Below are 57671 nucleotides of genomic sequence, written 5' to 3'. Positions count from 1 at the left end.
TGTATTTGAACGACGTAGAAAAGACCGACGACGACTTGGCTGCACATTTCACCATTCTAAATCACCGCGGCATTTGCTTGTTGGGCCGTCCGATTCAAGAAATATTTCCAAGCATTCCTCACAACCATTATCTAGCCGCTATTTTGGATGATTATGAAGAATGTTTGGAAAAGATCGATGAGTGTCCCGTGTATTGCACATTGAATTTAATTCGTGTGTATTGGTATTTGAAAGATCGCGAAATCTGCTCGAAGCTAGAGGCGGGTGCATGGGGAAAGGAAAATTTACCGGAAAAGTTCACGGGGCTCATTGAGCAAGTTACTGAAGCTTACGAATCGGATCGCATGAATACTGTTTTTCCGAAAGAGGAATTATATGCTGCGAGAGACTATTTGAGAGGCGAGATAGAGAAAGTTAAGCAATGATTTTTCTGCTGCGAAAAGACCGAATGTCCACTACTGGGATGCGGTCTTTTTTACATTCTCTCTTTGCAATTGGTTGGGATTTTTCATTGTAGTATGTGAATCGGTTGTTAAAAATGAATAATAGTTCCCCTTCATTAATAATTCACGTTGACAAACCCTGGATATATCATTATATTTACTTAAGTGATATTGAGAATCATTATCAGTGGTAATGATAAGAGAGGAACCTATTAACCATGAAAATACATAACAGCAAAACGAACTTATTTTTAGCCCTCGCCGCTTGTGCCGCGCTTGTATTGAGCGCCTGCTCAAACGATGATGCAACGGGATCAGCAGAAGCACAAAGCGATAACCCAAATTCCATTACGATGTCTTGGCCGCGTGATATCGGTCCGATGAATCCGCATGTCTATAATCCGTCACAATTAATCACGCAATCGATGATTTACGAACCGCTAGTCAGCTATGAAGAAGGTGGGGAGATTGAGCCCCACCTGGCTGAGTCGTGGACAGTGTCGGAAGATGGCCTTGAGTATACGTTCAAGCTGCGCGAAGGCGTGCAGTTTACTGATGGTTCTTCGCTCACTTCAGAAGTGGTCAAAAAGAATTTTGATGCAGTCCTGGCCAATAAAAACTCCCACAGCTGGCTTGGCGTCATCAATGTGCTCGACAAGATCGAAGTTGTGGATGAGCTGACATTCAAAATGGTACTGACACAAGCGTATTATCCGGCTTTGCAGGATTTAGCGGTCGTTCGCCCGGTACGCATCCTGGGCGAAGCTGGATTCCCGGAAGATGGCGACACATCTAAAGGAATCACAGAACCGGTTGGGACCGGACCTTGGGTATTAGACGAATACAAAACAGATGAATATGCGGTTTTCAAACGCAATCCTGATTACTGGGGAGAAAGCCCGGAATTAGAAGAAGTGACCATCAAAATTATTCCGGATGCGGAAACGCGCGTCCTCGCTTTTGAAAAAGGCGAGCTTGACCTGATTTACGGTGAAGGAGTGGTCAGCATGGATTCGTTCAATTATTTAAAAGAAACCGGTGAATACACGACCGATTTATCCGATCCGGTGGCAACGAGAACGATGCTGGTGAATTCGACGAGCGAAAAGCTATCCGACTTGAATGTGCGCCTGGCGCTCCATCATGGATTCAATAAACAAGCGATGGTCGAAGGCATCACGCTTGGCCTTGAAGAAAAAGCGGATTCGATTCTGTCATCCAACTTCCCCTATGCGGAAGAAGACATCGAAGCAGTCGAATACGACGTGGAAAAAGCGGCTTCTTATTTGGACGAAGCCGGTTGGAAACTTGAATCTGGCGGCGCTGTCCGTGAAAAAGATGGGCAGCCGCTCGAACTGGAACTGATATACGACAAGACCGACCCGATACAAAAAGCGATGGCCGAAACGCTTCAAGCGGAGTGGTCAGCGATCGGCGTCAAACTGAACATTGCAGGATTGGAATTGACCGAGCAAATCGAGCGGCGCAAGGCAGGCAATTTCGATTTGGATTTCTGGTCTAACTACGGAGCGCCTTATGACCCGCATTCCATGATCAATGTTGTCGCTGAAGACGGCTGGGGAGTGTCAGAAGCGCATTCCAATCTGCCGATGAAAACAGAACTCGACGAGCAGGTACATGAAGCGCTGGCCTCTACCGATGAAACGAAACGCCAGGAATTATATGGCTCTATTTTAAACACCTTGCAGGAACAAGCAGTCTTCATTCCGATTTCTTATATGAAAAAGACGGTGGCTTATCAAAACGATATCGAATCATTTGAATTTCCGGCCAACCGCGATGAGCATCCATTCAACGATATTTCAGTAAGCAAGTAATAACAGGAGGGCAATCCAATGGTCACCTATCTCATGAAACGGCTTTTTGCGGTTGTTCCAATTATTCTTTTCGCGATTTTCTTGATGTTTGTTTTGGTGCGCCTGTCTCCGGTGGATCCGGCAGAAGCGTATCTTGCGGCTTCCAATATTCATCCGACAGAAGAGTTGCTGGCTGAAAAACGCCAGGAATTCGGCTTGGACCGGCCGCTGGTTGTCCAATATTTTCAGACAGTATCCGACATCGTGCGGTTTGATTTCGGCAACTCTTACGTAACGAATACCCCGGTATGGCAGGAAATCACGACGCGTCTGCCGGCAACACTTCAGTTGGCTTTTAGCAGCATTTTAGTCGCCGTCATTGTAAGTGTGCCGCTCGGATTTTTATCAGCGGTCTATAAGAACAGCTGGCTGGATCATTTCAGCCGGCTGCTTTCCTATTTAGGCGCATCGATTCCGCAGTTCTGGCTTGGCTATGTGCTGATTTTCTTCTTTGCCGTCAAATTGGACTTGTTTCCGGTTGAAGGACGAGGGACATGGCAGCATTTCGTGTTACCGAGCATCACTCTGTCACTTGCTTTGATCGCCATTTACACACGGCTGTTGCGGGCCAGTGTGCTGGAGGAATTGGAACAGGCGTATGTTTTATATGGCAGAACGCGCGGATTAAAAGAAAAAGGCATTATGGTGAAACACGTATTGAGAATTTCCATTTCGCCGATGCTGACGGGCCTTGGAATGAATTTGGGCAAATTGCTCACGGGAACGATCATTGTCGAGCAAGTCTTTTCCTGGCCGGGCTTCGGGCGGTTTTTCATCGAAGCTATCTTTAACCGGGACATCCCTGTCATCCAGAGCTATGTAGTTCTCGCCGCATGTTTGTTTATTGTCTGCAATTTGATCGTGGATATCATCCAGCTGTATTTGGATCCGCGCATTTCACGGGAAGGAAGGGCGCAATTTTGATGGCACGTATACGAACTGTATTAAAAGGCAAATGGCCATTCGCGATTTGCTCAGGCATTTTGGTGGTGTTCTTCCTCCTCAGCATCCTAGCGCCGTGGATCGCCCCGAATGATCCGATTCAAGTGAATCTGGCACTTAAGCTCATACCGCCGTCTCTCGACTATCCGCTCGGCACCGATCAGCTGGGACGCTGCAATCTGTCGCGGTTGCTGTACGGAGCCCGTGTGTCGCTTGGCTTTGCGACTTTGATTTTCGTGGCATCGCTCGGCATCGGGCTTGTCATTGGTACCGTATCAGGCTATCGCGGTGGCTGGATTGATACGTTATTGATGCGTTTTTGCGACGGCGTCATGGCTTTTCCGAACCTGGTATTGGTATTAGGAATCGTCGGCCTTCTTGGGCCGGGGCTTTGGCAAGTGGTCGTGGCATTGATGATGGTGCAGTGGGTGTATTACGCCCGCATGATCCGCGGCATGGTCGTCTCGATGAAAGAACAGAACTTCATCACAGCGGCGCGCATCAGCGGGTCGTCCAATTGGAAGATTATCAGGCGCCATCTCGTACCGAATGTACTGCCGCCGATCATGGTCATGGGAACACTTGAGATGGGCTGGGCCATCATGGACATTTCAGCCTTGTCGTTTCTTGGGCTCGGCATCCAGCCGCCTACGCCGGAATGGGGCGCGATGATTCACGAAGGCACCAGCTTTATGAGAAGCAATCCGGAACTGATGCTGTATCCGGGCTTGATGATTTTGTTCGTGGTCATTTCGTTCAATGTCATTGGTGAATCGTTATCAGAGCAGTTCGGCGTCAAACGGCGTTATTGAAAGGAGAAGACACATGCATACACAAGCGAATGTCCTGCAAGTCGACAATTTGAATATCGTTGCCAAATCCAGCCGAGGGGCTCTTCCTTTGGTGCGAAACGTCAGTTTAGAAATAAAACCGGGCAAAGTGCTCGGGCTGATCGGGGAAAGCGGAAGCGGCAAAACGGTCACTTCCATGGCTTTGATGCAATTATTGGATCAGCGGGCAATGCAAGTCCAGGGAAGCATCCAACTGAATGGCCAGGAATTGAATGGCTTGGAACCAAAAACCATGCGCAATATCCGCGGCAAGGAAATCGGCTTTATCATGCAAAATCCCATGAACGCTTTTACGCCGGTCTACACAATCGGCAACCAATTTGTCGAAACGATCCGTACGCATACGGGGCTTGGGAAAAAACAAGCGGTCGAATTGGCTCTAGCCTCTTTGGAAAGCATGAATTTAGAAGAACCGGCTAAACTGATGAAAAAATATCCATTTCAATTGAGTGGGGGCATGCTGCAACGGGTCATGATCGCGATTTCCATGTCTTTGCGCCCAGCGGTCGTCATTGCCGACGAACCGACAACTGCGCTGGATGTAACCAATCAGCTGCAAGTATTGAAAGAGCTGGACCGTTTGCGGACAGAATGCGGGACAGCGATTCTGTTGATTTCCCATGACTTGGGCGTGATTTCCCAACTGGCGGATGAAGTGGCGGTCATGCGACGCGGAGAAATCGTTGAACAAGCGGAAGTATGCGAATTATTCGATCGTCCGCAGCATGACTACACCAAGAAATTGCTGCAGTCGAGACCGACGTTTTCAGGCAACGAAGTCTTGAACCGGCTCGTCATCTAACTCATGACTGAAAAAAGGAGGAAGCCATAGATGAGTTTATTGGAAGTTAAAGATATTACCCATTCATACGGCACCTCCCGTTCTTTCTGGCGCAAGCAGGACGTGAAGCCTGTTCTTTCCGGTGTTTCACTATCGATAGAAGAAGGGACTTGCCTGGGACTACTTGGATCAAGCGGAGCCGGCAAAAGTACGCTCGGAAAAGTGATTCTGGGCCTAGAGAAGCCGCAGAAAGGACAGGTGATTTTTCAAGGGCAGGATTTGTACACGATGGATGCCAAAAGCCGCCAGCAAATGCGCAGAAATTTACAGGTGGTGTTTCAGGATAGTTATTCTTCCGTAAACCCGCGCCTGACGGCTGAGAAAATCATTGCAGAGCCTTTGGAGAATTACGAAAAGCTATCTTCCAGCGAGCAGAAGCGGGCGATTGCAGATTTGTTGGAGCAGGTCGGGCTTAGCAGCGGCGACATGAAGAAATACCCGCGCGAATTCAGCGGTGGGCAATTGCAGCGCATCAATATTGCAAGGGCACTTGCGTTAAAACCAAAGATGATCGTGCTGGACGAATCTGTCAGCAGTCTGGACATGGTGACCCAAACGACCATTTTGGATTTATTGCGGGACTTGAAAACGATGCATGGCCTTTCTTATCTATTCATCACACACGATATCCGCGCAGCCTATGCCATTTCAGACACGATGGCGATCATGCACATGGGGCGAATAGCAGAGATGTTCCGTGACAAGGACCAAGTGTTCACTTCTCAGCAGCCTGCAGTGAAGAGCCTGGTGGACTCCATGCTTCCTGAGCATCCTCGCTACCGCAATGCGGCTTCTTCCCCAGGGGCAAGACAACTTTTCTCAAGGTGAACTTGTAGAAGGGTACCGAAGAAGTCCTGTTTGAGTGAAGGGGGTGGATATGAAGAAAGTAAAGCGAGAGGAGCATGAGCCGTGTAACGTTTTAACGGCCTTGTACTATCCAAAGATTCTTAAATAAAGAGGTTACTTTACGTATAGTTTACTTAAAAAGTTTACAAAAATATCTGTATTGTTTAATTGAGGACGTCCTGCAATCACGCAGGACGTCCTCTTTTTTTGTAGTGATAGATGAAACTTTTGAACTGAAATAACACCATTTTCACAAATTAGTACCTAATAATAAAACAAGGTGCTAAAATGGTGTTAAGAAGCTAAAGGGGTGTATGAATGAGCAAATCAGCAGCACGAATCACAGCCATCGGATCGTATGTTCCTGAAAAGAGGCTGACGAACCTGGATTTGGAAGAATTAGTAGAAACAAATGACGAGTGGATCCTCCAGCGCACCGGCATCAGAGAACGCCGCATTGCGGGGGAACATGAATTCACGAGTGATATAAGTGTGAAAGCTGCACGGGATTTGGCGGAGCGTTACGGAAAATCGTTTGACGATGTCGATCTGATTATTGCCTGTACGATGACTCCCGACTTTAAAACACCGAGCGTGTCCGCAATGGTCCAAGCAAAACTGAACATCCCGAACGCCGGCGCGATCGATTTGAACGCAGCTTGCGCAGGCTTTTCTTACGGCCTTCAGATGGCGAACGGCTTGATCACCTCCGGATTGCATAAGAAAATCCTGGTTATTGGAGCGGAAACTTTCTCGAAAATCCTCGATTACACCGATCGTTCGACCTGCATCTTATTTGGAGATGGCGGCGGGGCAGTCCTGGTCGAACACGACATAGACAACCCGAGCTTTATCGAATCGCATATGGGAACGAATGGCGCATTGGCCAACAATCTGTATTGCACAGACTTGGCAGGCGAGATGTTCGGCGAAGATTTGGCAGCCCGGAACGTGGTCTGGCAAAATGGCCGCGAAGTATACAAATGGGCGGTCAACACGGTGCCAAAAGGGGTCAGTGCATTAATGGAGAAAGCGGGCGTCTCGCCAAGCGAAGTGGATTGGTTCGTGCCGCATAGTGCCAATTTGCGGATCATCGAATCGATCTGCGCGAGAAGCGGGCTATCGCTTGATAACACGATTTATTCACTCGAATACTTCGGTAATACATCGGCTGGGTCGATTCCGCTATCGCTGTCACAAGGCGTGAAGGACGGCCGCATCAAAGCAGGCGACCAATTGTTGCTGTATGGTTTTGGCGGCGGTTTGACGCATGCGGGCATGCTGATCAACTGGTCGATTTAATAGCTGTATCTTGAAACTCCTGCTAGGCTGCAGGAGTTTTTGTTGTGGAGTAAAAAGTAGTGGATTAATAAGAACGTTTGTTCTATAATGAAATTAAATGAGTGAATATTCTGCAGATAAGTTTATAATAAAAGCCATAATCACGTGAATGTATCCTGCAAAGAAAAAGGTGAGGAGCATGGAAACAAAAAATGTGGAGCGGCAGGCGAACGGATTGGCTGTAGAAGCGGCCGGACTGGTGAAAGTGTACGGGAAAGAACGGGCGGTAGACGGCGTGGATTTAGTGATTCCAAGAGGCACGGTATACGGATTTTTAGGGCCAAACGGGGCGGGGAAAACGACGACGATCCGCATGTTGGCAACATTGATCCAACCGGACGCCGGCAATGCCTCTATTTTTGGCCATGATTTGAAGACAGAAAGCGCGGCCATCAAAAGCCGCATCAGTTTAACGGGCCAGTATGCATCGATTGATGAAGACTTGACTGGAACTGAGAACTTGGTGCTGATCTCCAGGCTGATGGGCTATACGACGAAGGAGGCGAAGCGGCGTGCGGCGGAATTGCTGTCGGCATTCGGCTTGGAACAGGCAGCAAAGCGCCAAGTGAAAAAGTATTCGGGCGGTATGAGGCGGCGCATCGATATCGCGGCGAGCATCGTCGTGACGCCGGATCTGTTGTTTCTGGATGAGCCTACGACGGGGCTGGATCCGCGCAGCCGCAACCAGGTGTGGGAGATTGTGCGCGCACTAGTACAGACAGGGACAACTGTGCTGTTGACGACACAGAACTTGGAGGAAGCGGACCAGCTGGCAGACCGCATTGCCGTCATCAATCATGGCAAGATCATCGCAGAAGGGACGAGCAATGAATTGAAAGCATCAGTCGGGACCGGCACATTAACTGTGCAATTGCTCGATGCCGCAGACCAATCGAAAGCAACGGCCATCCTGGAACAAAAGCTCAGCGTCCCGGTTCACACATCGACAGACGGGGTGACGCTGAGCGCACAGGCGAAAGATTCCTCTATCGTCGCAGAAGCGCTCGGGGAATTGGGCAAAGAAAAAATTGGCATCAGCGATTTCTCACTCGGACGCCCAAGCCTGGATGAAGTATTCCTGACATTGACCGGACAATCTGCCAGCGATCAACCGACTGAGGAGGAGAACTCATGAGCGTGCAGATCGAACATGACAAAACGGCTTATGAAGAAGTGCATCCTTTGAGCGCCGTCGCTGGTGGCAAGCGGCCGGATCCGCCGAGTGCCTTAGCTTCGACGATGGCGTTTGCCCACCGCGCTTTGCTGCGGATCAAGCATGTTCCGGAGCAGATGTTTGACGTGACGGTGTTTCCGATTATCTTTCTATTGATGTTTACGTATTTGTTCGGCGGGGCGATTGCAGGGTCTACGGGCGAATACCTGCAGTTTCTGTTGCCCGGTATTTTGGTCATGACGGTGTCGCAGATTACGATGTATACAGGTATCGATTTGAACAATGATATTCGAAAAGGCATATTCGACCGATTCCGTACTTTGCCGATCTGGTTGCCTTCTGCGCTGGTTGGCGCATTGCTTGTCGACGTCATCCGCTATTCACTGGCATCCGCTATCATGATAGGTCTCGGCCTGGCGCTCGGATTTCGTCCGGAAGGCGGAGTGATGGGCGTATTGGGGGCGGTACTGGTCATCTTATTGTTTTCGTTCAGTTTCTCTTGGATCTGGACAGCTGCAGGCATCATCATGCGCTCTGAAAAATCCTTGATGATGGTCAGTTTTTTGGTGGTATTTCCGCTGACGTTTGTCAGCAATGTATTCGTTGATCCGTCGACTTTGCCGTCCTGGCTGCAAGGCTTCGTCAATATCAATCCGATTTCCATCCTCGCAACAGCGGTTCGCGGATTGATGCACGGCAACGGTACTTGGGAGCAAATCGGCTGGGTGGTCGTCGTGTCTGCGATTTTCGTGGTGATTTTTGCACCGCTGACGATGTATTTGTACCGGCGAAAAGAATAGGGAGAAGTTTCAAGCGAAGAGTCTGCGCGGGCAGGCTCTTTTTTATGCAGTCAAAGTGATTGTTCACGTATACTGAACAAAAGTTATGAATCGTTTCAATACCTAAGTGGAGGCAAGTGCATATGGCGAATAGAAAAAAGCAAACATCATTTAACTGGGTTGGAAGCGAACAATCTTTTGTGGACCAGCTGCATATTCAGCAGATCGGGCCAGTCACAGTCGGGCGCTTTGGCGGCAACTCTACTGCCGGCCAAACTAAGAACGAAGATGGCTGCATGGTGTGGGCCAACGGGACAGCAGACTGGGAATTCACTGTGGTGTTGGACGCCCATCAAACTGCAGAAAGCGCTGAACTCGTGACAGCGGAGATTCTTCGTTTAGAGAATACAATTTATCAGGCATTGAGTTTGCCCATAAATCAAGCTTTTGGCGAGCTATCGAAAATCTTGCTGACGGCTTTCGGCAGCGAGCGCTTTAGAAGAGCTTGCAGCGAAGTGCAAGGAGAGACGGCTGTACTATGCGCGGTGAGAAAAGATAAGTTTCTATGGTGGCTATCGATTGGTGATTGCCTCTTGTACTTATTCCATCCTGAATTAAAAGCACTTGGCGAGATGCAGCAAAATCAGCGCAGTTTCTATGAATGGATCGGAAAAGTAAACACATTCGATCTGTCTGTTCCTTGCTACAGTATAGGGACTAAAGAATTGCGAAAAGGAACAAATCACATCCTGTTGACGACTGACGGACTGGTGGAATGCCCGAATACCGCCTTTTCAGATCCGCTTGAAGTGGCCAAACGCTTCAACGAAGCTTCAAACAGGGGAGGCGTACAAGCTCTGCTAGAAGAAATCAAAGAAAAGCAGGTCCGTGACAGCACTACGATTTTGTCTTGGATGGTAGAAGTCGAAAGCGAATCCACACGCCCAGGCAATGAGCGCCAATAGCTTTGCTACTGACTTTTTATTTCAAAAGGAATATCCAGGAAAAAGAAGAATGTATATACATAGGCTTGAATAAGTCGGCTAGGCGCCGCCGTATAAAAAAGGGGATTATTCGTGGAACAGAAAACTGCACAAACGTGGAATTTAACTTCTTTATATCCTGAAACGAGCAAACCAAATGAACTAAAGGCAATACTGACAAATCTACGGAACACTTTCCAACAGGCAACGGTTCAATTGCAGAACTATCGCCAAATGGACGAGCAGGATACCGATTCATTGCTGAAAATTATTGATCAATTCCAATACGCATTGCTCAACTGGGAGCAGCTCGATGATTATGCCATCTGTGCTTATGCAGAAAACGTGACAGATCAGTCAGCCATTGTCTTGATGGATGAAAGTGCGGTGCTGAAAGCGAAACTAGTATCTTTGCAGATTGAATTGGATCAGACGTTTGCCGAATTTCCCGAAGAGGCTTGGGAAGAATTCGTCGCTTCTGAACATGTCGAAGCACTGTCCTTTTACTTGAATGAAAGAAGGCAAATGGTCAAGGATCGGTTGCCTGTCGAATTGGAGCGTTTGATCGGCGCTCTTTCAGTCAACGGCCTTTCGGGATGGGATCAACAGCATGAACTGATGTTGACTAAATTAAGAGTTCCAATTGAAATAGACGATGAGAAACAGATGGTAACGATCGGTCGTGCATTAAATGAAACCGTCAATGGCAAAGACCGCGATAGCCGGGAGCAGGCAGCTGAGGCTGTTGCTGAAACTTGCGAAGCTGAGGCTGATGCATTTGCGACGGTCTTGAACCGTGTTGCAGGATCCCGTTTGGATATCTACAAACAACGGGGCTGGGACAACAAATTGAATGAGACACTCGAACAGAACCGTATCCAAGAGGTGTCAATCACTGCAATGCTGACTGCCATCGATGGCAATAGGGAGTTGTACAGAGCATATATCGAACGGAAATTGAAAGTGATGGGTTTAGAAAAAGCTAGTTGGTTCGATTTGGAGTCGCCAGCTTTCTCCCTTTCTGGCAAGGTAGATTTTACTATAGCGAAAACTACCATCAGCAAACAGTTCCATCAGTTCAGCGAAAAGCTTGGAAGTTTTGCCGACCGCGCTTTTGAAGAAGACTGGATTGATTCCGAGAACCGTCCGGATAAAGCGGAAGGTGGATTTTGCGCTTCGATGCCTTTGGCCAAAGAAAGCAGGATCTTTTTGACGTATCGTGATACTTATCAAGACCTCATCACCTTAGCACATGAATTGGGCCATGCTTATCACAACTATATTCTTCACGACGAGCCTGCGCTTGCGCAGCAAAAAGGTACAAGTGTCGCGGAGACGGCCTCCACGTTCATGGAGAATCTGGTGCTAGATGCTGTCATCGAACGGACGAAAGATGAAAACGAACGACTTGCTATGCTGGAAATGAAAATTAGGGATGGGTTGAAATACGTCGTGACTGTGCCGAACATGTTTCGCTTCGAGCAAAAGTTTTACGATCAACGGACAGACGGCATGATTTCAGCCCAGGAGATCAAAACCTTGATTGCCGATGTGGAGAATGAAATATATGGGGGCTTGGTCGACGATTTGGCTGTCTATAAATGGATGTACATTAGTCATTTCTACGATGCTGAAAGGGCGTTCTATAATATTCCGTATACAATCGGTTATTTATTCAGCAACGGAGTGTATGAATTGGCCAAAAAACAACCGGTAGGGTTCCCGGAGCGATATGACACTTTGCTGCGCGATTCCGGGAAAATGACTGTTGAGCAATTAGGTGAGAGTTATTTAGGGGCGGATATAACACAAGTGAAATTTTGGCGAGACGCCCAAAATTCGTTGACTTTAGCTATTGAAGAATACTTGGAGCTGACAGAACAATACGCTAGATAAAATCATTTTCGAGATGCTTACCGAAAAATGGATAGCGATCGGCATGGCGGTTGCAGTAGTTGGCAATTTTTTTGTAGGGAAACTGTTGATTTAAAAAAAGTGAGTCATAAAATAAACAGCGAGTCACCTATCGAAAAACGAAAAAGAGGGCAATGGTTTAGTTTTAAACCATTGCCCTCTTTTCATTTTTTCATACACACGTATATCATTTCGCTGCTAGAAGCCGACAAAGGTTTTTTATCCCACGAGCTATATGATTCCAGAACAATAAAGCCAGCTTCTGTCAGCAATCGCTCCATTTCAAGGGGAAAGACGTAGCGCAGCGAGATGCTGTCTCGTTCAGAAGTTCCTGCCTCAGGTCCATCCATAATTTCCCTTGTGGATGAACAATGCAGGATCTGTGTGAGTGCATGATAGGTTTCAATAGTTGTGTCCATAACCCTTCTGTTTCGCCTATCCGTATAGGTCCTTGTCGATGTATCGACTTGTGCAAGTTCGTCCAAAACAGGAAACCTGGTGTTGAAAACAAACACCCCGTTCGGCTCTAGGTGGGTCCATACGGATTGGAGCAATCGATTTTGCGAATCATTAGTCAGGAAATGTTGAAACGAATTGCCCGTCATATAAATGAAAGAGGCCACAACTTGTAAAGCCAATTGCGTACAGTCCTGCAAAACCCACTCGACAGCTAGCGGAGTATCGGCTGTCTTTTCTTTCGCCTGCTCGAGCATGCCTTTATGAAGGTCCACGCCTATCAGTTTGTGGCCCTGTTCCGCCAATGGAATGGTAACCCTCCCAGTGCCGCATCCCAAATCGAGGATGGTTCCTTTTTGTCGATCCGCCCATTCCAAAAGAAAGGGGACATCTTTTAAATAGTTTTGATATTCCAGGTCATAAGCTTCCGGATCTGCGTATTTTTCGAAATTACTGAGGAAAATGTCTTCTTCATCATGTTTCAAAGTGCATCCCACCTTAGTGTTATTGGGCTTAGAATCACTATTTACTAACAATATAGCATAGTTTTTGAGAAGAACTGGAATAAAGCAAAGCAGCTTGGAGTTATTATGAAATTAAGTTAATGACTATCAAGATTCTTCTGATAAAATCAGTAGAAGAAGTATTATTTTCATCATAAATTTACAAAATTTAGTATTTGAATGGAGTCGGATGACATGAAACTCAAAATAAAAACGGCGGGACTCGTCGGAATCGCCATGGGAATATTTATATTGATGTTATTTGTGTTCATCCGTCCCTTTCTTTTGAATGATGCACAGTATTTGGACGAAGAATCATTACGCATCGACATACTGCGGGTATCAAACTATATCGATTCCGAAGCAGACGCATTGCAGCGTTTAAATCGCGATTGGGCGGTTTGGGACGACACTTACCAATTTGTAGCCGAACCGAACGACCGGTACATCAACTCGAATATTATGCAGGATACATTCGAAAATAATGCCATCAACTTCATGCTGTTTATTAATAGCGAACAACAACAAGTATATTCCGCGGCCTATGATCTCGAAGACGGAAGCGAAATGGACTTTTCCTTAAGCTCTGAATTTATTGAATCCGAATGGGCGAACTTAAACACCAGGAACGAGGCGTTAATTATCTATGAAGAAGACATCGGCTCCGTTCTTACCGTCAGCGAACCGATTTTGACCAGCCAAGAAGAAGGGCCGAGTGTCGGGGTATTGATGATGGGGAAAATTCTGGATCCTGCTTTTTTTGACACGATGGAAAATAACTTAGCAATCGATATCCGCACCTTGACCGAGGAACAGGATATCGCCAGTGCACAGAGTGAACCGCTTGCACTAAACGATCAATTTTTGATGGATACTGTGCCTATAAGCGAAGGCCTGGCTCTTCAAGTGACAAAAGAGCGCAAGTATTACAATGAAAAATTGAAAAGCCTGAACGATTTATTTCTCGCTTTGTCGCTTGCGACTTTGATGCTCGTGTTTTTTGTTTATTATTTATTGGATCTCTTCGTGCTTTCCCGCATTTCATTTTTATCGGGACAACTGAAGAACATTGACTTTGATCAACCCAAATCCTTGAAAATCGAGAAGTTGAAAGATGGAAAAGACGAAATTACCGATTTGGAAAAATCGGTGCGCAGCATGCTCGAAAGTTTGGAAAAAGCGCATACGAATGTTACGCAAATCGCTTATTTTGACTATTTGACCAAACTGCCCAACCGCTTTAGTTTGTATCGTGAGTTTGATGTGAGAACCGCTAAGGACGGGCTTCCTTTTGCAATTTTATTTTTCGATTTGGACGGCTTCAAGCGGATCAATGATTTGTACGGCCACAACAGCGGTGATGAATTGTTGCAGCAAATAGGGCAGCGGCTGTCGCAGGCCGATTATATGAACGAAGGGCACCGCTTGTACCGGATTGGCGGCGATGAATTCATTTTATTGGTGCCATACAGCAAAGGTACTCAAATTATTAGCTTGATTGAAGCGCTCATGGCGGATATCCGGAAGGAATTTGTCTTAAGCACTGTGAGCACCTCTATTTCTTCGAGTGTGGGAGTCAGCTTTTATCCGGATGATGGGGAGACTTTGGAAGACTTGCTGCGCTTTGCAGATGATGCCATGTATGAAGCGAAAAAATCTGGGAAGAACAATTATTATTTCTATTACGAGTTGGAAAACCGCGATATGTATCAATACATGCTGACGCTCAAAGAAGGAATCTTTGCCGCCATAACTCTCGATCAACTGTATGTGGAATACCAGCCAATCATGCATACGTGCGGCAAAAAAATAGCGCGCGTGGAAGCTTTGGTCAGATGGAATCATCCACAGTACGGCATCATCTCACCGGTTCAATTCATTCCACTTGCAGAAGAAGTCGGCGCCATTCGGCTGTTAGGCGAGTGGATCCTAAGAAAAGCGGTAACAGACATCGGAGCTTGGAATGCAGCCAACGAGAATTCTCTCGCTGTTGCTGTAAACGTCTCGAATTTTCAAATGGCCGATAAGGAAAATCTTTTGCACACGATTGATCATGTATTGGCAGAAAGCCAGTTTCCGCCTGAATTGCTGCAAATCGAAATCACTGAAAGCGATACAGCCGTCAAAGATAAGGACATCGCGGAGTTTATCGGGGAACTGAAACGAAGGAACATTAGTGTCGCATTGGATGATTTCGGCGTCGGTTCTTCTTCGTTGTTCCAGTTGACGACACTCGACATCGATGTGGTCAAGATCGACCGCAGTTTCCTTCAAGAAGTACCGGGCAACATGAATGACACCATTTTATTAAGCGGAATCCTCCAAATCCTCCACAATTTAGGTATTCAAGTAGTGACAGAGGGCATTGAAAATAAGGATCAACTGGAATTCATTTCAACTCAAAACATCGCTTATTTGCAAGGCTATTACTTCAGCAAGCCGGTTCCGTTAGAGTTGCTGCTTGAAGTAAGAGATGAATTAGGGGGTCAATTGCCAGTTCAAGGAAACGCAACTCCCTAAAAACTCTCCTTTCATAGGAGAGTTTTTTTATTAAAGAACGGTTTTATGAGGAGAAAAACCTTAATCAAGGATGCTTCGGTTTTGGCAAGCATTATTTAAGAACTAGTGGACTCTGAAATTTCAATGTTGTGCTAGTTCTTTCCAACTTATTAACTTAATTTTCCATTACTTTGTAACCGTTTTCATTATTTTGGGAAGGGAAAGAGTGAATAGAAAAGGAATACTTGTTAGGGCTTTATGAATAAACATTTAGGGGAGGAAAGACAATTGAAAAGTATGAAGTGGAAAACAGCATTTTTATCAGCATTGCTTGTGTCATCGAGTTTTTATGTGGCGCCAACAGGCATGTTTGAACAACAGGCGGTACAGGCTGCACCAGGGAAAAACGGGGCGGCGTTTGACCAGAAAGTGATTTCGAGGATCGACCAGGAACGCATGTATGAGGATGTCTTTTATCTGACTGAAACGATCGGGCCGCGCGTAGCCGGAACGGATGCAGAAAAAGAGACTGCACAGTTTCTGAAAGAGCGGCTGGAGTCTTACGGTTATGATGTGGAAATGCAGGAGTTCGACATTCCGGATTTGGTTGTCGGCCATTTACATACCGACTCAGGGGACGTGCTGGTTAACATCCCGGCAGGTTCCGCAGCGACTGTAGATGAAGGATTGACGGCTCCGCTATATAATGGGGGACTCGGCTTTCCGACAGATTTCAGCAATGACGCAGCAGGAAAGATCGCGCTTATTGAACGCGGCGGCATCACCTTTGCACAAAAAGTGACAAACGCATATGCAGCGGGTGCAGTCGGTGTATTGATTTACAATAATGTCGACCAGACAGGCCCACTCAATCCGTCACTCGGCGGCGCTGAAATGCCGATTCCTGTCGGTGGCATCACCAAAGCAAGCGGGGAAGCGTTGAAAACGGACGTCTTGGCAACAGGCGAATCCGTTACTTTGAGCGTCCAGGCGTTTGAAGGCGCAACATCCGAAAACGTCATCGCCACGCGCGCGCCGAAAAAAGGCGGCACTGACGGAATCGTCCATGTGACTGCCCATTACGATAGCGTCCCATTTGCGCCAGGTGCTAGCGACAACGCCTCCGGAACAGCGGTGGCACTCGAAATCGCACGCGTCCTGAAGAGCTACCCAATCGACCAGGAAGTGCGCTTTGTCTTTGTCGGCGCTGAAGAAATCGGCCTTCTCGGCTCACGCTATTACGTCAATCAACTGAGTGAAGATGAAGTGGCGCAAAGCGTCGGCAATTTCAACATGGACATGGTCGGCACCTCTTGGGACAATGCAACGGCAATTTATTTGAACACGGTGGACGGCTTGCCGAACATTGTGACGGATACGGCAAAAGCGACAGGCGAGCGGATCGGCACGCCATCTGAACTGATCTTATTCCAACGCGGTGCATCCGATCATGTGCCATTCTTTGAAGCGGGCATACCCGCTGCGAACTTTATCCGCCGCGAACCCGGCACGGCCAACTTGGAGCCTTATTACCATACACCGCTGGATACAATCGAATTTATCAGCGCAGAACGCCTGAAAGAAGCGGGCGATCTCGTAGGCGCATCCGTTTATCAATTGATTAGAAAATAATTCAATGAGGGAGTGGCTGTCGAATGAAAAAAGAACGTCTATCAGGTGAAGTGAAAACTACAGGACTGAAAAAGAAATTCCTGAGCTATACACTCGCAGGAGCGCTCGTCTTGAGTGTATCCCCGATGGCGTTGCCGATTGCGGATTCCGGCGCGGCCAGCGTCGCTTACGCGGCGAACGGCAATTCCGGCGCAGCGCATGACCAGAAGATCGTCAACCGCGTCGATGCGGAGCGGGCGATCGAACATATCCGTTACTTATCTGAAGAAATCGGTTCTCGCCCAGGAGGACTCCAAGGGGAAAAGGAAGCGGCAGATTATGTCGCGAACACGTTGCAGGGGCTCGGCTTTGACGTGGAATACCAATACTTTCCGGTTGCGGATCAGTATATCGGGAACGCCGCATTTTCCGACGGTACCGTTTGGGAAATGGGCGCTGCACCGAACGGCAAAGTGAGCCAGCAAGCAGTTAAAGCTCCGGTCATTTACGTGGAGGGCGGCGTATCGTTAGCGGATTTCCCGGCGGACACGGTAGGTAAAATCGTCCTGTTGACGCGCGAGTCTTCGACTGCCGCTTACCGCACGCAAGTCGATAACGCCATCCAGGCAGGCGCAGCAGGCGTGATCCTCCAAAGCGTTGTCGGTGGGCGCGGCAACTTCGGATCGACGTTTAACCCGAGCCTCACGAAATCCTATGACGTGCCGGTATACGGTGCGGCATACATCCAAGGGGAATGGCTGAAAGAACAGCTCGCGGATGGAACGGTGGACCTGAACTTGACGGCAACGCATTACAAGGACCTCGAATCGGTCAATGTCATCGGAACGAAAAAAGCAAAATCGCAAAATGCAGACGCCAAAGAAGTGCTTTTGACGGCGCATATGGATAGTGTCGTTGGTGCGCCAGGGGCAAATGATAACGCATCCGGCGTCGGCCTAATGCTCGAATTGGCGCGCGTCTTCAAAAGCTACAACACCGACAAGGACATGAAGTTTATCGCCTTCGGCTCGGAGGAAAGAGGCTTGCTTGGTGCCCGGTATTATGTCGATCAGCTGAGTCAGGCTGATCGCGATAAGATCGAAGCGGTCTACAACCCGGATATGGTGGCGACCAGTTATGAAAAAGCCGAGAATCTATATGCCATGACTGTCGACGGCTCTAGCAATATCGTCACAGAGTCGACTGTCGCAGCGGGTGCGCGCCTTGGGAACTCGGACATCCTCCCTGGCCAGTTCGGCTCGAGCGACCATGTCCCGTTCCATAATGCCGGCATTCCGGCAGCCCTCTTTATCTGGATGGGCATCGACAGCTGGAATCCGCTCGTCTACCACATCGAAAAAGTCTATCATACGCCACAAGATACAATCGAAGACAATGTCTCCGAAGAGCGCATGCAGTCAGCACTTGAAGTGATCGGTGCCGGACTATTCGATGTTGTTCGAAAAGAAGTGCCGAGCATGAAAGAATAACAAGGGATAGCACTATAGCATAGAAAGAGAGCCGTTCCAGCACAATCAGCTGGAACGGCTTTTTCGGTTTGCGCAACGCAGAGTTGGAAGGACAATCGGATTGCAAAATAGAATTTATTAGTGGATGTTTTTAATTATTTCAACAATAACTAAAGCCGAGCACTTCGAAAGGGCGAGTGTAGTTCATATGAAAAAATGGGTAACGGCAGCTTTGATTTTTATCCTCGTCATAAGTTTATTCGGTTACCGTACGATGGCAAAGCCAGAGATGACGGTGTATACGCAAAGTGTATTTCCTCACAATGGACAAACCTATATCAGTTTTTCCTTCATCATCGATGACAATCGGTCGAAAAAAGTCAAGCTGGATAATTTGGACATCAGCACGGTGGATGGGTTTTCTTACTCTGTTCTACCTTACGAAGTGACGGATTACGCCGATGTCGCAGTGGGTGAAGCTCTTGCACCTTTTGAAGAAATCAAAGAACACCGAGCTCATACTATTGTTATCGGTCCTGTTCCTCAAGAGTCGCTGAATGCGTACACTGAAGTCTCGCTCAACTTTAATCATTTTGATTTTGCCTTCAATTGGGACATCTGGCCAGAGGATTGAGCGCGAGGCTGCATCTAAAAAAAACAGCGGTCTATAACGTAAAGCTGTTCCGGCTCAAATGGCCAGAGCAGTTTTTTATGTGGAATCTGATGCCTTTTCTGCTTCAGCATCTTCCTCATTTATGTAATAGGTAGGGAAGAACAGTCATATGTCGAATATTAAAGAGTAAATCATTTACTCGACACGACACGGCCGTTGCCAGCCAAAAGAGCCGCATGAACCGGATTATTGCTGAATCTCACAAACGATAAAGGAGGAGAACGCAATGAAGTTGGACATCATCAGGCATTCCGAATGGGCTGATACAAAATTCACTTTGCATTTGATTTCCCAGATTCTCGGGAAGATTAAGCTCGAAACCGCGCAACAAGAGCCGCAATGGGCGCATGTGACGCTCGCCATCACGCCGAACGGCTTTTCGACCGGTTTATTGTTCCACCGCGACAAGACTTTTCAAATTGATTTGGATATTTACGAGAGCCGCATCCTTGTGAACGTCGATGGCAATCTGTGCGCTGTGCCGCTGGAAACGAACAAGTCCATCAAAAACTACTTTGAAGAAATATTCGCAGGGCTGTCTTCAAAAGGCGTCGAATTGACGATCAATCCGAAGCCGCAGGAAATGGCGTATAAAACCAATTTGAATGAAGACGAGACGCCGCTGACGTTCCACTGGGAACATGCGCTGAGAGGCTTGAAGCTGTTTCAGTTTGCGCTGCGCGAACAATTGAAGTTTGTCGGGCCGATGCGCTGCCGGAAAATGAAGCCAGCGCTTTTCTGGGGGACCTTTGATGTATCATTGCTCGTCCTCCACGGCGTTGCTGAACCGTTTCCGCAAAATAAAGTCATCGAGAAAGCCGCTTTTGACGAGCAGTTCATTGAATACGGCTTTTGGCTCGGCGACGACAAGGTCGACGTGCCATCCTTTTTCACGCTGCCGTACCCGTTTATCAACAAGCAACTCGACAGCAGCCGCCTAAAACCGGCCGATGCCTACTGGGATGCCTCGCTTAGCGAACATTTCCTGAAACTCGACAAGGTCGCCGCCTCGGATAACCCGAGTAAGATTTTGCAGGAATTTTTCCGTTCCACTTTCGACATTCTGAGCGAAGAATTGGATTGGCAAGGCTGTTCTTATTATTTTACGCCTTTGGATATGCCGGAACAGAAAGAAAGAGAAAAATGATTCATCAAAGTCTAGGTAGGTCCATATTCACATATCTTGAATCAAGACTTCTTGATTGAAACAGAAACGAAAGTCCCGGAAAATTTATTTTAAAAACTACTATTTTTATGTAATTCGATGTGTTTTAATAGAAATGTAAATATATTGAAATGGGGATGGTAGGATGGATCGCGCGTTTAAAATTGCGACAAGTTTTTTGATGGGGATATCACTTTTGGGGGTTTTACCGGCAACACAAACAGCACAAGCCGAAGATTTGGTGGATGCGGATCAATTGCAAGAAGGTGTGGACGTAACCGAGACCTTTTCTGCAGGGGATGAGGAACATTGGTATCGGATTGACGTCGAGCCTGGGCAAGTGGCCGACCATTCCCATTTTGAAGTGTCTCTCAAGTCTGACCAGGAACTGACGTTCACGGTCTACCCGGACGCAAAGCGCGCGACCGCCGATAAGCCATTCGATCCGTTCAGCAACTACACGTTTGCAGAACGGAAATCAGTCGTAAAATTCCCGATCGCCTGGGAAGGCCCTTATTACATTAAGGTCTCTTCTTTCGCAGAAGAACTTCCGGTTGATATTGGGGAAGACGATGCAAGCTACACAATCGGTTTTGACGGCACGACAGTGAAAGCATCAAAACCATCAAACAACGAGCAATGCCCGGCAGAACTCGTACTCGACAATCAAAACTTGCTTGACCAGCTGCGGACCATCCGCGGTGACGTGTTAGCACAAACCGAAAGCGGCCGTGAATTGACCAAGCTTTATTACAAGCTCGCACCTTTCATCGGCTACCAGGCTGTGACGGACGCAACGGTTCGCGATTCCATCAAGAAAAACTTGAAGCAGCTCGACGGCTTGATCGACAGCATCGCGAAAAACGGCCTGCAAAGTTCGAAAACAATCACCGCAGCTGACCAGAAAGCTATCAATGAATTATATGCGGTTGCCCTTAGCGCAGCGCCTGCGAAATTAAAAGGTGAGGTTGAAAAAGCAGGGAAATCAATCGGCATCAGCAAGCTGACAGGGAAATCCGTCCTGCTTGCGATGACACCGACCGACTATATGATCAAAGATACATCAGCAAACAAAGTCATCGTCAAAGTAAAAGATGGCGCGACATTGAGCACCGCAAAAACAGCTGGTTACGGCGTCCAGTCGGTTTCGGAATTTGAAGCCGAAGCACCGAAATTCGACTCGTTCTACGTGGTCGACTTGAAGTCGGGGATGTCTGCTTCCGCAGCAAACCAGACGATGAGCACACTCGAGGCGTTGCCGGAAGTGGAATTTGTCGAGCCGGTTCAGCAGTATTCACTGCATTCCGACGATTTTTACTACGGTGAGCAATGGTCGCTGGAAAACAAAGGAACAGGTTTCGGCATTGAAGATGCGGACATTGATTTTGAACAAATGACAGCACTTGCCGATCAAAAAAATCAAACGGAAACTATTACGGCAGTCATTGATACAGGAGTCGATTACACACTTGCCGACCTGCAAAACCAAATGGTCAGCAAAGGTCGCGACTTTATCAATGAAGACGACGATGCGTGGGATGACCAAGGGCATGGCACGCACGTCTCGGGCATCATCGCAGCACAAGCCGGCAATGACTATTCGATGACAGGCATCAACCAGTCGACGAAAATCTTGCCGATCAAAGTGCTCGATGCATCTGGCTACGGAGACACCGAACAAATCGCCTACGGCATTATCTATGCGGCAAACGAAGGCGCGGACATCATCAATATGAGCCTCGGCGGCGGCTATAGCCGTGTGCTCGAATACGCCATGAAATACGCAAGTGAGCGCGGCGTGACGATCGTTGCTGCTTCCGGAAACGACGGTTGGGAAGAATTGTCCTATCCGGCATCATCGAAATACGCTATCTCTGTCGGCGCGACAAACCGCCTCGACCTTGTCTCTGATTACTCCAGCTACGGGGAAGGCCTTGACCTTGTGGCACCAGGTACGGACATTCCAAGCCTTCTGCCGAATGGCAATGTGACGCTCCTGTCCGGCACATCAATGGCGGCTCCGCACGTAGCGGGCGTTGCCGGCATATTGAAAGCGATCAACCCGTCTTTGACGCCAGAGCAAATCCGGACGCTTGTAACGGTTTCAGCGGATGATGTTTCCTTCACCGAAGAAGACCGTCCGAACTACAACGATTTCCCCTTCTATGAAGAGGAATACGGATACGAACCAAAACAACTTGCACCGGGCTATGACGAAATCTCCGGCTGGGGACGTTTGAACGGCGCCGGAGCGATTCTCGCCATGAACGACAAATGGAATATGACTGAACGCATCAGCGGAGCAAGCCGTTACGACACGGCAGTGGACGTGTCGAAAAAAGGCTGGGGCGCTTCGGATAAAGCAGTACTCGCAACGGGCGCCGATTTCCCGGATGCATTGAGTGCAGCGCCGCTCGCAGCTTACCACAACGCACCGTTATTGTTGACGAAAACAGGCTCTATGCCACAAGCCGTCAAAGATGAACTGAAACGCTTGAAAGTCAAAGAAGTGTTCTTAATCGGCGGGGTGGGCGCCATTAGTACGAAAGTTGAAAAAGAACTGAACGCTCTCGGCATTAAACAAACTGCCATCAAGCGCATCAGCGGCAAAAACCGCTACGAGACGTCTGTCAATATCGCCAAAGAAATGAAAAATTCGACACAAGCAGTCGTTGCAACCGGCACGACATTTGCGGATGCCTTGTCCATCGCACCGGTCGCTGGCAGCCAGAAAATGCCGATCCTCCTGACAAAGCCAAGCGCTTTGTCGCCGGAAGTGAAAGCGCATCTTGCATCGAAAACGTACACGAAGACCTTCATTATTGGAGGTAAAGGCGCCGTTTCAGACAGCGCAGCAAAAGACATCAAAAATCCAGTCCGTCTAGCAGGCGCATCGCGCTATGATACGAACAGTGCCGTCATCACGCATTTCAAAGCATCGTTCGATCCGAAGAACATGTACTTGGCGACTGGCACCAACTACCCGGACGCATTAGCGGGATCTGTCCTGGCGGCTAAGAACAAAGCACCGCTCGTTCTCACTTCACCAAAATCGCCAAACGCGGCAACAGTGAAAATGGTGAAAACGCAGCTCAAATCCGTATCCGAAATCTACATCCTCGGCGGACAAGGCGCTTTGCCGACAGACAGCATCAAGCAATTGTTCCAGTAAACACACACCAAACAGGCGTTTCGAATTTTTCGGACGCCTGTTTTTTTATAGCTAGGAAGGGAGAGGTTGATATGAAACAATTGATTGCAGGCGGTATCGGGGTGTTATCGGGTGTCATCTTATTCGGCTTTACACTCGTCGCGGCGGCCATTTATGCGCTGGAGTTGTCCTCAATCGGCTATTACACCCAGTGGGGGCTTTACGGATCCGCGCTCCTAGCTATCGGCATCGTGCCGCTAGTGATCAGTGCAGGCCTGTTCACAGCAGGGCTGGTGCTGCTTTTTAAAGGCGCCGACAAGGATTGGAAAGCGAAATATGTCTTGGCCGGAGACGCACCTAACGAACCCACGCAAAATAAAGAAAACCTGTAGCCATTAGAGTGAAAAGGAGTTTTTGATGAATAGCGACTATGTATTTGAATCCGAAAGGCTCGGCTTTAGAAAGTGGAAACCTTCAGATCGGGCACCGTTTGCGGTGATGAATGCCAACCCTGACGTTATGAAGTTCTTTCCGAAACCGTTGACACGTGAAGAGTCGGACGCCCTGGTTGACCGGATTGAGGCACATTTCGAACTAACAGGCTACGGCTTATGGGCGGTCGAAGTGAAAAAAACCCGAACATTCATCGGGCTTATCGGCATGCTCGAAGTGAACTTCGATGCCGGTTTTGAAGGAATGGAAATCGGCTGGCGGCTAGGCAAAGAGCACTGGCATCAAGGCTACGCCACAGAAGGCGCGATTGCCTGTCTCGCTTACGGTGCTGGCGTGCTCGGATTGAATGAGATCTATTCGTTCACTTCGCTCATCAATAAACCGTCCGAAATGGTGATGAAGCGGATCGGCATGAAAAAAATTAAGGAATTCGACCATCCGCTCGTAGCAGACGACAGTCCGCTAAAGCCGCATGTATTGTATAAATGGGAAAACAAATAAAACAAGCCGAACTGAATTGCTCAGTTCGGCTTGTTTTATTCGGCTTGAAAACGGGCAATACGGTGTGTATTGCGCCCGGCTTGCTTGGACTCGTACATTGCAAGATCGGCATTTTTCAACACGGACGACACCGTCGAACCGGCCTTTTCGATCGATGCGATGACCATGCTGACGGTGATTTGAACAGTAGCGTCGACCAACTCCCACGGCTGCTCCATGGCGAGTTGAACAGATTATGCGATGGACATGGTTTGTTCAATGGTGCTCACGTCCGGCAGCAGCAAGACAAATTCCTCTCCGCCGAGTCTAAGTGCCACATCGCCGTCCGAAGCCGCCTGCCGAATTCCGTGATGACCTCCACCCGTTTCGCGTCCGAGTTCGTCATTGATGGTTTTAAAGCAGTCAATGTCGAATGCGCCGAGGTCGCTTGGCGTCAGGTGTGTTTTTTCGAACATCGCCCGATTAAAAAACGATAGGCAAAGGAAGCGTCTGCTTCAACGCCCACAATAAATTCCATATCTTTGATCGCTTCCATCAATACTAAATCCAACGGGAGTATATTTGTGTTAGTCACGTGTCCATATCCTCTCTGGGATACATGTGACTAACGAAACAGAGTAATGTTCAGTAGGATCGGGTCGAACGGGAACTGCTCGACAAACGGCTTTCGACGCCTTGCAGGTATTTGGTTTCAAAATCGGCGACTTTCATCGGGCGGTTGTATAAATAACCTTGATGCACAATGCAGCCGTTGTCGCAGAGGAATGCAGATTCTTCCGACTTTTCGACTCCTTCAGCCACCAATTCACACTCGATGCTCGTCGCTAAATTGATCAGCGATTTAAGTATTGCTTCCGACTTCTCGTCTTCCCCGATTTTCTGGACAAAACTGCGATCGATTTTGATTTTATTGATCGGGAAGTTCGTTAAGTAAGAAATCATGGAAAAACCGGTGCCGAAATCATCAATGGCGACCGACATTCCTTTGTTTTTGCAGATCAGCAAATTCTCCAATGTCTTCGGTGAGTAGGTCAGTTCGGCCTGCTCGGTGATTTCGATTTCAATCAAACTCGGTTCGACTTCGTACAGCTCAAGCAAGGCGAAGACATCATCGAAAAACTTGGTGTTGCTGATGAGGGATGGCGTCATATTGATCGCTGTCTTCACATTCCAGCCAAAGCGCTGTTGCCAATCCTTGATTTGCATTAGTACCTCGCGCATCAAATGGATCATCAGCGGCACAATATTGTCCGTTTCCTCGGCCACTTCAATAAACTCGAGCGGTGACAATTCCCCGAATTCCGGATGAGTCCAGCGAGACAATACTTCCACACCCACGACATTCCCCGTTAAGCTGTCGATTTGCGGCTGCAAGGCATAATAGAAGCCGTTTTCCTGCAGATCTTCTCGCAGCCCTTTTTCGATTACCGAATTGCGGTCACGCAGCGCTTTCATCTTCGGTCGGAAGAAGGTATAAGAGCAGCCGCGCAGATTTTTCGCTTCATACATGGCAATTTCCGCATACGACAGCAAATCCTTCAAAGATTTAGCGTCATAAGGGTGGCAGGCGATACCGATGCTGGCACTGACGCTCACTTTATGGGAAGCATCCAGTGCGATCGGCATGAAGAAAACATCTTCAATCTGTTCTGCCAACAGCTCCAAGTTTTCCCCTTTGTCTGGTTTGTAGGCAATGATGAACTCGTTGCCGTCGAGACGTCCGATATGGCACGTGTCCGTGGTGAACGCCTTGAGCTGTTCAGCGATTTTGATCATGATAGTTTCGCCGGCATTGTGGCTGTGCACGGCGTTAATGAAGTTTAAATTGTCGATGTGGATATGGAAGACCGAAAACGCCATGTACTGCGCAATTTGCGACTCCATCAACTCGACGATCGAGCGCCGGTTCGGCAAACCGGTCAAGAAATCGTAATTGGCATATTCCATCAACTGCGATTCAGTTTTCTTCTTTTCACTGATGTCCTGGAAGTAGATCGCCAAGCCACCTTTTTTCAAAGGGCATGCCTTCACTTGATACCAGGTATCCATGGGGCGGTAGTAATCGACCAGTTCCACGACTTCCTGCCCGCTCAGCGCCGCTTCGAAAGCGGCATGGAAGGACGGCCCGGATGCCGCTGGGAACCAGCGCTCCAGTGGAGTGTCGACGACGTCGTGGCGTTTGCAGTTCAGGATGGTTTCAGCGATTTCATTCAAGTAAACGATGTGGAATTGGTCGTTCAACAAAGCGAATCCGTCGGTCATGCTCTCGAGCACGATTTCTGCCGTGATTTCTTGCGTGTCATGAAGCGCCGCTGCTTTATGGTAGATGACAGCGCCATAGGAAAAGTCAGCCGTCAATTGGATTCGCTTGGCTTTCATCTGCATCCATTGCGTGCCGCCGCTGCTCAAATGAAAAGGGTAGGCTGATTTATACTCGGTGATTTCATTTGCCAGCACTTGCCGGATAGCGGCCAAGCCTTGCTGTTTTCCAAGTGCATCCAGCGCTTCGAAATAATTGCAGCCGAGTTTCCACAAGGATTGTCTGATTTCATGGATTGCGCAGAAATCAACCCACGCTTGATTGACTCTCAGGATCACGCCGTTTTGATCGATGACGATCAAAAACTCATCAACGGTATTCATTAATTCCTGCACTTGTTTTTTGTCGTTTTCCAACGCGGAGCCCTCCTTTTATGAATTTCAATGCCGTTCATATTTTGCCGATGAGCCCTATGTGTGTACTCGAATGGCTGAAGATTAATTTTAATTATTCTGAAATAACAACAGAGGCTTTTTTGAAGTAGGTCGACTCTCGTAAGCAATGAATGAATTGCAAATGGAGCAAACCCTCCTTTCCACAGGCATAGTCAGCATGCAGATGGATAGTTCTGGAGGAGTCGCTCGCTCTAGTTGTATGGTCAATCAAGTATGTCAGGCCGATATTCCGGAGGCATGTGGAATCGAAAAAAATTATGTTGCTTTTTTGATATGATCTTTAGTTCATTTTCTTCACTAATGCTCAGTGAAATGGAAAATGAATCCTTTTCAGTAATCAATTATCATGTCAAAGAGTATTATAGGGGCAGTTATGGCTTGTAATATATAGTCCTATATACTCAACTCGACTTTATTATTCAATGTTCAACGAAATAGTTTCTTTTTTTGATGATTTTTGTGGATGGTGCGCCAAAAAATCCTCTTTTTACCTATTTATCTGAAAAAGAGGGCTGCTGTAAATCCAACCGACAGGATAATGATGGAACGAAGAAATTGCCGAATTGGTCGGTCAAATTCTAAAATGATGTCAAAACATCAAAACAACAAGCAGTGAGCTTAGAATTGACCCAGCAAGTTGTGAGAATGTCGGGGGAGGGCATTTTTTTTCAAGACCACGATAATCTAAATGCGGCTTTTTCGCGTTATATACATAGAGCTAATGCTCAAAGCAAGTGAAAAAAACCAGCTGCCATCGCAGGAATAGGGGCTTACTAATGAGACAGGAAACATCGATACAAAAAAATGAAAAACCACATCAGCTGAAAGGCTGCCCGATTTATAATTTGTCAAAACTTCAAAACAGCTATGAAAAAGGGGATGGAAATAATATTTTATTTTTAGGGGAAAAAAGCAATATATTCGGGTATAGAACATTATGAATTGGGATGATTGGCTTAACAAGCAAGGCGAAAGGACGGTAAAGTTGAACGAAGAGTTACGGATTGCGGAGGAGATGCAGCGAGTCTTAAATGCAACTTTTGAATTCCGCGAAGGCAAATTTCATTTCAATAAAACGAAGCAATTGGAAATCTTTTTGGGCACGAGCCGATTCCTGTTCAAACTGGACTGCGAGATTTCCTTTGAACATCTCCAGCAAGACGGAGCGGCCATCAACAAAGCGACCATGTACTTGCTTCCGGAAGAAGTATTGGCTTTTGTGGAGGCCTTGCGCAAGTTTCCCTTTCCGATTGCATTTCGCCAGCGGTTTTATCTAAACCCGCATATCGTCGAACTGTCGATAGAGTCCTTGGAGCCTCCCAAAGCTTTCGCACAGCGCTTGTCTGCGGCGTTAAGCGAAATAGATTAGAGCGCCATCTCCGATTTGAAGCTACCACCGCACTAATAGACAACCGAAAAACCTGCGCACCAATGCAATCGAAAAAGCCATAATGGATCGGAGAGAACATGCATGAATCATTTACAGACGGATATTAAAAACGGCTTGCTAGAAGCCATGTTAAACGGCAGCAAAGTGGCCGCGGTAGTGACGGACCCCGAACAGGCGGACAATCCGATCATCTACAATAACGAAACCTTTGCAGAGTTGACAGGATATGCCGATGAGGAGATCATCGGCAGAAATTGCCGCTTTTTGCAAGGCGAAAAAACAGACCGCACGACTATCCGCCAAATCAAAGAGGCCATCAGCAAGCGCGAAAAAATCACCGTCACCATCGAAAACTACCGAAAAGACGGCAGCACCTTCTGGAATCGCCTGAACATTGAACCGGTCACGATGGACGGCCGCCTGTACTTTATCGGCACCCAAACGGATATGACCAATGAAGTCAACCAGCAATTGCTATTGGATGAAAAAGAAGAAGAAATCAACGAACAATTGCTGCCGATCCTGCCGTTAGCCGATAATATCGGAGCGGTCGCCTTGGTCGGGAAAATGAATAATCAGCGCTTTAATACGCTGACGTCCAAACTAAGCTTTTTCGTGCAGGATACCTGCACAAAACACATCATCATCGACGTCACCGGTGTATTGTGGGAGAAGAACTTCCTCTACAGCAAGCTCATCATGGTGCAGGACGTTTTACGGCTGATGGGCAGTAAATTATATATTACCGGTATCAGCCCGCAAACAGCGATTGAAATTATCCATATAAAAGAAGACGACCAGACGCTGCTGACCTTTTCGACGGTGCAGCAAGTGATCCAGCGCTTGCGCTTGGATATCGAATAGGACTCGCCACTTTATCGCAGAAACCAATAAAACCACCGTTCATTGTGAGCATGACTGCACAATGAACGGTGGTTTTTCAGTTTTGTTCGTTTTGGGACTTCATGAACTCGTGAAACCCTTGCTTGTAGAAACTGTACCACTCGTCGATTTCAGGCTGCGGCGCGGCCTCGAGTGCTTCCAATACTTGTTTGCCGAAATCGAGAAATGCCGAGCCATTGGCGGTGATGAGCTGTCCGCTGCGCACGGCTTGCTCGTGGACATAGCCGCCATCGTTGCTGTAGCTCTCGCCAGCCGACGCTTTCAAGTCATCGAGGAAATTACTCGTATGCGGCCCGTCGTTCAATAATCCGTTCATTCCCAAGAAGACCGTCGCGTCGCATATGGCACCGAGGACTGCCTGTTGTTCGATGGCATGGTCGATTAATTGCATGACCTGTTGGCTTTCTTCTTTGCGCCAGGAATTGCCGCCGATCAGCATCAAGCCGGCGAACTCATCCGGCACATCGTCCAATCCATAATCCGGCAGCACCGTGAAACCGCCGATCGATTTGACCGGATCTTTCGTCAAAGATACCGTCTTGACGTCAAACTGCCGCCCTTGCCCTTCCGGCTCTGCGTTCAATGCAGCGGCGAGTGATGCGGCTTCCCAATCCGCAAACTCATCCAGCAGCACGAAAAGAACTTTTTCGTTGCCCATATTCGCTGCTCCTTTCTGTTTGAATATTCACTTAAATGGATTATAACACAGGATGATGGCCTTCAGGAGGCGTCCTGCTAGGCAAGATAGAACGCCGTGCAAATGCTGATCAGTCCGATAACACCCGTCGTTGCATAAACGAAGCTTCTCCATACGCCGCCTTTAAAATAAAAGGTCACGAGCAGAAAATACAGCATGCCACTGATCAATAGGAACGACATGAATCCGCTGACGTCCTCGATGCCGTGGGTGAAAATCGACAGCAACAGCCCTGAGAACAACAAGACGCCATACAAGTTCATGACGTTCTGAAGCGCCGCCCGCTGGCGTGTGTCGGCTTTTGTGCGCTGCAGTATATGTGAATGCGTCGTCATCACTACACCTCCTGAATACCCATTTCTATCTTTGAACATCACCTATCCGCTTGCCGGTCGTGCCGGTATTTGATGACCTGGAAAAATGCCCATATGATGATGGCGGTAAGCGCTGCATAGAACCAGTAAAACGGCGCACCATCATTGGTAAAAACCGTATAGCCGAAAAGCGCTGCCGCGAATAGGCCCGTCCAAAGAGAGCGGGTGAATTTTTCGCGATTCGTTAACTGCCAGTAGAGCTTCATGTTGAGCACTCCTTTTTTCGGGTCATTTCGTTTTCTTTTTCCTTAATACGTAGATGACCAGCAGGATCGCAAGGATCGGCAGGCCATATACCAAAACGGTCACTAGCGCATCGACGATATTGAGATTTGTTTCGTTCATGACGTTCAGCTCCCTTTGGTTGATGTCTTATATACCTGATGAGTCCCGGAATGGTTTCATTTTTCTGCAAGACAGCGGCAGAGTGAAGTAAAGAAAGCCGTTCGGGTAAGCACGTAGTTTGACTGGAAATGAACAGCGTGCTAAATTAAGTTTAATTACAGACAACGAGTGTCTTTAATATCTACGAAAGAACAGGAGAGATATCATGAAATATTCAAATGCCACCAATTATGCATTGCATACGATGGTGCAGCTGATCCGTCTGCCTTCAGATCAGGCCATTGGGGTGCAAGAACTTGCGGCAGCCCAGAAGCTGTCGCCGACCTATTTGTCCAAAATCCTCACTAAGCTGACCAAGGCGGGCTTGATTGAATCGACGCCGGGCGCAAAAGGCGGCTACCGGATCTCGGGCTTGCAACAAGAAATTTCCTTTTTCGATGTCATCCAGGCAATCGAAGGGGAGAGCCATTTGTTCGACTGTACGCTTCATCGCCACGAAGGCTGCTTGATCGAAGAAGTCATGCGGCAAGCAGAAGGCCATATGAAGCAGGAACTGCAGCAGCAGCTATTGGTGGATATCGTAAATCAAATTGAAAACACACAAGGAGGCGAGCGAACATGACGCATTCACCAGGAAACAGCGGATCGGTCTTGGACTGTGCAGTGATCGGCGGAGGGCCGGCCGGACTCAACGCGGCACTTGTGCTCGGACGTTCAAGAAAACAAACGTTGTTGTTTGACGATAACGAGCCGCGCAATCGAGTGACACATGAGTCGCACGGGTTTCTGACGCGCGACGGCATCCATCCACAGGAACTCAAGCGGCTCGCGCGCGCGGAACTCGCCAACTACCCGGAAGTCCGCTTCCAAGACGAGCGCGTGGCGCATGTGGAAAAGCTAGAAGAGCTGTTTCGCATCGAGACCGTGAACGGAAGCGTTTATGAGGCGAAAAAGCTCATCTTGGCGAGCGGCTTCAAAGAAACGCTTCCCGACATTCCGCGCATCCAAGAATTCTACGGCAACAGCTTGTTCAGCTGCCCATTCTGCGACGGCTATGAACTGCAGGAGGAGCCGCTCGTCATCATTTCGGAGCATGAGGCAGTATTTCATTTCGCGAAAGTCGTATCAAATTGGTCGAGCCGGTTGATCGTCGCAACAAACGGCAAACGCGTGCTCAAGCCGGATGAAAAAAAGCTATTGGAACGCCACGGCATCCTCGTTTACGAACAGGCGATCCGTTCACTCGAAGGGACAGACGGCAAACTCAGACAACTTGTCTTTGAAGACGGGACGGCCATCGAACGCACAGGCGGATTTGTCACCGCCGAATGGCACCAAGCGTCGACGATCGCACAGGACTTGGGCTGTTACCTAAATGAGCGCGGCGGCGTAGAAACCGACGCCATGCAGCGGACCAATGTCAAAGGCGTATTTGCGTGCGGCGACGTTTTGATGGGACCGTCGCAATTGATCATCTCTGCTGGTCAAGGAAGCATGGCGGCGACCAGCGTCGTCGCGTCCTTTATCGAAGACAAATTCGGAAATTAAGAGAAAAGAGGAGAGCCACAATGGACACTGCCCATCACAAACATCATCACGGGAAAATCGCCTATTTGGACAATCCGCAGCGAAACGGCGGCCTAACAGCGGACAACTTATTGGACCTGATGCCGGTCGGAAAAAGCGACAGCGTGCTCGATTTCGGGGCGGGAACGGGCTTTTTCACCTTGCCGCTTGCCCGCAGGACCGAAAAAACCGTCTATGCGCTCGATATCGACCCGGGCATGCTCGAGCTCATCACAGCAAAAGCGCAAACGGAACAAATCGATAATATTACTTTGCTTAGCGGAAAACTTGAAGAGGCCAAGCTTGATGACGGTTCGCTCGATGTCGTCTTCGCCTCACTAGTACTGCACGAAATCACGCCGCTCGCGCCAGTGCTCGAAACTATGAACAAATTGCTGAAACCAGGCGGCCACTTAATCGGCATTGAACTCGAGCCGAAAGGCGCAAAAAATCCGAAAGCGCCGCGGCTTACCTTAAGCGACTTAGAGCACGCACTTGGAGCAGCGAGCTTCATCGTCACGGACACGTCGTTTCCGGCAGAATCGCTGTATGTACTCATCGCCCGGAAGGATAGGGACATATAAAAACAGGCTCTCCAAATTTGGAGAGCCTGTTTTTAGGTATTGGCCTGTGTTTTTACCGCTTCTTCTTGAGAAACTTTTTTGTGCGTGCGGCGGAACATGGCGAGCGTCACGAGCACGCCGATCCATAAAAGCGGGCTAGTCAGCGACAGGCCGCTTGCCGACTCGCCGCCCAGCGCCGTCAAGACAAACAGCAACGCTAAGGGGAAGACGACCGACACAAGCGGAAACACCCATAGAAACTTTTTGTCCCGCTGCGGCTGCAGGCGCAATGCGCTAAGCACGATCATCGCCGCCATTACGGCAAACAGTGCCCACGGCGGGATGCCGAGCGACGCGAGGGTGCCGGGGAAATAATCGTTGATCAACAGCAAAGATAAATTAATCAGTAATACCAGTGAGATAAGTCCATAAGTTTTCAAATAAAAATCCTCTCCACAATCGACCGATTTCCTAAGTTTAGTGTAACAAAAAAACGCGGCCGCGTAAGGAGGGCTGTTTGTTTTTGGTGCTGTATAATGGAACTAACCAACATAGGCAGGAGTGATCTTTATGGCAAACAGCCCTCATGATGCCCCGGAACACAGCTTTCTATCAACACTCAGTTCACCGGCGAGAAACGCACTGCTCCATCACGGAATCGACACTTTGGAAAAGTTGGCGGCTTTGAGTGAACGCGACATCCTCGCACTTCACGGCGTCGGCCCGGCTTCTTTGCCGGTAATGAGGCAGTTGTTGCAAGAAGCGGGCTTATCGTTTCGCGAGGAATCGACGGAGTGATGCAGAGCAATCGACTATATGAAAAAGCCTTCCATTCGGGAAGGCCTTTTTGGTGAATCCTGATTTTTAAACGTCAGCTGATGCGGTCGTGTTCTTTGGCGCGGTCGGTCTTCCAATCGGCGGAGATGATTTTCATCAGCTTGTCCGCCGCCTCGCCCGGCCCCATGACAAATCCGCCCTTGACCCAGGCCGCCAAATAGCCGATGGTGCCCCAGCCGGCGAACACTGCCATATCTTCATCGCCGAATACGCTTTGCACTTGGTCCGCCAAGCGGGAAGTGAGCTCGTGGATGCGGTTGGCATCGGAAAATTCCTGGCGGTAAAAAGAGCGGTAGCTGAAGATGTGGCGGCATACTTTCAAATTGATGGCCTCAGCCGGCGAATCTTCGGCGTACATCTGCAATAGCCGCCCGTTCAAATTATGGCGCAGCTCCTCCATCAATTCGAATTTGTCGGTAAAATGCAGGTAGAATGTGGAGCGGGACACGCCGGCGAAATTTGCGATGTCTTTGACCGACAGCTCCTCGAAATTTCGTTCAGACAGCATATTTAGAAAAGCTTCCATAATCGTTTTTTTAGCGCTTGTCATTTGTGACACCTCACTGGACAATTTAGCGCAAAATGTCTTGTTGTCGTTGCTGTAAATGCGCTTATGCTAATTATAGTAAATGACAGGAGGAAAAGCACATGACAAGGGATGTATACGTGATTGCCGGCGGCTCGGGAAGCTTAGGGAAAGCGACGGCCGAGCGTGTCGGAAAAAATGGGGCAGTGCTGCTGGTGGACATTGGGGAGCATTGCTTGCTTCGGGCGAAAGCGGAACTCGAGCAAAAGGGGCTGCAAGATGTCCACATCCTGGCGGTTGACCTGACTTCCAAACAAACGGTTCAACAACTGGCACAGGCAGCCGCTGGGCTCGGCAGGCTGCGGGGGCTTGTCCATACGGCGGACTTGACGCCCGAACAAGCGGATCCGAAACGCATCGCCGCTGTCAACCTGCTCGGGGTCGGCCATCTGTTGGAGGCGTTTTTACCGCTCGCGAACGAAACGACATCTGCGGTCATGATTTCCTCGATAAGCGCCTACACGATGCCAAAAGACGGCCCTTATATGGCCGTACTGAAACAACAGCTCGACCAGAACTTCGCCGGCACGGTGGAACAATTCACGCAAGCCGATTCCAAAGCGGCTTACGGCATGTCCAAACTCGCCGTTCACTTGATCGTGGAAGATCAAGCTTGGGTGTGGGGCGAAAAAGGCGCACGCCTCAACTCGCTGTCGCCCGGCATCGTCCACGCTGAAGCGAGCATCCAAGAAGCGCTTGCGCAAGAAGAAGTCAAAGCGATACTCGACCACACGCCGCTGCGGCGAAAAGGCGATCTTCAAGAAATCGCTTCAGGCATCGAGTTTCTGCTAAGTGACGCGGCGTCTTATATCACCGGCATCGATTTGCGCATCGATGGGGGTGCCATCGCAAACACGTCCCGAATGAAAGCTTCAAGGGGAACAAAAAGTTTGAGAAAAGAATAAAGAAACCGCCCTGCAAAATTTCTGCGGGGCGGTTTTTTCGGATGGCGCTGAAGGCGAGCTGCGTTACGGACGGGAGGGGTTCGAAGAAAACAGCGATTTTCCCAACCCTAAAACGAGCAGACAACCCCCGATCATGAGCGGAACATAGGTGAACGTATCGATTAAGTTTCCGGACACGAACCACGATGTTTCACTGGGCGGTTTGGAAAAAGCCGTCGCCAGCGCTTCACCGTTAAATCCGGCAATCAAACAAAGGATGCCGGCTAAGAAATAAGGGATCGAGCTGCTTGTAAAACGTTTGTAATTGTTCACTGGATTGGCCTCCTTGTCATTCGTAACGAATATGCTCACTTCTCAAGTTCACTCGTTTCTTGTTTTATGGCTTCATCATGAAGCGAGTACATATGCCATGCGCTGACCGCTACAGGAATCCATAAAGCGGAACTCGTCAGCGAAATGCCATAGCTCGATTCGCCGCCGATCCACACCAAAAATGCGATCAATGAAATCGGATAACCGTACATCAAAACAGGAAAAATGATGTGGAAATATTTCTCCCGTTCTCCAGAATCCCTGATGAGTACAGCGACCACAAGCCCGGCGATGACCGCCAGTACGAGCCACATCGGAATGCCGAGCACGGCGAGTGTGCCTGGAAAAAAGTCGTTGATGATCAGCAGCGATAAATGGACCAGCAAGCCGATGATGAAAAGCCAGTAAGTTCTCATAGTCAAAGTCCCTTCAAATAATCCAAACTACCGATAAATGCCTTTTAAACCGAATCGCGAAGTCATCCTGAAACAAACAGGAGAATCCATATTGCGTTAGGTAGAGCTCTGGAATTATTTTGTAAAATATACCATTTAACTAGATTGTAGCAATGATTATTCTGAAAATAAAGACTAACATTTTTTCCATTAAATGTTACGATGAATAAAAGCTGTCACGTGACATGAAATGGAGGAAAAACGCATGACCTATTGGGATGAACTCGCTTATTCGATTGATTTTTTTGATAATCTGGGCGTGTTATTGGAACTGTTTTTCATTACGAGCTGTCTGGCAACGATCGTCTACATCGCGACGAAAAATCAATACCTTTCCTATTTAGCTGCGGGACCGATTTTCTTTATCTTGGCTAATGTGTTCTACCAAACCTCACACTTGATTCTCGTCATCGTCGCCATGTCGATACAGGGGCTGGTTGTGTGGCTGATCCACAGGTTGGATGTGCTCGGGACGTTGTCGTCAAAAGCCGAAGTGGCAAAAATAGCAGTGAACAAACAGGAACGTGTTGAGCTAGAAGAGCCCCAGTAATCGAGCAGTTATCCAATAAGGAGCGGTGTCTATGTCTTGGTTGAAATTCATTCTCTTTTTTGTGATTGTTATTGCAACAATATTCGTTATGAAATTTAGTTTAAGAAAATTATTGAAGATCGAAAAACGCGAGAAGGATTTCTTGTCACACGAGCATGTCAATGACCAACATAAAAAGATCGACAAACGCGTGAGATGGGGCTGGTTGTTTGTAGGAATCACCATCATTTACCTGGTGATTTTTCAAGAGGTTCCAGTCATGCTTTATCTCTTATTATATATTGCGTGGATGGCTACGGACGCATTCGTCAGGGCGTATTTTCAATGGAAGCACTCGGAGCAGCCGAAAGAATCCGTGTTGACCATCAGCGAAATGCTCATCTGGGTCATAGCGGTCACGGTGGTCATTTATTTCGATGTGTTTAATTTTTTAGCTTAAGCACAGTACGTATGTGAAAGGAGCGTCAATATGAAACCAGATAACACCAAGTATTTCACTATCGCATTATGCAAGATCGGTATGCTATTTATCGTTATAGGACTCATCCGCTCACTTGCCATCCACGGTGATCAGCTCAGCTTTCTGTTTGGGATTGGCGGTTATTTATTGCTGTCGATGCACGTAGTAGCGCTGGAGAAAAGATGGGCGATTCCGAAAAGACATACACTGATCAGCGGCGGCATTTTTATCATTATATTTCTGCCAATCGCTTATTGGCTGGCGTTTCCTTAAGCATAATGCGGAAATGGAGGAGGGATGGCCATGAACAAAGCGAAACAAATCGGCATCGCGCTGTGGTTGGTGGGGTTGCTGCTGTCAAGTGGCTGTTCATCGCAGCCGGTTTTCCCGCCTTACGACGGCGAGGTGTTGAAGATTGCCGTATTGGGGACAACGCCAGACGTGAGAGAAGACCACATCGATCTCTTAGAAATTTCGTTCGATGAGTTTTCTCCAGACAAACTGGCACAGTTTGATGCCGTCTTCATCATGAGAGACAAGCTTTCAGAAGCGGCTGAAAGCCAGTATGCCTCCGTCTACCCCGAGTCGCATGTACCATTTTTCTTCATGGAATCCAACACGGATGCCTATCCTTTTACCGATCCGGAATTGGACTATGATGACGCGAGAGAAATTCCGTATCACAATTACTACGCCACCAGCTTTTTGGAAACACCGGATGGGGAGCAACGTTTTTCGAGATATTCCTTACATAACGATGAAATGACTGAGCAAAACGTAAAAGCCTTGTACTCAGATATCTTCGGCATCATTGAGAGCGGGATGTGAAGTCAATAGAAGAGCAGTAGCGATGGCAATGATTTAAAGGAAAAGGCTCGGTTCCGTTGCCGTTCGACCAATTAAAGCTCTACGACTCGATCCGCCGAATTGTAAGGTTTCGCGTGACGGAAAACCTGACACAGCAAAAAAATAAAAAATAATCACAGCTTTCTATGTGCAAGGCGAAGAAAGCTTAGAAACAAATCAAAAAAGCAGCCGTTGCGACGGCTGCTTTTTCTGATGAAATGATGGAGTTGTTTAATACACTTTATCCCCATTAAAAATCGAGTTCTTGACGATGACATAGTCGACTTGGCGGATGGAGAGCAAGTGATTGCCGCCTGCATAAGAAATTGCCGACTGCAGATCCTGCTCCATCTCGATCAATGTATCTTTCATCGAGCCTTTGAATTCCACATACATTTTCTTACCTTCGACGTTTTTCTTTTCGCCTTTTTGGAACTCGGACGCAGAACCGAAGTATTCCTTCAAGAGCTTGCCGTCTTGTTCGACGGTTTGTCCTGGAGACTCTTCGTGCCCGGCGAACAACGAGCCGATCATGACCATCGAAGCGCCGAAACGCACCGATTTGGCGATATCGCCGTGTGTCCGGATGCCGCCGTCCGCGATGATCGGTTTGCTGGCGGCTTTCGCGCACAAACGCAGGGCGGCCAATTGCCAGCCGCCGGTGCCGAAGCCGGTCTTGATCTTGGTGATGCACACCTTGCCGGGGCCGATGCCCACTTTCGTCGCATCCGCACCTGCATTTTCGAGTTCGCGCACTGCTTCCGGCGTTCCGACGTTGCCGGCGATGACGAAGCTATCTGGAAGCGATTTTTTGATGTGCCCGATCATGTCGATCACCGGGTTCGAATGGCCGTGCGCCACATCGATCGTGATGTACTCGGGAGTAACACCAGCGTCCACCAACTGCTGGACGAAATCGTACTCTTCGGGTTTGACCCCGACACTAATCGACGCGTACAGTCCTCGTGCTTGCATGTCTTTCGCGAACGCCAAGCGTTTTTCCGGTTCGAAGCGATGCATAATATAGAAATAATTATTTTCTGCCAAAAACGTGGCGATCTTTTCATCGACGATTGTCTGCATATTGGCCGGCACGACCGGCAACTTAAACGTGCGCCCGCCAAACTCTATCGTTGTATCACATTCTGAACGGCTATTTACCACTGCTTTTGCAGGAACTAGTTGGATATCTTCATAATCAAATACATTTTCCATTCATTACACTCCTAAACACGAATATTATTGCGTAGAACGAATCATAATGTTCGTCCATATGATAATTTACTTCATTTGTTGGGGAATGTCAAAAGTTCTTTGCTTGGAGCGTTAAATCTTCTATCAGTAATCGATAAAAGGGGGCTATCAGCTTTCTTTTTGTAGCGTTGCGCTGGTTCGTGCTGGTTGTTTCAAGGAGCTTTTCACCCGCTTCAGCTGGGCGACGATGATGACCGAGATGATGACGAGCAAAAACCACGAGCTGATTTTGCCGATGTGGACGAGCGACCAGGCCGCTTCCTGGTTCGGGTATTGCCAGGCGCCGAGGAAGGTCGTGATGTTTTCTGCGATCCAGATGAAGAAACTGATCAACAGGAACGACAGAATCATCGGCATTTTAAAGATTTTTTCGTCGATGCGAAACGTCACGACGGTGCGGAAGAAAATCAGCACGAGCAAAAGTTTGAGTCCCCAGCGGATGTCGTACGTAAAATGATGTGTGAAAAAGTTCGCGTAGATCAAGATGCTGATGGCGATGCTATAGAAGGGCTTCGGCCATCCATACATGTACAGGTCGAAACGCCGCCATGCTTGGCAGATATAGCTCGCAACACTGGCGTACATGAAGCCGCTATAGAGCGGCACGCCGAAAAACTTGCTGTAGGCTTCTTCGGGATATGCCCACGATCCCATGTGGACCTTGTACAATTCCAGCCCGAGGCCGATTGCGTGGAACACCAGAATGACTTTGAACTCATCCCAAGTCTCCAGTTTGGACGCGAGCATGACCACCTGCGCGAGTATGCACACAAATAGAATAAAATCATAACGGGGCAGATAAGGAATCTCGATGTATTTTGACAAAGCCAGTGCCGCGAAAATGATGACGGGAAAAATGCAGCAAAGCGCTTGCCGGTAACCGAACAGCCAAAACGTTTTCATCACACAGCGCCTCCCGGAAGTTGGGTTTTAAAAGTGGACGCTGGGGCTTTGGGGAAGTTGCCGGGGGAGAAGGTAGACAAGGAGTCAGATACGAAAAAGGGATACTGCGAATAATGAGAGATTAAAAAAACCCAGTTCCAGAAACTGAGGTTTTTTAATTATTTATTTGAACTGATTTTTTAAAGCTCTCCAATTGAGTGTAATAATAAAATCCCCAAAAGCGGATGATCCGCATTTTGGGGATTTTTCTATAGAAGCTCTTTAGTCTTCCCAGAGCTCGTCCATTAATTCTTCAATTTCTTTTCTACGCTTTTCGGTTTCCTCATGGAGAATGGTGACTTGGTTTCCGTTGATTTCGACAAAGTCACCCGGCTTGGCAGCTGCCGGAAAGAAACGCTTCTGGAAGTCTTGCGTAACCCCGTCAATTTCCACCACGGCAATGTCTTCTTCAAAACGATCGATGATTCCTTTTAGGGGCTTCATGATTATTTCACCGTGGCGACCGTAATTTTTGTGCCGGTCGACGTAAAGATGATGTTTCCTTTTTGATCCGTCCGGTAGATGGTGGTCTTGTACGGTTTGAATCGATTCAGCACCTCGGTGGACGGATGGCCATACGAATTTTTGCCCACGCTGATGACCCCATACTTAGGTTTCACGACTTCCAAGAAGTTTGCATTGGAGGAGGTCTTGGCGCCGTGGTGCCCAACCTTCAACACATCTGCTTGAAGCGTTTGTTTGGCTTTGACCATATCCGATTCAGCCATTTTTTCTGCATCGCCTGTGAATAGGAACTTGTTTTTGTTGTAGGTGATATGAAGAACTGCGCTCCAGTTGTTCAAATCGGTTTTTCCATAATCCCGTACAGGTCCCACAAACTTCGCTGTCCCGGTTTTCAACGGGAGCTTGACGCCGGCCTTGGCCGTTTTAATGGTCAGTTTTTCTGCTTTGACCGCATTCAAGAAGTTTTTGTAGGCATTGGTAGTATGCGACACTTTCGGGGCATAGACGGCCTCTACTTTATACGCTTTTAACACTTCATCCAGCGCGCCAATATGATCGGCATCCGGATGGGTCGCAATCATGATCTCGATGTCATCGACTTTTTGTTTCTTCAGGTAGGCAATAATCTTATCGCCTTGTCCTTGGCTTCCGCCATCGATGAGGATATCTTCGCCGCCTGGCATTTTGATGTAGGTGGCATCCCCTTGACCAACGTTAATAAAATGGACCTTCATGGTCGGGGTGGCTGCGGATGAAACAGTAGGCATAGACACAAACCCAGCTACTAGGATAACCGACATAAGAACGCTGAGGATCTTCTTCAACACATCTCCTTCTTCCCTGTAATTTATTTACATCTTCATCATATGCGACAATTACGAAATCCACAATCTATTTTTTAGACAAATTTATCCATCGAATTTTGCCTTTATATCAATGCTAGAGAAAAGGTCAACGCATAGAAAAAAGAGCAGCGGCAGCCACTCTTTTGAAAAACGTTTAGTTAACCATGAGTCCCCATCCCTCTGTGTATCCATCATAGGGTTTACTTAAGTCGTCCAGTCGCTTTTGCATGTCCATGATCTCTTCGTAAGTTAAAAGCATGGTTTTAAAACAATAACAAGTCCATTCTTCCATTTCCTCATCATATTCTAATTCACAAGTAAAGCCATCACTTCTTAACGTGTCTAACACAGCTTCACCGCGTTGTTTATCTGGAACGACCACCACAAATTCTACAGGTTGTGGTTGTTTAAAATCGACACCTTGTTTAGCTAACATTTTTAACACTTGTCCATCTGCATCATTAGGGAATACAGTCATGTTTTCGTCTCCTTCAGTTCTTGAGTAGCGAATGAGTTCTTGGCGACGTTTTATCTCTCTTTTCGTTCCCACTCTTTTTTATGGTTAGCTTTTAAGGTTGTATTAATATTAATTAAAGCCATCAATATAAATGAAAGCATGATGAAAGTTACAATTTCACCTGTAAAAAAAGATATGATTCCTAATAACATGGCCATCGTCCCGTACCACCGATTATTCATATGTAAGAATTCTCCTTTGCTTATGAAGCATATTATCTATTTAAGGTTACCATTCTCTAAAGTGGCTATGAAGCACTACTGGTTGAAAAAGAAAACAGTTTCTATTCCCTTATTTCTAAAAACCAATGGTCTCTGTGATGACTGACCATTGAATTTCAGATGCAGGCTCGCTGTTAGTCATCATGGTTCCGACAAAAACTCCGTCAATTTCGTTGTTTTTCAAATAGTGTTCAATAGTTAAATCAATAGCTTTTGAAGTATGCAGATCAGCTAATTCATTCTTAGGAATCCAAAATAATTCTCCTTCATCTGAAGGGATATAGTTTAAATGCTTTGTTTCTCCAAAGTAGACATATTGCTGGCGTATTTCTCCATTATTTTTTTCGAGTAGAATATATTTAAGTTTGAATTCTTTAATGTCATCCTTTTTGAATCCAGTTTCTTCTTCAATTTCTCTGAAACTTGCTTCTCTTGGAGAATTAAGTTCATCGGGTTCCATATGACCTCCAATTCCACCCCAAAATGCAAAATTAAAGATTTTACTTTTTTCCTTTTTCATCATTAATACACTTCCCTGATGAAATAGGAATGCTGTTGCCATTTGTCGGACTTCCAATTCATAACATCCTCTCTAAATTTCCATCTATTTAATTTAGCAAAAGAGCTCGTTCATTAAAGATTATTCTTTTCCAATCATATAACTACTTAAACCTGCACACCAGCAAGATATAAAATAATAGTTCAGTCATAACTCGTAAGTTTCTAACGAAATCCAATCAAGTTGGTTAACTGGTTTCGGTGAAATCAATATGTTCGGAAGTAAAACTGAAGAAGATCAGCGCTTCTACTTCAAATCATCAGAGGACGTTTCGACGCTCGGCTAAATCATCATCTTAGTCGACCGCGAGAGCGGGATTACACCGCTGTTGAATCGCAATGGACATTGGTAGTGGAGGAATATCGCTTGAATAAAATAATAAAATCCCCAAAAGCGGATGATCCGCATTTTGGGGATTTTTCTGTAACCATACATCAATCGCCAGAATAACGGTTCACCGTAATCGAATAATGATAGATCTCGATATCCGGAGCGATAAATCCTCTTCGTTGTGCGCCTTTCAAGGTATGAAACATGTTCTCGCGGCCGGCGCCATTGTCCGTGTGAATATAGATTTTCTCTGCATGATAGCCTCTTTCACAAAATAGCTTTACCAAATCGTATCCGGTCGGAAGTAACTGACCATCGGTGCCTTCGCCCAAATCATGATCCAACGACAAAATTTTCACCGTATAGTTTTCCAGGTAATCGATTGCCTCTTCTGTATTTCTGGCCACTACAAAACCTTCCGGACAATCTCTTAAATCATCGACATACAAATTGATTTCTTTTTTCAATACAAACAGCTCCTTTCTGTAATTTTAATCATGATCTACAAATTCTAAAGTTGAATTTTATTATAACGAACAAACGTTCTTTTTGGTAGTATCATGTCAAATCGAATGTATGGAACTACTCATTGCAATCAAGATGCAGAAATAACAGTTAATTAACATATGATATGATAAGTGAAAATATTTCCAAAAATAAATTCGCCTTTTTCTAACCAATTGCCTCGTTTTATAAGGAATAAATATTCGATCGATCACTCGAAAGGATGATACCTATGGCTGAACAAACTATCTATAACACACCTCTTGAAATGACAAAAGACCAGTGGGTGGAGATGCTCCGCAACGATGAAGTGTTCCAGGAAAGAGACAAGCAAATGATTTTAGCCATCATGCAATATGATGGCCGACCGCATGCCACACCCATCGCCCATGCAATCGGATTAAAAGGCAGGGGAGCAATTAATCTGCAAGTAGATCAGTTGGGTAAAAGGATTATGAAGCACTATCCTGGTTTTGCCTATCCAAAGCAGGAGGGTGGGGAAGACCAAACTTGGCATATCCCGTTTTTAGGAGAGTTGCAACCGGATCGCAGCCGTTTTGTGTGGAGCTTGCGCCCTGAACTTGAGCAAGCGGCTGAAATTTATTTCGCAGATGATCTGCGTGAAGGAAAAGCTTTGCCATCTCAAGGTGAGTATTCGGAAATCAGAAAGAAAATATTCGGTAGCCCATACATCGATATCTCTTATAGAAGATACATAAAATTTAAGGAAAATAAATTATACGACGAAGCTTATAAGCTTGAAATCCTCTCTGGATTAAATGGATTTTTAAAAGGGCAGAACATCAACGAATTGACGATAGTCGATATCACGAAAAAACTGCAAAAGGAAAATCCGAATGCTGGCAGTTTCGTCCATTGGAGCAATACTGCTGATTTAGTGAAGTTTGCGGAAGCAAAACCTGTCGAAGTAGCTGCATTAATGAATGATCTTTACAATTCTGATGCGCCTGTTAGTGAGCGAATCGAAAAGTTTCGAGAAGAAGGAAAAGCATTCAGCAGTGAAATCTCGCTCGGCGCACCTCTTTTCGGCTATTTGCTGGCTGCCAAGAACTACAAGGAATTCCCAATATACAAACAAGAAGTATTTACAGCGGTGAAGGCTGATTATGGAATCGAATTGAAGCTTGGTTCGGCGGGGAAAAACTATGAAGTTTACCGGTATATCTGTAATTTAGCAATAGAGCATTTCAAACGGGAAGATCCAGCTTTGACAGCTCTCGACATACAAGATTTCTTTTACTGTGCAACTACCTATGACCAAATCAAAGTCGAGAGTGCAATGGATTATTTACTCGAACTTTCTACTGAATTAGGAAAATTTGAAAAGGATCAGGAATTGATGCTGAAAACCATAGCCGATATGGATCCTGAAATACTGGAGCAAGTAAGCGATCAATACCGCAATAAAGAAAAAGTAAACCTGATCCGCCACAAAATTGCGGAGAAGTTACTGGAAGACGGGTCTATTACTGTCGTTGATATGGACATCATCAAGAAGGATATCAGTACGAAGTATGATACAAAAATCCTAAATTCATGGAGCGACTTTTCGATATTGTTCCAACTCTACTATTTCGATAAAAAGAAGAAAGTGCAAAGAGAGCTTACAAAAATACACCGTGCTATCCGTAATTTTGAAGAGCTGAAAGATCGGAAGTTTGTAGAGGACAAAGTGTTGAACGGCTATAGCTGGAATAATCAGTTCGGCACATCGCGCTGCTGGCTGGCAGTTTACGAAGCAGAATATGCTAATCATCGGACAGCACCGCAATTGTTCGTCGCTATCGATCCGAACGGGATTGAATATGGCCTGCACAATGGAGTCGAGCATCCGCAAGGCGGGCAAAGAAGTGTAGCACATGTAAATACTGCAGAGGACTTCACATTTGAAGACCTTCATAGCAAAATTCTCGATGTCCTCGATGAGTTTACAAATGAGCAGACTGATGTTGAGATAGTGAACCCTCCTGTAAAAGAACTCACCAAAGATAAATGGATTGAATTGCTGGGGGACAGAAGCATCTTCCTTGAAAAAGACTGGCTCTATCTCGCGAAATTGTATGAACTTGGCGGGCAGGCGACCGCCACTCAATTGGGAGAAGCGCTTGGGATGAGCCGTAATTCGTTTAACAGTCCGATAGTCAATTTAGCAAAAAGAGTTAAGGAAGAGACAGGACTGCAAGATGTGAAGCGGGATGACGGAACTATATGTTATTGGTGTGTGTTGTTTGAAGGCGAGTATGAAGAAAACAACCATTTCTTGTGGGGCTTGAAACCGAATCTGAAACAAGCGCTGGGAGAGACGATCAGTGAACAGGAAATTTATGAATCCTATTCCAAAGATGACTTCCTTGATGAAGTATTTATCAATGAGAAAACCTACGACAAGATTGCCAGTCTCTTGGAGTACAAGAAGAACATCATCCTGCAAGGACCTCCAGGTGTCGGGAAAACGTTCGTCTCGAAAAGGCTCGCTTACTCACTGATGGGAACGAAAGATGAGAGCCGTGTCGAGATGGTTCAATTCCATCAAAACTATTCCTACGAGGATTTTGTAATGGGCTTCCGTCCGAAAGAGAATGGATTCTCACTTCAATTTGGCGTATTCTACGACTTCTGCCAACGGGCGCTCGATAATCCCGAGCAGGATTATTATTTTGTCATTGACGAAATCAACCGCGGCAATCTATCCAAGATTTTCGGTGAGCTATTCATGTTGATGGAACGGGATAAACGGGACGAATTTGTAACGATGGGCTATTCAAAGGAGAAATTCACCGTTCCGAGCAATCTTCATTTGATCGGCACGATGAATACGGCCGACCGATCACTCGCACAACTGGAAGTAGCACTGCGCCGTCGTTTTGCTTTTGTCACCTTAGAGCCTGCATTTAATGAGAAGTGGCGGCAACATATGATCAAAGAGAATGTATCGATTGAGATGGTCAGTAAAATCCAACAGACAGTCGAGAAGCTGAATCATGAAATTGTCAATGAGTATCAGCTAGGAAATGGCTACGCAATCGGCCATTCCTTCTTCACCGCCAAGCCAGAGGGCATCAGTGAAAGCTACTGGTTCGAGGGCATCATGGAATTTGAAATCCTGCCGTTGCTGGAAGAATACTATTTCGACCGCCCTGACATAGTCGAGCAGTTAATAAAGGAAATATAATATGGAGGAATTTTTCAAAGTTCCAATACGCAATCTGTTCGTCCTCCTCAGCTATGCAGATGATATGCCTGAACTGGCCCATAGTATGAACGATGTAGATGAGGACTTGATCACTTATGATTTCATCTGCAAACAATTTTTAAAAGAAGTCGCACTCGTTGAGCGCAGGGGACTGGTGAAGGATTATGTAGCTTTTGCAGAACCGACCAATCGATTGTCGGGCCGAATGGTGATGGAAGCATCAATGTCTTATATCATTTCCAAAAAGCCGATAGTCGTTTGTGAGAAGGATGAGTATACAGCCAATATCCGCATCAATCAATTGATCAAATCCACCTTGAAATCCATCACCTTGAACCAATATGTCAAACAGGATACGAAAGCTCGCAGCTTCAATCATATGGAATTGATGGGGGAAGTTGAAGCACCACCGCTCACCAAATCCTCTTTTGCGAAGCTCTCTTTCGGGCGGCATAATATGCATTACAAGCGAGTTCTGCAAATCGCGCTTCTGTTGCACGAAATGACTTTGCTGTCCCATAAAAACGGCAATTGGAGCCTGTTTACAGCGCAACTCGATGAACGTTCGCTGAACAGTCTTTTCGAAAATTTCCTGTTCAATTTCTATAAGTTAGAGCAACAAGATTATCGAGTAAAAGCAGAAGGTATGCAATGGAAACTGGAAGGCAACAAAGCATTACTCCCAGGTATGCGGACGGACGTCTCCCTGACCCATAAGAACGGGCTTGAGAAAATCGTCATTGACGCCAAGTTCTATAAAGACATCTTTCAGGTCCACCATGGCAAATCATCTTTCCGCAGCGGGAATATGTATCAATTGTTTACTTATTTGATGCACCAGGATCAGGAAATGAAATTACGAGGCATTCTAATTTATCCATCCAATGGCGAGCAGGTGGACGAGCAGTATGACTGGAATGAGCGAATGAGTATGGAAGTGATGACATTGGATTTGAATGCAAGTTGGAAGGATATTTATGACAGGTTGAAAAACTTGATATAGAAAATGAATATGGAGAATAAAAGTTAGATGGATACCAAAGGAATTAGGTTAAACCGGGCTTCGAATGACGATTCCCCTCTTTATTCACAAAACGGTAAACTAGGAGGCAGTTGAATGAAAGACGGATATCAAATATTTTTCGATAATTTTGGTATAAGCTCAAAAGAAATTATCGACTTCGGTTTAAAAGAAGCTATTTTCATTCCAGAGGAAAATGTGAGGACTGAATGGGAGAATCTGAAAACAAAAATCTATGAGGGAAGTAGTATGGTGACTATAAGAGGCTATGGTAGTGGCGGCAGGTCTACACACCTCTATATGGATTTATATGAAAACGTGTTTGGACATGGGAATTTTAAAAAAGATCCAACGAACAATGCAGAACCGAAAAAAATCATTCAAAAACTTACAGGATATAGAATCGGCAGAGACCTTCAGAATTATCAAGTTTCCCATGTTTTTGGCAGGACGAAGAATCCTTTCGCATTTTCCGCACCTTGGAATATGGTGTTCCTCCCCAAAATTGTAGATCCCTTCACCGGACATGAAAGTAAAGGGGCGCTCACGGTTGATTTTCAAAAAGCATTTCAAGAATATACATATTCTAAATATGCGACTTATATTGAGGAGTTCAATCAAATCGTGAAGGGTGTGCACCCCTTAATTCTAGATCACCTTATTGATATTGAGAATACACAGTTTACCAATGATGTATCCATGCAATACGAACCTATAATTTTGGGGGAAGCAAAAGAAGTTTCTTATAAAATGGATTGAGAAAATAAATCAATATAGAAAACTGAAATAAAGCTAGTCTTTGATATTAAAGACTTGTTTTAGACTATAGACATTAGAGGATTATCTATACATGTTTGTAGATAAGTTGTTAATATTTTTTGCCTAGGCCGTTATTACATAACGGCCCTTTATAATTTCTTAAAACATTTCAGTAGGTTTTTGTAATTTGAAATGGAATAGATTGTTAGTTATATGATTATAAGGTATGGTGATTTTAAAGCTTTATAGGGAGCAGATCACTTTAAAAAATTGGCTCTAAAAGATGAGGTGAGGTAATGAAAGTTAATAAAGTAGAAGGTTCTTTGAGCGTCGTTAAAAAGAACGTCCCTTTTAAATTAACGGAAACTGAGATGGAACTACCAGCAGAACTAGTCGCTCTTTTCGACCTTTATCCAGAAAACACTCGCCGCCCCGTCAACAAAACAATTTTTAGAAATGAATACTTTAAGTTGACTTATAATATGAACACAAAAGATTTAGATGTATTTTCTAGAGGTGACATTGTTTATTCAGCTATTCCTTATGATACAGCAAGAAATTATATCCAACATGCAGCCATACAGTATTTACTCCATCCAGAAGAGACACGTGAGTATCTTAATATGCATAAAAATAATTTAGAAACATACATTAAATTGAGTATTTTTCAAATTACTCATAAGCGGGTTAATAAAAACTCGATTAAATTCAAACAAGCCTATAATGCCATCTTTCAAAACCCATTATTTGAAATTCAAATTCTTGGCAGACTTTTGCAACACGATGAAACTGGCCCACTTTCTGCAAATCTTGCAGGTAAATTCCTATTTAGCGAAAATGTAAATACAGGAATATCTGAGTATGTTTACGAATATCTTAGATTTGTCGTTCAACTCACTACAACACTACCCATAACAACAGATGGGAAAAAAGTAGAAATATTAAAATCGAATCTGCTAGAAAAAACTTTTGCTTATAATAGAAATGAGAAGAAGTTTTTAACCTATCAATCAGATATTAATCCCGAATTAATTTTAATGAATCAAGAAGAAAAAATAAGTTTAGAAAGATCGGTCATTGTTGAGAAACAGCCGCTAGATTTAAGAAATAAACCGATCTTAAGATCCGAATCAGGCAAAGAAATTGCTGAACTTAAGAAAAATTATATTCCGCATAGCGTTCATCCTAAATATACAGAAAAATACTTTGAGAAGGTTATTCCTAAGGAAAATACAAATTTATTGAATGTTGTCTCCGATATTCACTCTCTTGATGGGAAGTTTCCATTCGTCAATAAAAGTTTCAATATATTAGTAGGAGATATTTCTAATTCTCAAGTCACAAATGAAGATATTAAAGGCATCTATGTAATTGGTAATCATGAATTATTAGATATTTTGCCAAGAAATAGAAAAGTGATGAAAAATAAAAACTTTAAACCTTTTCTAAATACTCCATGGTTTGAAAATTTTTTAGAAAATCCAGACGAATCATGGTATATGTTGCCGGTGGGCGACCACAGTTTTTACGAGGTGGTAAAGTTTGAACTCGAAAAACGATTCCCCCAGATGAGCATACTAAACAATACTCATGTAGTTCACGATGGAATACGCTATATTGGGCTCACAATACCTGTAGCACTAGTTAAGAGGAAGAAAGAACAGCAACAATATATTCTTAAATACTTGAATAAACTACTTGAAAATGATTATGACACCCCAACAATAATTATTTCACATGCACCGCTGTTTAATGAATTGAGTATGCTTTCAACAAAAAGCCGGGCGTATAATAAGGATTACAATTGTATAGAACCTAAGATTGAAAAATTATTTAAGGAATACAATATAATCGGTGCTATACATGGTCACCACCACATACCAGCATCGGCTGGCCGAAGCAAAATCGTGAAATTTGGAGACAGGGAGCTCTTTGTGGTGTGCTCAATTTACTCTAGTATAAACACAGGATTTGAATTAATGGAGTTGATAAATCCTCAGCACTCAAACTAAAAAATGAGTCAAATAAATAAAACATTTTAACTTTTGTAATTAAAGGCCGCTGTAACACAAGCTATGAGGAGCCTCATCATAAGTAAGGTTTTTATGGTTTATATTTTTTGCATTCTATGAAAGGATTTTGAGGAGATAAAAATGAAATTAAAAAATCCATACAGTCGTAATAGATTAAGCTTAAAGGAAAAACTCAATAGAAAGTTTACTGACTTTGTAGTTCCGCATATAAAAAAATACCTTTAGATGAAGATTGGAAAGTAAAGTCGAAATATATTCCCGAGGTATTAAAATCTGCAAGAATTAATATTAAAGGGTGGGAAAGAGATAAAACTGATACATTAGAACCTTCTCAAGAAATTGATATAGATTTTCTGTCTATCTATGTGGCTGAGTATATACCTATTGAGAACGTTGATAAGTTAAATAAAGGGCTAAAAAAATTAGTGAAAAACTATCCTTCTCCTTTTGACCATGGACAAACTGAGCGAATAGATGAATTTTGTAGTAGCGTAAAAAAGAGTATTCAAGCAGGTCGCTGGAGTAACTTTGGTTCTATAGATTTTACTGAGGAGAAGAGAATTTCAGAATTTGTAAAAGACATTAAAATACAAGGAACTCACTCGTCTTCCTCATCGATTATTTTACAATTTGTTATCAATCCATCTGATAAATTCATAAATAAGTATAAAGACTTGATTAAAAGCGATATAAAAGAAGGGTTTTCATTTGACCTAAATCTTAAAACTCTGTTTAAGTTTTGGGGTAGCAAAAGTTTATCCTACGATATTGTAAAGAATCAGATGGTAGAAGATTTAATTATGGAATTAAAATGGAGGACAATGAAAGAGATTAATAAATACTTTCCTATGTATTTCACTAAAAATAAACTAATTCCTCCAAGTATCGAAATATACAAATTGAAACAATCTTCTTGTATTTTTAAATATGATGAAAATGAGCTAAGAAGTTCATTCTGGAACTCTATAGGAATGGATAACTTTCTTAGTGATATTTCTAAGGATGGATACTGGAAACTATTTACTGAAGGAAGAAAACCATATTTAATTGATAGTTCAATAAAAGTTACTTGTAACTCAGCAATTAAACATGAACCAATGTTTCATTCACTTAATTTTCAAATTGTGTACATGACAGGAGAATTTGCGAATTTACTTCTACCAATTATGGTAATGAGGGAATATGCGGTAAATACTAGTGAAAAGGTAGCCATACAACAAAAGAAAACCTTTTCATCAATCCAAAAAGAAAAACCTAAGTATCATAAATTGATTAATATAAGATACGAATTAGAACGCGACCTTCAAATACTTAAAAGATTTAAAAATGAAATAGGCAGTAACTATTTTAATAAAGTGAAATCTGAAATAAAAAAAATAGTGGATTTTGAACCATCAAATCCTAAGTATGTTGATATAAGCGCTACTGAAATGATTGTAGATAATAGTAATTATATTATTGATAAAACATACGATCACTCACAAAGTTTCGCGAAAATTATAGATGATACGGTACAGTTGCTAGAAATTAAAACAAATAATTCTTTAAGAAGAAGGTCTTTTGGGCTTACAATTATTACTGTCATACTTTCTTTAGCTGCAACTATATTTGCTGGAATATCATTAATTTTTCAGTTAAGCAATGACAGAAGAAATGAGATGATGAGTTTATTTAATCCTATTATAGATCTTTGGGCATACTTCTTTTGAGAATATGAAAAGCATATGAATAGAGAAATTATTTGTTTTGAGTAAATCCTTACATTACTGTTTTAAATAAAATGATTTACTTTTAGGGCTTAGTAAAAGTATTCTCATTCATAAATGATTTCAAAATATATTAAGTAAGAGTATCTGTATTTCTAATGTAGAAAAACCTCATTTAGGTTTATTACGGAGAACCGCACCATAAATAATGGAGTTTTGTTAGAAACAGAATTTAATATAGAGAAGAACTCTCAAATATAGGGATCTTCTCTTTGGTAATTTTGTGAGAAAGATCCACTTCTTTTATATTTTGTGCTAGCTCTAAGTCAAAAAGACTTCTTTAAACTGAAGAATTTGATGTTGATATGGCCGATTCAATATCTGTCTAATATTGAATAACCAAAATCCTCCTTTGAAGTGGCTCTCTTTTTAGTTGAAAAAAAATTAATTTTTATGGATAACATCCTATCAAAAACGATGGATTTTGATAGAAATGAGAAGAAGGTGAAAATCTTCTTCTTTTTTATTGCTTTTTCTATCAAAATTCATATCAAAAAGTACATATCTTAAATGAATAAGTTTTACCGATTAAGTTATGGGAACAGAGAATTGTCTATATCATTTTTATAAGAATAGAAAGAGTTTTATAATTATAAACATTTTCACATTTAAAGAAATAACGTGTTAAAGAAAAATATTTTGTAACTTTACACATCGTGAAAAGTTACTTATAATATACAAATAGACATAATAGGGAGGGAAGTTTATGGTTTCTTTAACAAATGAAACGAAAAGTTATAATGAAATATTTAAAAAATTGTATTACAATCTTTATTCTAATAGTAATTCAAGTAGAGCAGAAACAATCATCTCCGATCTTTCAAAATTATTACTATGTAAATTAGCAGATGATAAAATATATAACGGGAAGTTAATTAACGAATATTTAAATAACGAATTAGATATAGAAGATTCGTTAATATTCTTACTTAAAAATGGGTTTCCTAAAATACAGGCATATACTGAGAACTTTTCATTAGATGAAAAAGCACTTAAAAGTGCTTTAAGTGAAATAAAAAATATAAATTTACATAATGCTCCTGCGCAAGTTATTGGCGATGCATTTCAAGCGCTCATTGGTCCAAAAATAAGAGGAGATAAAGGACAATTTTTTACACCAAAAAATGTAACTAAGAGTATGGTCAAAATTGTATCACCTAAGCCTACAGATACAATATTAGACCCAGCTTGTGGACCAGGTGGATTTTTAACTGAAGCATTTAGCTTTATAAAAAATAACTTTAGCAATGAAGAGATTACTGGTAAATTTATCGGAATCGATAAAGATAAAGATTTAGCATATTTTGCAACCGCATTATTAGAAATATCAACTAAGGGTAGATCTGATGTAAAAAATGCAAATTCTTTTGAACATCTTATTGAGATGTGGGACAACAAAGAAAATAGTGAAATTGCTGATGTAATATTAACTAATCCCCCTTTCGGTTCCAAAATCGGAATAAAAGATAAGGATATTCTGAAAAGATTTTCTTTTGGTCATGACTGGCTTTTCGATAAAGAGAAAGGAAAATGGCAAAAATTAAACGCTGTCACAAACTCACAAGACCCTCAAATTTTATTTATAGAATTATGTATTAGAATGTTAAAACCAGGAGGAAAACTTGGTGTTGTATTACCAGAAGGGGTTTTTGGAAATAAAAATTATGGGTTTGTTTGGGATTATATAAGAAAGCATGGAGAAATATTTGCTCTTCTTGATTGTCCAAGAACAACGTTCCAACCATCGACCGACACAAAAACAAATATATTATTTTTTAAAAAATTTGAGAACTCACAAGAGAGAAGTATAAATGAAACTGCTTTGGTCTCTGTCGCTTTAAATTGTGGACATGATAAAAGAGGGAAAACGTATACAAGTACTGGTGAAGCATTCCCCGATGATTTTGAAAAAATTGCAAATGATTTTTTAACTAATGATAAGAAATTATGGGTAGAATGTTTTCTGAAAGATTATTATTTAGTTCCTAGATACTATTACAACTATGTTCAACAGCATCAAAAACAAGAGAATACTATAACATTTAAAGAACTTGTTGAAAATGGATTTCTCTCAATTCGAAAAGGACATGAAATAGGCTCAGATGCATACGGGACTGGAGACATTCCGTTCATTAGAACGTCAGATATAAATAACTTAGAAATTTCTAATGATCCTACCAATTCAATCAGTGAAGAAATTTACAATCAATATGCTGATTTACAATCTTTAGAAGAAGGTGATATCCTATTTGTATTTGACGGTAGGTATAGGATTGGAAACACTTCAATTTTAACTAAATACAATAAAAAGTGTGTAGTTCAGAGTCACCTGAAGATTCTCTCATTATCTAAAGATTCGCCATATGATCCGTATGAATTTTTGTATTTACTTAATCTTCCAAGTGTGAAAGAACAAATTCGAAGTCTTGTATTTATTCAGTCAACATTAGGTACTTTAGGAGAAAGAATTAACGAAATTAGGTTACCTAAAATAGATATAACATCAGAATGGATTAAAAAAATTGAAGACTTTAAAGAGACGATTGAAATGAGAGCTCTTTTATTAAATAAAATTAGAAAGTTTGAACACAAGTATGAGTTATAAAAAGAAAATCTCGCATATTTTATGCGAGATTTTCTTTATAAGGATGCTCTTTTTAAAATTCCATCAATCCATGCATAAAATTCCTCTAAAGTTTTATTACCTTGAGCGATGTTACATTCCCTGTGTCCAAATCCAACGTTTTGAGCGTTATGAATTCTGGGATTAAGATGACAGGTTTCAATTGCAGCACGCCCTACTTTTGCTTCATTAAATAGTGCAAAGTTCAAAGGTTCTTGGCATATTTCACATTTAGTACTGCCAAGATCGAAAGAACCATGGTGAGCTTCAAGATAATTTTTGATTTCATCTGGAGGAGTTGGTGCACCCGCCATGTTATAAGTTAAGTAAGTCAATTTAATAGCAACTTCAATACAAGAATCATAATCTGCAGCTTTTTCTCTTAATTTTAACTGTACTCCAGGCTTTAGTGCGGACATATCTAATCCATATTCTAAGAGTTCTTCATCGCTAAGTAGCATTGCCCACCTAAAAATTCTATTAGGACCTGCATCTGAACTCTTCCAAGCAGCTCCTGTGGTATGTGTAGAATCTCGTCTTATTTTGTTGCTAACTGAGCTTTTGACTGTATGTAAGTGACTCAAAAAATGAAATTCGCTGCATTTCCCGGAATGATCTTTAGGCAAAAAACATTTTCGTTGAACCACTTTAGAAAACTTCCCGGTAGTACTTAAGGGTTTTAAACAGACTTCCATATAATTAAACCTCACTTTAAATTTCTGACTTTTCATTAAAACAAGAAAGAAGCTCACTTGGACTTAATCGTAATGCTTTGGAGAGCTTAATAATATTTGATAATCCAATATTTCGTGTGCCTTGTTCAATACCGCCAATATAAGTTCTATGTAATCCACTGATTAAAGCCAATTCTTCTTGAGAAAGATTTAATTCTTGCCGGCGTAATTTTACTGCTCTTCCAAACACCTTTAAATGATCCATAAATTGCTCTCCTTTCCTCTCCTAATATATGACACTGCATACTATAAGTCTGCAGACTATGAGTGTCATTTCAGGGTATACTGAAATTAATTAATAAATAAATTTATATTTTTAAAATATAAACGAAATTATATATCTGAAAAACTTTATTTTTAAGAATTGTTTTGATTAATAAAAATTTCAGTAGCGATGGTTTATAAGAGTCAGAGAAGAAGGATTCAATTTCCTTCTCTGGCTCTTTTGCTTTCTCCCATTACCTTTATCAAAATCAATTTATCATAAATGTTGTTTCACAATGATTTTGAAAAGACTGGGGAGGAAGAAAAATGACAGGTTTCAAACTGGTAATTCACCAGGACACTTTGGAGACTCAGAAACGGTATCAAAATAGAAAGATTCACATTGAAAAAAAGATGGAAGAAATCCCAAAACAATATGAGGGTGATATTCGGAGATACAAGAACTATTGCGGCAGCACAGGCCAAGTGATTGGTACAGAGGCAATGCTTGATTATTTGTACGTCTCACTGACTGAACAGAAAGTTAAGAGAACAACGTGGGAACGCCGATTGGCAGCTATTAGAAAGTACTTGAGTGTTATTCATAAAATAGATCTCAAAGGAGAGGCTGGAGTGGCGTATGAGCTTTCAGGGATACGGAAAATGTATCGGGAAGATCAATACGCTCATTTGACTCAAGTTCGAGGAAAGTCGGCCATTGATAAGAAAGAGTTGATAGATATGCTACATCGTCTCCCGATAAGAGCAAAGGCAATTTGTCTAGTTAATCTAGTCACCGCTAATAGACCGAGCGAAATGGTGAGGTTAAAAATAAGCGATTTCGATTTGAACAACAAATGCGTGCATGTTTATTTAAAGAAGCAAAAAAGATGGCATACTAAGCGACTCACGCCGGAAGTTATCCATGCAATTGACATTTATATACGTGAATATCATCTTAAAGTAGACAATTATTTTGTGGGGAGGGTATATAAGAATGGACGCTATGAAAGCACGATAATTAGTGAAATAGGTTATTATAAAGCTTTGCAGCGATGGACGGGGCTTACTGGATACAATTTCCGGAAAAGCCAAGTGGTAGCTATGCACGCAGCAGGTGCAGATATATCAACTATCGCGCAACAAACAGGCCATCAATCACTTGAAACGTTAATTCAGCATTATCTTACTGTATCTGAAGGAACCATTGATAAGTATTTATAAACACAGCATCAAAATGAATTTAAGAAATTAAAGATAGAAAGGGGCTGCTGTATTTTTTACAGCTGTCCTTTTCTCTTTGCAAAGAAAATATACAGATATTTAACTACCGGTAGTAAAAAATTTGATTCACAACCCTTACTGACATTTGTGATGGTATTGTACTTGTTCTTTTATAAGTAAAAAATTATGTAATCAAAATTATTGGTAATTTCAGGTACAATAAATAAGAGACAACAAAGAATTTACTGAAAGAAAAAGAAAAGTAGGGGAAAAGATGAATTTTGCTATAAACAAAGGGGATAATACGGAAGAATTTATTGATTCGTTAAAAGAGAAATATCCAGTTGATCAGGTAAAAAAACTAGCAGAAAAGAATCTATATATTTGCCCGTACTGTGAAGTTTCCTTAAGAGTCAAATCAGGAGATAAAAGGGGAACCTATTTCGCCCATCCGCCAAACTTAGCTTGTGTAGAATCTAA

Annotated in this window: 58 protein-coding genes and 1 pseudogene (1 of these 59 only partly in view); 39 read left to right on the top strand and 20 right to left on the bottom strand. The window is 44.4% G+C overall.

All coding sequences use genetic code 11. From position 1 onward, the window contains the following. The 11 genes from ACFO5U_RS11470 to ACFO5U_RS11420 form a co-directional block, all read left to right on the top strand. Window positions 1-425, top strand: partial view of an aminoglycoside adenylyltransferase domain-containing protein gene (locus tag ACFO5U_RS11470; protein WP_377279201.1) — the 3' portion only. The gene continues 373 nt to the left of window position 1, outside the view; 425 of the gene's 798 nt are visible here — the last part of the coding sequence; its start codon lies off the left edge, out of view; it ends in the stop codon at window positions 423-425. A gap of 236 nt (window positions 426-661) precedes the next feature. Next, window positions 662-2281: a nickel ABC transporter substrate-binding protein gene (gene nikA, locus ACFO5U_RS11465; protein WP_377279200.1), complete on the top strand. Its 1620-nt coding sequence runs from the start codon at window positions 662-664 to the stop codon at window positions 2279-2281. An 18-nt stretch (window positions 2282-2299) separates the two neighbouring features. Next, window positions 2300-3244, top strand: a complete 945-nt coding sequence (gene nikB / locus ACFO5U_RS11460; RefSeq protein ID WP_377279199.1) for a nickel ABC transporter permease subunit NikB — start codon at window positions 2300-2302, stop codon at window positions 3242-3244. Continuing rightward, window positions 3244-4074: a nickel ABC transporter permease subunit NikC gene (gene nikC / locus ACFO5U_RS11455; protein WP_377279198.1), complete on the top strand. Its 831-nt coding sequence runs from the start codon at window positions 3244-3246 to the stop codon at window positions 4072-4074. Before nikB ends, nikC begins: the two co-directional genes overlap by 1 nt. A gap of 13 nt (window positions 4075-4087) precedes the next feature. Next, window positions 4088-4915 (top strand): ABC transporter ATP-binding protein, encoded by an 828-nt coding sequence (locus ACFO5U_RS11450; protein ID WP_377279197.1) that lies wholly within the window; start codon window positions 4088-4090, stop codon window positions 4913-4915. A 30-nt stretch (window positions 4916-4945) separates the two neighbouring features. After that, window positions 4946-5782: a nickel import ATP-binding protein NikE gene (gene nikE / locus ACFO5U_RS11445; RefSeq protein ID WP_377279196.1), complete on the top strand. Its 837-nt coding sequence runs from the start codon at window positions 4946-4948 to the stop codon at window positions 5780-5782. Window positions 5783-6118: 336 nt separating this feature from the next. Further along, entirely contained in the window at window positions 6119-7102 is a 984-nt protein-coding gene (locus ACFO5U_RS11440; RefSeq protein WP_377279195.1) for a ketoacyl-ACP synthase III, read from the top strand. Window positions 7103-7280: 178 nt separating this feature from the next. Next, window positions 7281-8276: an ATP-binding cassette domain-containing protein gene (locus ACFO5U_RS11435; protein ID WP_377279194.1), complete on the top strand. Its 996-nt coding sequence runs from the start codon at window positions 7281-7283 to the stop codon at window positions 8274-8276. Continuing rightward, window positions 8273-9115: an ABC transporter permease gene (locus tag ACFO5U_RS11430; protein ID WP_377279193.1), complete on the top strand. Its 843-nt coding sequence runs from the start codon at window positions 8273-8275 to the stop codon at window positions 9113-9115. Before ACFO5U_RS11435 ends, ACFO5U_RS11430 begins: the two co-directional genes overlap by 4 nt. Window positions 9116-9237: 122 nt before the next feature. After that, window positions 9238-10059, top strand: coding sequence for a PP2C family serine/threonine-protein phosphatase (locus ACFO5U_RS11425; RefSeq protein WP_377279192.1), 822 nt, complete (start codon window positions 9238-9240; stop codon window positions 10057-10059). A 111-nt stretch (window positions 10060-10170) separates the two neighbouring features. Beyond that, the gene (locus tag ACFO5U_RS11420) at window positions 10171-11973 is read left to right on the top strand and encodes a M3 family oligoendopeptidase (RefSeq protein WP_377279191.1); all 1803 of its coding nucleotides are present in this window, start codon (window positions 10171-10173) and stop codon (window positions 11971-11973) included. A 182-nt stretch (window positions 11974-12155) separates the two neighbouring features. On the opposite strand, the gene ACFO5U_RS11415 is transcribed toward ACFO5U_RS11420, so the two are convergent. Beyond that, entirely contained in the window at window positions 12156-12932 is a 777-nt protein-coding gene (locus ACFO5U_RS11415; protein ID WP_377279190.1) for a class I SAM-dependent methyltransferase, read from the bottom strand. Window positions 12933-13145: 213 nt separating this feature from the next. Here ACFO5U_RS11415 and ACFO5U_RS11410 point away from each other — a divergent pair, with 213 nt between their 5' ends. From ACFO5U_RS11410 to ACFO5U_RS11375, 8 genes are all read left to right on the top strand, one after another. Continuing rightward, window positions 13146-15470, top strand: a complete 2325-nt coding sequence (locus ACFO5U_RS11410; protein WP_377279189.1) for a bifunctional diguanylate cyclase/phosphodiesterase — start codon at window positions 13146-13148, stop codon at window positions 15468-15470. 276 nt (window positions 15471-15746) lie between these two features. Beyond that, complete coding sequence (locus ACFO5U_RS11405) at window positions 15747-17081, top strand: M20/M25/M40 family metallo-hydrolase (protein ID WP_377279496.1); 1335 nt, start codon at window positions 15747-15749, stop codon at window positions 17079-17081. 23 nt (window positions 17082-17104) lie between these two features. Continuing rightward, the gene (locus ACFO5U_RS11400) at window positions 17105-18550 is read left to right on the top strand and encodes a M20/M25/M40 family metallo-hydrolase (RefSeq protein ID WP_377279188.1); all 1446 of its coding nucleotides are present in this window, start codon (window positions 17105-17107) and stop codon (window positions 18548-18550) included. A 187-nt stretch (window positions 18551-18737) separates the two neighbouring features. Then, window positions 18738-19163 (top strand): hypothetical protein, encoded by a 426-nt coding sequence (locus ACFO5U_RS11395; protein ID WP_377279187.1) that lies wholly within the window; start codon window positions 18738-18740, stop codon window positions 19161-19163. Between the two features lie 265 nt (window positions 19164-19428). Beyond that, window positions 19429-20349, top strand: a complete 921-nt coding sequence (locus ACFO5U_RS11390) for a DUF5996 family protein (protein WP_377279186.1) — start codon at window positions 19429-19431, stop codon at window positions 20347-20349. A 163-nt stretch (window positions 20350-20512) separates the two neighbouring features. Next, complete coding sequence (locus ACFO5U_RS11385) at window positions 20513-23539, top strand: cell wall-binding repeat-containing protein (protein ID WP_377279185.1); 3027 nt, start codon at window positions 20513-20515, stop codon at window positions 23537-23539. Between the two features lie 71 nt (window positions 23540-23610). Next, window positions 23611-23910, top strand: coding sequence for a hypothetical protein (locus ACFO5U_RS11380; protein ID WP_377279184.1), 300 nt, complete (start codon window positions 23611-23613; stop codon window positions 23908-23910). Between the two features lie 25 nt (window positions 23911-23935). After that, window positions 23936-24472 (top strand): GNAT family N-acetyltransferase, encoded by a 537-nt coding sequence (locus ACFO5U_RS11375; RefSeq protein ID WP_377279183.1) that lies wholly within the window; start codon window positions 23936-23938, stop codon window positions 24470-24472. Between the two features lie 35 nt (window positions 24473-24507). Here the strand turns inward: ACFO5U_RS11375 and ACFO5U_RS11370 are convergent. Next, window positions 24508-24927 (bottom strand): annotated as a pseudogene (locus ACFO5U_RS11370) (GGDEF domain-containing protein). 169 nt (window positions 24928-25096) lie between these two features. Continuing rightward, a complete protein-coding gene (locus ACFO5U_RS11365; RefSeq protein ID WP_377279182.1) occupies window positions 25097-27148 on the bottom strand; it encodes a putative bifunctional diguanylate cyclase/phosphodiesterase in 2052 nt (683 codons plus the stop codon). A gap of 815 nt (window positions 27149-27963) precedes the next feature. Here ACFO5U_RS11365 and ACFO5U_RS11360 point away from each other — a divergent pair. The 3 genes from ACFO5U_RS11360 (at window position 27964) to ytvA (ending at window position 29441) form a co-directional block, all read left to right on the top strand. After that, entirely contained in the window at window positions 27964-28128 is a 165-nt protein-coding gene (locus ACFO5U_RS11360; RefSeq protein WP_377279181.1) for a hypothetical protein, read from the top strand. A gap of 44 nt (window positions 28129-28172) precedes the next feature. Then, entirely contained in the window at window positions 28173-28556 is a 384-nt protein-coding gene (locus ACFO5U_RS11355) for a hypothetical protein (RefSeq protein WP_377279180.1), read from the top strand. Between the two features lie 102 nt (window positions 28557-28658). After that, on the top strand, window positions 28659-29441 hold the full coding sequence (ytvA, locus tag ACFO5U_RS11350) for a YtvA family blue-light photoreceptor (RefSeq protein WP_377279179.1): 783 nt from the start codon (window positions 28659-28661) through the stop codon (window positions 29439-29441). A 76-nt stretch (window positions 29442-29517) separates the two neighbouring features. On the opposite strand, the gene ACFO5U_RS11345 is transcribed toward ytvA, so the two are convergent. From ACFO5U_RS11345 to ACFO5U_RS11335, 3 genes are all read right to left on the bottom strand, one after another. Beyond that, a complete protein-coding gene (locus ACFO5U_RS11345) occupies window positions 29518-30138 on the bottom strand; it encodes a DJ-1/PfpI family protein (RefSeq protein ID WP_377279178.1) in 621 nt (206 codons plus the stop codon). A gap of 77 nt (window positions 30139-30215) precedes the next feature. Continuing rightward, the gene (locus ACFO5U_RS11340) at window positions 30216-30512 is read right to left on the bottom strand and encodes a hypothetical protein (RefSeq protein ID WP_377279177.1); all 297 of its coding nucleotides are present in this window, start codon (window positions 30510-30512) and stop codon (window positions 30216-30218) included. A gap of 38 nt (window positions 30513-30550) precedes the next feature. Beyond that, the gene (locus tag ACFO5U_RS11335; RefSeq protein ID WP_377279176.1) at window positions 30551-30757 is read right to left on the bottom strand and encodes a hypothetical protein; all 207 of its coding nucleotides are present in this window, start codon (window positions 30755-30757) and stop codon (window positions 30551-30553) included. 344 nt (window positions 30758-31101) lie between these two features. Between ACFO5U_RS11335 and ACFO5U_RS11330 the strand changes: the two genes are divergently transcribed. From ACFO5U_RS11330 to ACFO5U_RS11320, 3 genes are read left to right on the top strand one after another with little or no spacing between them, the layout of a single operon-like run. After that, the gene (locus ACFO5U_RS11330) at window positions 31102-31518 is read left to right on the top strand and encodes an RrF2 family transcriptional regulator (protein WP_377279175.1); all 417 of its coding nucleotides are present in this window, start codon (window positions 31102-31104) and stop codon (window positions 31516-31518) included. Then, window positions 31515-32444 carry an NAD(P)/FAD-dependent oxidoreductase gene (locus ACFO5U_RS11325; RefSeq protein WP_377279174.1) on the top strand — a complete coding sequence of 310 codons (930 nt, stop codon included), beginning with the start codon at window positions 31515-31517 and terminating at the stop codon, window positions 32442-32444. Before ACFO5U_RS11330 ends, ACFO5U_RS11325 begins: the two co-directional genes overlap by 4 nt. Window positions 32445-32464: 20 nt before the next feature. Further along, window positions 32465-33046, top strand: a complete 582-nt coding sequence (locus ACFO5U_RS11320; RefSeq protein ID WP_377279173.1) for a class I SAM-dependent methyltransferase — start codon at window positions 32465-32467, stop codon at window positions 33044-33046. A 32-nt stretch (window positions 33047-33078) separates the two neighbouring features. On the opposite strand, the gene ACFO5U_RS11315 is transcribed toward ACFO5U_RS11320, so the two are convergent. After that, complete coding sequence (locus ACFO5U_RS11315) at window positions 33079-33465, bottom strand: hypothetical protein (protein ID WP_377279172.1); 387 nt, start codon at window positions 33463-33465, stop codon at window positions 33079-33081. A 130-nt stretch (window positions 33466-33595) separates the two neighbouring features. On the opposite strand from ACFO5U_RS11315, the gene ACFO5U_RS11310 reads away from it, so the two are divergent. After that, window positions 33596-33823, top strand: coding sequence for a helix-hairpin-helix domain-containing protein (locus tag ACFO5U_RS11310; protein ID WP_377279171.1), 228 nt, complete (start codon window positions 33596-33598; stop codon window positions 33821-33823). A 73-nt stretch (window positions 33824-33896) separates the two neighbouring features. Here the strand turns inward: ACFO5U_RS11310 and ACFO5U_RS11305 are convergent, their stop codons facing one another. After that, a complete protein-coding gene (locus tag ACFO5U_RS11305) occupies window positions 33897-34412 on the bottom strand; it encodes a TetR/AcrR family transcriptional regulator (RefSeq protein ID WP_377279170.1) in 516 nt (171 codons plus the stop codon). 98 nt (window positions 34413-34510) lie between these two features. Between ACFO5U_RS11305 and ACFO5U_RS11300 the strand changes: the two genes are divergently transcribed. Further along, window positions 34511-35353, top strand: coding sequence for an SDR family oxidoreductase (locus ACFO5U_RS11300; RefSeq protein ID WP_377279169.1), 843 nt, complete (start codon window positions 34511-34513; stop codon window positions 35351-35353). 63 nt (window positions 35354-35416) lie between these two features. Here ACFO5U_RS11300 and ACFO5U_RS11295 read toward each other — a convergent pair whose 3' ends face one another. Together ACFO5U_RS11295 and ACFO5U_RS11290 are read right to left on the bottom strand one after the other, a co-directional pair. Continuing rightward, the gene (locus tag ACFO5U_RS11295) at window positions 35417-35665 is read right to left on the bottom strand and encodes a hypothetical protein (RefSeq protein ID WP_377279168.1); all 249 of its coding nucleotides are present in this window, start codon (window positions 35663-35665) and stop codon (window positions 35417-35419) included. A 35-nt stretch (window positions 35666-35700) separates the two neighbouring features. Continuing rightward, window positions 35701-36081 carry a hypothetical protein gene (locus tag ACFO5U_RS11290; RefSeq protein ID WP_377279167.1) on the bottom strand — a complete coding sequence of 127 codons (381 nt, stop codon included), beginning with the start codon at window positions 36079-36081 and terminating at the stop codon, window positions 35701-35703. Between the two features lie 244 nt (window positions 36082-36325). On the opposite strand from ACFO5U_RS11290, the gene ACFO5U_RS11285 reads away from it, so the two are divergent. From ACFO5U_RS11285 to ACFO5U_RS11270, 4 genes are read left to right on the top strand one after another with little or no spacing between them, the layout of a single operon-like run. Continuing rightward, window positions 36326-36670, top strand: a complete 345-nt coding sequence (locus ACFO5U_RS11285) for a hypothetical protein (RefSeq protein WP_377279166.1) — start codon at window positions 36326-36328, stop codon at window positions 36668-36670. 31 nt (window positions 36671-36701) lie between these two features. Beyond that, window positions 36702-37109 carry a DUF4181 domain-containing protein gene (locus tag ACFO5U_RS11280; protein ID WP_377279165.1) on the top strand — a complete coding sequence of 136 codons (408 nt, stop codon included), beginning with the start codon at window positions 36702-36704 and terminating at the stop codon, window positions 37107-37109. Between the two features lie 30 nt (window positions 37110-37139). Continuing rightward, complete coding sequence (locus ACFO5U_RS11275) at window positions 37140-37403, top strand: hypothetical protein (protein WP_377279164.1); 264 nt, start codon at window positions 37140-37142, stop codon at window positions 37401-37403. A 30-nt stretch (window positions 37404-37433) separates the two neighbouring features. Further along, the gene (locus tag ACFO5U_RS11270; protein ID WP_377279163.1) at window positions 37434-37958 is read left to right on the top strand and encodes a hypothetical protein; all 525 of its coding nucleotides are present in this window, start codon (window positions 37434-37436) and stop codon (window positions 37956-37958) included. Between the two features lie 249 nt (window positions 37959-38207). Here the strand turns inward: ACFO5U_RS11270 and guaC are convergent, their stop codons facing one another. The 8 genes from guaC to ACFO5U_RS11230 form a co-directional block, all read right to left on the bottom strand. Beyond that, entirely contained in the window at window positions 38208-39191 is a 984-nt protein-coding gene (gene guaC, locus ACFO5U_RS11265; RefSeq protein ID WP_377279162.1) for a GMP reductase, read from the bottom strand. Window positions 39192-39338: 147 nt separating this feature from the next. Beyond that, the gene (locus ACFO5U_RS11260; RefSeq protein WP_377279161.1) at window positions 39339-40133 is read right to left on the bottom strand and encodes a DUF817 domain-containing protein; all 795 of its coding nucleotides are present in this window, start codon (window positions 40131-40133) and stop codon (window positions 39339-39341) included. A gap of 261 nt (window positions 40134-40394) precedes the next feature. After that, window positions 40395-40616 carry a DUF3006 domain-containing protein gene (locus tag ACFO5U_RS11255; protein WP_377279160.1) on the bottom strand — a complete coding sequence of 74 codons (222 nt, stop codon included), beginning with the start codon at window positions 40614-40616 and terminating at the stop codon, window positions 40395-40397. Between the two features lie 2 nt (window positions 40617-40618). Further along, window positions 40619-41464, bottom strand: a complete 846-nt coding sequence (locus tag ACFO5U_RS11250) for a ComEC/Rec2 family competence protein (RefSeq protein ID WP_377279159.1) — start codon at window positions 41462-41464, stop codon at window positions 40619-40621. Window positions 41465-41636: 172 nt separating this feature from the next. Beyond that, window positions 41637-41960 (bottom strand): ribonuclease E inhibitor RraB, encoded by a 324-nt coding sequence (locus ACFO5U_RS11245; protein WP_377279158.1) that lies wholly within the window; start codon window positions 41958-41960, stop codon window positions 41637-41639. A 50-nt stretch (window positions 41961-42010) separates the two neighbouring features. Then, a complete protein-coding gene (locus tag ACFO5U_RS11240; RefSeq protein WP_377279157.1) occupies window positions 42011-42181 on the bottom strand; it encodes a hypothetical protein in 171 nt (56 codons plus the stop codon). A 115-nt stretch (window positions 42182-42296) separates the two neighbouring features. After that, window positions 42297-42782 (bottom strand): NUDIX domain-containing protein, encoded by a 486-nt coding sequence (locus ACFO5U_RS11235; protein WP_377279156.1) that lies wholly within the window; start codon window positions 42780-42782, stop codon window positions 42297-42299. A gap of 431 nt (window positions 42783-43213) precedes the next feature. Then, window positions 43214-43576: a cyclic-phosphate processing receiver domain-containing protein gene (locus ACFO5U_RS11230; RefSeq protein WP_377279155.1), complete on the bottom strand. Its 363-nt coding sequence runs from the start codon at window positions 43574-43576 to the stop codon at window positions 43214-43216. Between the two features lie 269 nt (window positions 43577-43845). On the opposite strand from ACFO5U_RS11230, the gene ACFO5U_RS11225 reads away from it, so the two are divergent. The 6 genes from ACFO5U_RS11225 (at window position 43846) to ACFO5U_RS11200 (ending at window position 55011) form a co-directional block, all read left to right on the top strand. After that, window positions 43846-46806: an AAA family ATPase gene (locus ACFO5U_RS11225; protein ID WP_377279154.1), complete on the top strand. Its 2961-nt coding sequence runs from the start codon at window positions 43846-43848 to the stop codon at window positions 46804-46806. Window position 46807: 1 nt separating this feature from the next. Then, window positions 46808-47830: an McrC family protein gene (locus tag ACFO5U_RS11220; RefSeq protein ID WP_377279153.1), complete on the top strand. Its 1023-nt coding sequence runs from the start codon at window positions 46808-46810 to the stop codon at window positions 47828-47830. A gap of 114 nt (window positions 47831-47944) precedes the next feature. Next, a complete protein-coding gene (locus tag ACFO5U_RS11215) occupies window positions 47945-48607 on the top strand; it encodes a hypothetical protein (RefSeq protein ID WP_377279152.1) in 663 nt (220 codons plus the stop codon). Between the two features lie 296 nt (window positions 48608-48903). Further along, entirely contained in the window at window positions 48904-50619 is a 1716-nt protein-coding gene (locus ACFO5U_RS11210) for a metallophosphoesterase (RefSeq protein ID WP_377279151.1), read from the top strand. Window positions 50620-51065: 446 nt separating this feature from the next. Further along, on the top strand, window positions 51066-52349 hold the full coding sequence (locus ACFO5U_RS11205; RefSeq protein ID WP_377279150.1) for a hypothetical protein: 1284 nt from the start codon (window positions 51066-51068) through the stop codon (window positions 52347-52349). A 763-nt stretch (window positions 52350-53112) separates the two neighbouring features. Continuing rightward, on the top strand, window positions 53113-55011 hold the full coding sequence (locus ACFO5U_RS11200) for an N-6 DNA methylase (RefSeq protein WP_377279149.1): 1899 nt from the start codon (window positions 53113-53115) through the stop codon (window positions 55009-55011). Window positions 55012-55046: 35 nt separating this feature from the next. On the opposite strand, the gene ACFO5U_RS11195 is transcribed toward ACFO5U_RS11200, so the two are convergent. After that, the gene (locus ACFO5U_RS11195) at window positions 55047-55676 is read right to left on the bottom strand and encodes a hypothetical protein (RefSeq protein ID WP_377279148.1); all 630 of its coding nucleotides are present in this window, start codon (window positions 55674-55676) and stop codon (window positions 55047-55049) included. Between the two features lie 64 nt (window positions 55677-55740). Continuing rightward, complete coding sequence (locus ACFO5U_RS11190) at window positions 55741-55968, bottom strand: helix-turn-helix domain-containing protein (RefSeq protein WP_377279147.1); 228 nt, start codon at window positions 55966-55968, stop codon at window positions 55741-55743. A 326-nt stretch (window positions 55969-56294) separates the two neighbouring features. Here ACFO5U_RS11190 and ACFO5U_RS11185 point away from each other — a divergent pair, with 326 nt between their 5' ends. Further along, on the top strand, window positions 56295-57191 hold the full coding sequence (locus ACFO5U_RS11185) for a tyrosine-type recombinase/integrase (protein WP_377279146.1): 897 nt from the start codon (window positions 56295-56297) through the stop codon (window positions 57189-57191). 274 nt (window positions 57192-57465) lie between these two features. Beyond that, window positions 57466-57671, top strand: a 206-nt coding sequence (locus ACFO5U_RS11180; protein WP_377279145.1) for a competence protein CoiA family protein, incomplete at its 3' end; no start/stop codon positions are given.

Origin of the sequence: Planococcus dechangensis (assembly GCF_042654465.1) — a bacterium.
Classification (GTDB): domain Bacteria; phylum Bacillota; class Bacilli; order Bacillales_A; family Planococcaceae; genus Planococcus; species Planococcus dechangensis.
This window is presented reverse-complemented; position numbering and strand designations above follow the sequence as displayed.

What these genes read in the sequence shown, in the direction of transcription:
- nikA (WP_377279200.1), top strand. Translation starts at nt 662, where the DNA reads ATGAAAATACATAACAGCAAAACGAACTTATTTTTAGCCCTCGCCGCT.
- nikB (WP_377279199.1), top strand. Translation starts at nt 2,300, where the DNA reads ATGGTCACCTATCTCATGAAACGGCTTTTTGCGGTTGTTCCAATTATT.
- nikC (WP_377279198.1), top strand. Translation starts at nt 3,244, where the DNA reads ATGGCACGTATACGAACTGTATTAAAAGGCAAATGGCCATTCGCGATT.
- ACFO5U_RS11450 (WP_377279197.1), top strand. Translation starts at nt 4,088, where the DNA reads ATGCATACACAAGCGAATGTCCTGCAAGTCGACAATTTGAATATCGTT.
- nikE (WP_377279196.1), top strand. Translation starts at nt 4,946, where the DNA reads ATGAGTTTATTGGAAGTTAAAGATATTACCCATTCATACGGCACCTCC.
- ACFO5U_RS11440 (WP_377279195.1), top strand. Translation starts at nt 6,119, where the DNA reads ATGAGCAAATCAGCAGCACGAATCACAGCCATCGGATCGTATGTTCCT.
- ACFO5U_RS11435 (WP_377279194.1), top strand. Translation starts at nt 7,281, where the DNA reads ATGGAAACAAAAAATGTGGAGCGGCAGGCGAACGGATTGGCTGTAGAA.
- ACFO5U_RS11430 (WP_377279193.1), top strand. Translation starts at nt 8,273, where the DNA reads ATGAGCGTGCAGATCGAACATGACAAAACGGCTTATGAAGAAGTGCAT.
- ACFO5U_RS11425 (WP_377279192.1), top strand. Translation starts at nt 9,238, where the DNA reads ATGGCGAATAGAAAAAAGCAAACATCATTTAACTGGGTTGGAAGCGAA.
- ACFO5U_RS11410 (WP_377279189.1), top strand. Translation starts at nt 13,146, where the DNA reads ATGAAACTCAAAATAAAAACGGCGGGACTCGTCGGAATCGCCATGGGA.
- ACFO5U_RS11405 (WP_377279496.1), top strand. Translation starts at nt 15,747, where the DNA reads ATGAAGTGGAAAACAGCATTTTTATCAGCATTGCTTGTGTCATCGAGT.
- ACFO5U_RS11400 (WP_377279188.1), top strand. Translation starts at nt 17,105, where the DNA reads ATGAAAAAAGAACGTCTATCAGGTGAAGTGAAAACTACAGGACTGAAA.
- ACFO5U_RS11395 (WP_377279187.1), top strand. Translation starts at nt 18,738, where the DNA reads ATGAAAAAATGGGTAACGGCAGCTTTGATTTTTATCCTCGTCATAAGT.
- ACFO5U_RS11390 (WP_377279186.1), top strand. Translation starts at nt 19,429, where the DNA reads ATGAAGTTGGACATCATCAGGCATTCCGAATGGGCTGATACAAAATTC.
- ACFO5U_RS11385 (WP_377279185.1), top strand. Translation starts at nt 20,513, where the DNA reads ATGGATCGCGCGTTTAAAATTGCGACAAGTTTTTTGATGGGGATATCA.
- ACFO5U_RS11380 (WP_377279184.1), top strand. Translation starts at nt 23,611, where the DNA reads ATGAAACAATTGATTGCAGGCGGTATCGGGGTGTTATCGGGTGTCATC.
- ACFO5U_RS11375 (WP_377279183.1), top strand. Translation starts at nt 23,936, where the DNA reads ATGAATAGCGACTATGTATTTGAATCCGAAAGGCTCGGCTTTAGAAAG.
- ACFO5U_RS11360 (WP_377279181.1), top strand. Translation starts at nt 27,964, where the DNA reads ATGAGACAGGAAACATCGATACAAAAAAATGAAAAACCACATCAGCTG.
- ytvA (WP_377279179.1), top strand. Translation starts at nt 28,659, where the DNA reads ATGAATCATTTACAGACGGATATTAAAAACGGCTTGCTAGAAGCCATG.
- ACFO5U_RS11345 (WP_377279178.1), bottom strand. Translation starts at nt 30,138, where the DNA reads ATGGGCAACGAAAAAGTTCTTTTCGTGCTGCTGGATGAGTTTGCGGAT.
- ACFO5U_RS11340 (WP_377279177.1), bottom strand. Translation starts at nt 30,512, where the DNA reads ATGACGACGCATTCACATATACTGCAGCGCACAAAAGCCGACACACGC.
- ACFO5U_RS11335 (WP_377279176.1), bottom strand. Translation starts at nt 30,757, where the DNA reads ATGAAGCTCTACTGGCAGTTAACGAATCGCGAAAAATTCACCCGCTCT.
- ACFO5U_RS11330 (WP_377279175.1), top strand. Translation starts at nt 31,102, where the DNA reads ATGAAATATTCAAATGCCACCAATTATGCATTGCATACGATGGTGCAG.
- ACFO5U_RS11325 (WP_377279174.1), top strand. Translation starts at nt 31,515, where the DNA reads ATGACGCATTCACCAGGAAACAGCGGATCGGTCTTGGACTGTGCAGTG.
- ACFO5U_RS11320 (WP_377279173.1), top strand. Translation starts at nt 32,465, where the DNA reads ATGGACACTGCCCATCACAAACATCATCACGGGAAAATCGCCTATTTG.
- ACFO5U_RS11310 (WP_377279171.1), top strand. Translation starts at nt 33,596, where the DNA reads ATGGCAAACAGCCCTCATGATGCCCCGGAACACAGCTTTCTATCAACA.
- ACFO5U_RS11305 (WP_377279170.1), bottom strand. Translation starts at nt 34,412, where the DNA reads ATGACAAGCGCTAAAAAAACGATTATGGAAGCTTTTCTAAATATGCTG.
- ACFO5U_RS11300 (WP_377279169.1), top strand. Translation starts at nt 34,511, where the DNA reads ATGACAAGGGATGTATACGTGATTGCCGGCGGCTCGGGAAGCTTAGGG.
- ACFO5U_RS11290 (WP_377279167.1), bottom strand. Translation starts at nt 36,081, where the DNA reads ATGAGAACTTACTGGCTTTTCATCATCGGCTTGCTGGTCCATTTATCG.
- ACFO5U_RS11285 (WP_377279166.1), top strand. Translation starts at nt 36,326, where the DNA reads ATGACCTATTGGGATGAACTCGCTTATTCGATTGATTTTTTTGATAAT.
- ACFO5U_RS11280 (WP_377279165.1), top strand. Translation starts at nt 36,702, where the DNA reads ATGTCTTGGTTGAAATTCATTCTCTTTTTTGTGATTGTTATTGCAACA.
- ACFO5U_RS11275 (WP_377279164.1), top strand. Translation starts at nt 37,140, where the DNA reads ATGAAACCAGATAACACCAAGTATTTCACTATCGCATTATGCAAGATC.
- ACFO5U_RS11270 (WP_377279163.1), top strand. Translation starts at nt 37,434, where the DNA reads ATGAACAAAGCGAAACAAATCGGCATCGCGCTGTGGTTGGTGGGGTTG.
- guaC (WP_377279162.1), bottom strand. Translation starts at nt 39,191, where the DNA reads ATGGAAAATGTATTTGATTATGAAGATATCCAACTAGTTCCTGCAAAA.
- ACFO5U_RS11260 (WP_377279161.1), bottom strand. Translation starts at nt 40,133, where the DNA reads ATGAAAACGTTTTGGCTGTTCGGTTACCGGCAAGCGCTTTGCTGCATT.
- ACFO5U_RS11255 (WP_377279160.1), bottom strand. Translation starts at nt 40,616, where the DNA reads ATGAAGCCCCTAAAAGGAATCATCGATCGTTTTGAAGAAGACATTGCC.
- ACFO5U_RS11245 (WP_377279158.1), bottom strand. Translation starts at nt 41,960, where the DNA reads ATGACTGTATTCCCTAATGATGCAGATGGACAAGTGTTAAAAATGTTA.
- ACFO5U_RS11240 (WP_377279157.1), bottom strand. Translation starts at nt 42,181, where the DNA reads ATGAATAATCGGTGGTACGGGACGATGGCCATGTTATTAGGAATCATA.
- ACFO5U_RS11235 (WP_377279156.1), bottom strand. Translation starts at nt 42,782, where the DNA reads ATGGCAACAGCATTCCTATTTCATCAGGGAAGTGTATTAATGATGAAA.
- ACFO5U_RS11225 (WP_377279154.1), top strand. Translation starts at nt 43,846, where the DNA reads ATGGCTGAACAAACTATCTATAACACACCTCTTGAAATGACAAAAGAC.
- ACFO5U_RS11220 (WP_377279153.1), top strand. Translation starts at nt 46,808, where the DNA reads ATGGAGGAATTTTTCAAAGTTCCAATACGCAATCTGTTCGTCCTCCTC.
- ACFO5U_RS11215 (WP_377279152.1), top strand. Translation starts at nt 47,945, where the DNA reads ATGAAAGACGGATATCAAATATTTTTCGATAATTTTGGTATAAGCTCA.
- ACFO5U_RS11210 (WP_377279151.1), top strand. Translation starts at nt 48,904, where the DNA reads ATGAAAGTTAATAAAGTAGAAGGTTCTTTGAGCGTCGTTAAAAAGAAC.
- ACFO5U_RS11200 (WP_377279149.1), top strand. Translation starts at nt 53,113, where the DNA reads ATGGTTTCTTTAACAAATGAAACGAAAAGTTATAATGAAATATTTAAA.
- ACFO5U_RS11190 (WP_377279147.1), bottom strand. Translation starts at nt 55,968, where the DNA reads ATGGATCATTTAAAGGTGTTTGGAAGAGCAGTAAAATTACGCCGGCAA.
- ACFO5U_RS11185 (WP_377279146.1), top strand. Translation starts at nt 56,295, where the DNA reads ATGACAGGTTTCAAACTGGTAATTCACCAGGACACTTTGGAGACTCAG.